Here is a 49,635-nt window from a genome sequence, read left to right on the forward strand (position 1 = left end):
GCCGCTTCCGGCGGTGACATTTACTGTAGCACAAAGATTTTGGTTTGTCAACACTTTTCATCAGATTTTTTCCTTCTAGCAGCCATTACTATAAGTTTGCAAGGTCCGACAAGGACCGGCAAACTTATTTTTTTATGCCTGGGAGGTGAAAAAGGTATGGCACGCTGCTATATTACGCGCTCCTACGAGGAGCGGCTGGCGATTCAAAGCCTGTGGGAAGATGGCGTCCAGGCGAAAAAGATTGCGGAGAAGCTGGGTGCCCCGCTGTCCTCCCTCTACTCTGAACTGCGGCGCGGCCAGGACGGAAGCAGGCTGCCGAACCAGCGCCTGCGGTACAGCGCGGACCTGGCGCAAATGCGGATTCAGCAATCCTACGAGCAGAGGGGACGCGGCAACGGCCAGGCACAGAAAGGGGCTGGAAACGGTGGCTAAGAAGTATTATCCCGGCGGGTTCCGGCTGACGCTGAAAACGGCGCGGGCGCTGGCGGCCCAAGAGCTGGGGACGGCAAAGGGACTGGCGCAGACCGTCGGGGTGTCGGAGGGATTCTTCTCTATGTGCCTCGGAAAAATGCGGGTGCGCATCCAACCGGATATGCGAAACCTCAGTGGGCGGGTCATGCTGGCCCTGGATATGCAGGGCGCTGGCGGCGAAATCGTGAAGTTCTACGACCGGGAGACGCTGGAGGAGGACTTCGACGAGGAGTACATCTACTCAAACAGGCTGGCGCGGGAGACCGTGCGGGACTGGGTTTTGAGCGGGAGCCTGGAGGGGTGCCACCAGCGCGTGGACGAAATCTGGAACAAGGGTTAAGGAGGACGCCATGCTGAAATTTATTGCGAACGTCACCTACAGCAACGGGGCGACGGAAAGCGCAATCATCAAAGCGGAAACGCGGAGAAAAGCGTGGGAGAAGCTGCTGCTGGCCTTTGACGGCGGCGACGGGCTTGCGGATGTCTCTATCAGAGGCCCGGTCCTGCCGAAGTATGAAATCAAGTAACAGGAGGGCAAAGAAGTGGACGGCGAGAGTGGAGGGGTACAGTACGTTGCGAGGATAAGCCACGGAAAGGATAGCCTCAAAATGCTGGATGTCATCATTTCTCGCGGCCTGCCGCTGGATAGGATTACAACCACCGACGTTTGGGCCACGGACACCATCCGGGGAGAGCATCCAAAGATGGTCGAGTTCAAGGAGATGGCCGACGAATACATCTGGAGGAAGTACAGGATAGAAGTTGAGCACCTTTGCGCCATGAAAGACGGCGAAAAGGTGACTTATGAGAAGCTGTTTTACCACGTCCCCAAGCGCAAGACCGCGCGGGGGGGGGGGTCCTGGAAACAAGGCAAGATACTCGGATTCCCGACGCTGTGGGGACCGTGGTGCCAGTCAGACCTCAAACGGAGCGCAAAAGAACCGCATCCAAGGCTTCCCTGCACAAATCGGGAGCTGGTGCAAGAAACTCAAAATCGACTATCTACGGATTCCCCGTCTCCATCAACCGGCGGGGGGCCTGGTGCCAGAAGCTCAAAACGCACTTTTTGAACAGCCCCGCCGCGAGGGGCGGTAGAAATATCGTGGAGTACATTGGAATAGCGGCGGACGAGCCAAAGAGGTTTGGGCAAATATCGGACAGAAAGCGCGCGCCGCTGGTGGAGTTCGGAATCGAGGAAGGGCTATGCGGCCTGTACTGCAAGTACAACGGAATCCTGGCCCCGTCCTACGGGGCGACGGCGAGCTGCCGGGACGGGTGCTGGATGTGCCACAACCAGGGAGTGAACCAGCTGCGCCTCCTGCGGCGGGATTACCCGGACCTGTGGGCGCTCCTAATGAAATGGGACGCTGACAGCCCGGTAAACTTCCATCCGGACGGCCACACCGTCCACGACTTTGACAGGCGCTTCCAAATGGAGGACGAACACCTTCTGTCACCGGACGACAAGGTTTTCAGGTGGTCCATGCTGGAGGAGGACGAATTAAACTACAGACTTTTCTAAAGGAGGGGAAACGGAATGTGTGACAAGGATTGCCGCCGCTTCGGGAAGTGTAAGGAGTGCCAGAAGTCCAAGATGGAGCGGGGCTATCTTATCTGTACCATCGGGGACCGGAGCGGGACCCATGGCCGGTGCTTCACCTGCAAGCGGCTGGAGAAGTGCAAAAAGGCAAAGGAGGCGGCGGAGGCGTGAAGCCGATTCTGTTCAATGCCGAGATGGCCCAGGCCGTCCGCGAGGGGCGAAAGACGGTGACGCGGCGGGCCATAAAGCCGCAGCCGACATATCCGAGGTGGAATCAAATCGGCTGGCTGGGCTGGGACGATGGGCACGGGTACAGGATGCGCCAGCCGTACCAGGATGGCGAGGTCCTATATGTGCCGGAGCCGTGGCGCTGTATGGGGATGTTCGGAGAGACCGGGTATGTGGTCGGATTCAAGGACGGGGAAACCGTCCGGTTCATGTTCCGGGACAAGGACCGCGCCGAGAGGTGGGCCAAGTACGGGAATAAGCCGTTTGAACAGTGGCAATCCCCCTACTTCATGCCGCGGGAGGCAGCCCGGCTTTTCCTCCGAGCGGAGGATGTGCGGGTGGAACGCCTGCATGACATAACCGAGGAGCAGGCCATAGACGAGGGTGCGAGATATACGGACTTCGGGGAATATACGCCGCCGTGGAAAATGAGCGTAGACGGCGGAAAAACATTCCACGGAGCAAAGCCCATACACCATCCGGGCTATCACTTCAAGGACGTGGAAAGGCCGGACCAATGTTTTGAATCCGCCAGGAGCGCCTTTGCAAACTACTGGGGCAGCACAATCAAGGCGGCGGACCGCGCCCTGTACGGCTGGGCAGCCAATCCCTGGGTGTGGGTCATCCGGTTTAAGCGTATCGGAGAGGGGGCGAGCGCGGAATGAAGTGCTATGTGGAGATGACGGAGGAGGAGTACGGCGACTTCCTCCGGTGGCGAGCGGACCGGGCGAAGTATGACCGGGTGCTGTCCTCCGTGCAGAAGAAGTTCGAGCTGATGGCGAACAAGGCCACGTGGGCCATTGAGCCGGACCCGAAGAAAGAGGGCCGGTGCAAAATCGTGGACCACGACCACGCGACGGAGCTGCTGGAAATGGCGAAGGGCGTTCTCGGCGGATAGGGGGTGCGATAGGTGGCGGACCGCAAGAAATGGACCAGCGCGGAGCGGGAGGCGGTGTACCAAAAGACCGGCGGGCGCTGCGCCTACTGCGGGCAGGAAATCACCAGACAGGAAATGCAGCTGGACCACGTAAAGCCGGTGAAGCTCTATGAAGAATTGGATGGCGGCGCGGGGCTGAATGACCTGGAAAACATCCTCCCGGCCTGCCGCTCCTGTAACCACTATAAGCACACGTTCACGCTGGAGAAGTTCCGGGCCGCGCTGGAGCGGATGCCTGCGGTCCTGGAGCGGGACAGCGTGACATATCGGAACGCTGTGCGGTTTGGGCTGGTGCAGCCGACGCCGCACAAGGTCAGATTCTATTTTGAAACGATGAAAGCAGGAGATGGAACGTGATGGAGAAAGTCTACATAGCCGGGAAAATCACGGGAGACCCGGAATACCGCATGAAGTTCGGGCGGGCCGCCCGCGCGCTGGAGATGACCGGGAATGTGGTCCTGAATCCGGCCACGCTGCCGAATGGGCTGAACCAGGCGGACTATATGCACATCTGCTTTGCCATGCTCGACTGTGCGGACAGGGCCGTGTTCCTCCCGGACTGGAACGAAAGCGAGGGGGCCATGCTGGAGCAAGCGTACTGTGCCAAGACCGGGAAGCCGGTGGCCTTTTTGGCGGGGGTGTGAAATGAAAATCGAGGAAGCTGTGAGAATCCTTGACCCGGACACGACCGCGGCGGCCCTGTACGGCCTGCCCCACGACGAGGCCGTGGAGCTGGTGGAGGCCGCCTGCCGCCTGGCCGTTGATAACCTGCGAGAGAACCTGGAGGCAGCGGCGGACGCCTGCAGTCGGGCCGTTTCCTCAATCCGCGACCAGCTGCTGACGGAGGTGGAGCTGGAGCGGTGCCGGGCGTATGGGGTCAAGTGGGTAAGCCGGGACGATGTAGGGAAATGCTTTGTGAAGCTGTGGAAAGGTAAACCTATGTCGAGCGCGGGGTGTTATGTCGGGCGCGAGCAGGTTGCGCTTGTGCATGATGTGTCTCTTTTCCCAAGTGTTCAACCGGGCGGATGCGTATGCGCAGAGCAGGCGGAGGAACAGCCGCTCACGCTGGAGGAGCTGCGCAAGATGACGATGCGGTGCGAGGGAATCTACGTCGCCAACATCGACGGGAGGCCGCTTTTCCGGGAAAGGAAATGCTGCGCCGCCGTCCTGGACATGGTGCCCACATACGGAGGCCCGGCGCACATCCAGGCAATCTATGGCGAAAAGCTCTCACTGTGGGAGGATGACTACGGGAAAACGTGGGTGGCATATCGCCGCCCGCCGGTGGAGGCGGGGAATGTTTAGCCCGATGGGGCCGAAGCGGTGCCCCTGCTGCGGTGGAATAGCGGAGATGCGCTACACGTTCATCAGGTCATATTACTACATAAAATGCTGCACCTGCGGGTTGAGGACAAAGCCATACAGAGAAATGTATATGGCGGAATACGCATGGGACCGCAGAGTGCGGGAAAAAGAAGGTGAAAACCATTGAAGGAAGAACAGCGGTGCCAGCTGGGCCGGAATATGCCGGGGCCGCCGGGGTCGGAGTGCGCGCCGGATGTGTGCAGGCGCTGTGGATGGAATCCCAAGGTCGAGAAGTGGAGAAAGGCGCTTATCCACGCCGGGGTCCTGGAGCGGGACGAGAACGGGGTGGAGCGGCTGGTGCTCAAAAATTGAGGAGGTGTTCAGGAGTGAAGCCAATCTATAAGCCAAAAGGCGCGGCGGCGGAGTATGCGGAATACGCCATAAACATCTACACCGGATGCCCGCACCGCTGCTACTACTGCTTCGCGCCGCAGGTCCTCCGCCGCGAGCGGGAGGATTTCCACTCCCACGTGGAGCCGCGCAGGGACATTGTGGCGGAGGTGGCCCACCAGCTCAATATGGAGCAAATCACAGGGAAAACCGTTCACCTGTGCTTTACGTGTGACCCATACCCGACCGGCTACGACACCACGCCCACGCGGGAGATTATCAAGCTCCTAAAGGACAGTGGGAACCACGTGCAGATTCTCACCAAGGGAGACGGGAGCCGGGACTTTGACCTGCTGGACGGTGGGGATTGGTACGGCATCACGGTTTCCGGCGGGGAGGCGGAAAGCTACCTGCGCGAGCCGAAAGCAATCAGGCTGTCAAAAAGAATGTCGGCGCTCATTGAAGCGAAAGAGCGCGGGATAAAAACCTGGGTCTCCTTCGAGCCGGTCCTGGTGGAATCCGATGTATTGGAGATTCTGCGGACATTCCACGGCAACTTTGACCGCGTGAAAATCGGGAAGCTGAATTACTGGCCGTCAGACATCAACTGGGCGGAGTTCGGGCGAAAGGTGGAGACGCTGTGCCAGGAGCTGAGCCTGGACTACTACATCAAGGACAAGCTGCGGGCGGAGATGGAAAAAGCATGAGCGGCCCGCGGGCGGACTTCTCCAGAACCTGCGAGGGCTGCGGCCACGTGGTCAGGGAGCCGGAGAAAAGCGGCGAGCTGTGGGCAAGGTGCTTTGCGCCGGGACCGTGCCGGGGGTACGTCGTCGGTCATGCGCACTATCTCCCCTATGTTCCGGCCTGGTGCCCGCTGATGCGGGGCGAGGCCGGGGCGCGGGCCGATACATTAAATAAATAGGAATGGGGGTGGATGCCGTGAGCCGATGTAGAATGTGCGGCGCTGAAATCGACTGGATTCAGACGCCGGAGGGAAAGTATGTCGCGGTGGACCCGGAACCGGTCGTTGTCGCGGAGAACACGGGGACGGACGTTTTCTACACCGACGAGGGGCGGAAATTCGTGGGGACGGAAAGCGGCCTGCCGTGGAGGCCGGACCTGGAGGTGGGATTCGTCCCACACGTGCGGACCTGCGTTTGTTTCAGGACGGGGCGGTGAAGCTGGATGGAAACTGTGCTGCTGGGTGACGCCCTGGAGCAGCTGCGGGGCCTGGAGGCAGAAAGCGCATATACCTGTGTAACCTCCCCTCCCTATTACAACCTGCGGGACTACGGCACGCCGGGGCAAATCGGGATGGAGGCCACGCCGGAGGAGTACATCGAGAAGCTGGTGGAGATTTTCCGCGAGGTGCGGCGGGTCCTCCGCCCGGATGGGACCCTGTGGGTCAACATGGGCGACAGCTACGCCACCAGGTCGGGGAACAATCCGCCGGGGAACACGCGGAACCGGTGCGGCCACACCGAGAAGCGGACGCCGAAGGGCTACAAGTACAAGGACCTGATGGGGATTCCCTGGATGCTGGCCTTTGCCCTGCGGGCGGACGGCTGGTATCTGCGGCAGGACATCATCTGGAGCAAACCGAACTGTATGCCGGAGGCCGTCGTGGACCGATGCACCAAGAGCCACGAATATATTTTCCTCCTGTCCAAGTCCCCGCGATACTACTTTGACGCGGCGGCCCTGCGGGAGCCGTGCGCCAGCCGGAAAGGGAACGCCAAAACCTTCCGCGGCGGCGGGGCCTACACCGGCGGGCGGTCCTTCCAGAACAGCGCGCGGGTGAAAAGGACGAGCCACGGGAACACGGCGAACCGGACCGGGACCAGGAACAAGCGGGATGTGTGGGCCGTCGCCACCGGCGGATTCAAGGGCGCGCACTTTGCCGTGTTCCCGGAAAGGCTGGTCGAGCCGTGCATCCTGGCAGGCTGCCCGGAGGGTGGGACCGTCCTGGACCCGTTCGCCGGGAGCGGGACAACCGGGGTCGTTGCGAAGCGGCTGCGCCGGAACTTCATAGGCGTAGAAATCAACGAGGATTACCGGGAGATGGCCGAAAAAAGAATATCCGCCACGGAGGCGGAATTTGAACAAATGACAATGTGAAAGAAGGGAAAACAATGCAAACTGTGGAAATCGTGATTACTGTTCGCAGGCCGAGGAGCTGGAAACGGCGGACGGCCAGGGTGTGGAGAGCCGTGCGGAAGCGCGCGGCCAAGGTCAACTGGGGGGCCGTGGCCTGGTATGGGTTCCTGACCGTGGCCGGGGTGGTGCTGTACAAGGTCGGCGCTGCCTACGCCCTGAAAGAGCGCGGCTACTACGCCGTGGGCGGCGAGGCGCTGGCCCTGCTCCTTCCCGTGCTGTGGTACGCGGTGGGAACGACCATCCGGGACTTCATGCGGGACGTGAGAAGCTGGTGGTAAGCGGTGCCGAAGAAAAAGAAACCGCCCGCCAATGCAACGGCCTGGTGTGACCTGCACGACCGGCTGATGAACGATGTCTACATACGGCGGCGGGGGTGCGCCATGCGGCGCTGTAAGCACCTGCGCTGGCTGAATGACGAACGATGGAATCCCGGAAACGGGTCCAAATATCAAAAACGGAGGGTAAAAAATGGTTAGCATCAAGGGATTGGACAAGGCGAAGGTCCTGAAAGCGTTGTACGACAACAGCCACGTCGAGGGGATGGGGTTCATGCACGCCGCCCCGGAGGGGACCGTCACCGAGGACCGCTGCAGGGAGCTGCTGGAGAAGAACACAGCCTTTGACTACCTGTACGGGCGCGTGATGAAGGTGGACCTGGCCGGGGACGAGTTCGACGAGCACCTGTATGACCGGGACTGTGGAGAGGGTGCCGCCCAGCGGGCGGTGGATTCCATCACGCAGGCGCAGGAGAGCGAGAAGCCCAAGGAGGAAGCTGGGCAGAAGGACGGCGGGGCCGGGAAAGAAAAAAGCATGGAGGAAAAAGTAAAGAGCGTCAAGGCGACTGTCGATAAAATCCTGGAAATCCTGGCGGAGCTGCCGCCGGACGAGAGCTACACGACGGTCAAATACCTCGGAACCTTTGTGTTCCCCATGCTCGACATGGTGGCGAAGCCGCCTATTGATTTTAGGGTCGGCGGACACTGGGCCACAAGGTTCTGGTGAAAAAAGAACGCCCTGCGTCAGCTGTGGGAGGCTGGCGCAGGGCGGACGCCCCGGAGGGCGCATCAAGTTGGACAAGCCTATTTTACCACACTCCGGGGGCACATACAAGAGCGAAAAAATCAACGCGCCGCGGCGCGTTTCGGGCTTGTATGGGGTAGTAATTTAACGACCACACCGGGGGGGGTGAAAAAGCATGAGGACGGTCTACCGGGAGAAGCGGTATTTCTGCGGGGAATATCTGGATGCCTATATCTACCCAGTCTTTGGTCCGGCGGCAAAGGGCGGGAAGCGAATCAGGCGGAAGCCGTCCACCGAGGCACAGAAGAAGCTCAACCAGAGACACCGGGAGGAAAAGCTGGTCCGCCTGCTCCACGCGAATTTTACACCGGCGGACATGGAGATACACCTGACCTACCGTGTACAGCCGGAGAGTGACGAGGCGGCCAAGAAGGAGCTGACAAACTACCTTCGGCGGGTCCGCCGGTACATGAAGAAGAACGGTCTGGGGGAGCTGAAATACATAGCCGTCACCGAGCGGGGGAAGCGCGGCGGGAGATACCACCACCACGTCACCATCGGCGGGGGGATAGACCGGGACACGCTGGAAAGTCTGTGGACCAATGGCTATGCCAACTCCCGGCGGCTGCAGTTCACCGAGGAGGGCCTGGCCGGGCTGGGGCACTACATCGTGAAATCCCCCGTAGGGAAAAAAGCGTGGACGGCCTCAAAGAATCTGGTGGACCCAGAACCGAGGACCAGGGACGGGCGCATATCCGGGAGACGGGCGCGGGAGCTGGCGGACAACATCCAGGACAGCACGCAGTTTGAAGCCCTCTATCCCGGCTATCTGCTGGCAAAGGCGGAGGCTTTCCACAACGACGTGAACGGCGGATGCTACCTTGTGGCCCGGCTCTACAAACAGGACAGCAGCTTTGCGAAAAAACCGGCCATCCGGCGGCGGAATTAAGGGGGTGAGAGTTTGGGGAGACAGTACAGAGTTTGCCGCTTCTGCGGCGACCGCCTGGACGCGGGAGAAATCTGCGAGTGCAGGCGGGAGACCGAAAAAAAGGAGGAAAACGGAAAACATGAGCAGGTACATGGTGGAGCTGCCCGGCGGCGGGTGTGCCACGGATTCGGAAGCCCTGTCCGCGCTGGCGCGGGAGGCGAGACGGCGTAAAGTCAGCTATGGGATGCTGGTGGCGAACACCACGGAGGCCGAGCGGTATGCCATCATCCGGGACTACTGCCTGGAGAAGCGCCGGAAAGGCAGGCGGGCCGGGAATGGGGATTGATTTGCGGGACCTCTCCCCTGCCTACCAGGTCAAGGCCATGCAGCAGCTGGCGGAGCAAAACCGTCAGCGGGCGGCGGCCAAGGGGGAGCGGGAGCGCAAATATCACAACCAGAAGGACCAGCGGCCCACCACGTCCGGCGGGGCCGTCCGGTTCGATTCCCGGAAAGAGGCGCGCCGGTATGACGAGCTGATTGCCCTGCTTCACGCCGGGCAAATCCGGGAGCTGCGGTTACAGCCGCAGTTCACCCTGCAGGAAGCGTACACCACGCCGGAGGGGGTCCGGGTCCGGGCCATCCGGTATCAGGCGGACTTCTCCTATCTGCTCCCGGAGCTGCGCCCATACAGGACGGAGACCGGCGTGGAGGTCTGCGACTGGATTCTGGTGGTGGAGGACGTGAAAAGCCGGGCCACCAAGACGCGCGTGTACGAGATGAAGAAAAAACTCATGCGCGAGCGGTTTCAAATCGAGATTCAGGAGGTTTAGCATGGAATTTCTGAAATTTATCTTCTCCAGCTTTTGGACCTGGCTGGGATTCCTGATTCTGCTCTCCGCCGCCGCCGGTGCTGTCAAATATGCGCTGGAGGGCGTGGGCGAGCTGGTGAGGGCGTTCAAGCGGAACCGGAAGGTGGAGGCGTGCCGCGTCGGGGAACACTGGAGCGTCAGCGTGGAGAACGCATCGAAAGAGGACGCCATGAACGCGCTCCTGGCCGCCCACGTGGGAGCGGATGACCCGGTGGAAATGCTGGAGAACGACGAGAAGGGGGCGGCCTGGGAATGAAGCTGAAAAAAGTCGCCGCGCTGTGCAGCAGGCAGGGAGTGTTCCGCCTGTGCGACGAGGTGCGCGAGGGCGGCGAGGTCCGCCAGTGGCTGGGGGACGGCGTGGCCCTCTATCCCCTGGACGGGCTGCCGCTGCTGGACGATGACAACCTGTGTACCATGTTCGACATCACCGAGAAGAAGCGGAAAAAGTGCTCCTTCCGCCGGGTGGAAGTGCCGGAATACCTGTGTCTGGACGACTGGGAGCAGGGGGAGCGGTGCCTGCATGACGACTGGCCCACGGTGGAGTATAACGGCTTTGTGGTGAAGCCGTTCAGCACGCGGGAGGGAATCGTGTTCATTCAGAACGCATACCTGGCCCCGTTGGAGGATATGGCCGACTATCTCCAGCTGTTCGAGCGGAGGACCGCGAGCGGGCGGACGTACATCGTGGCGAAGAACGGCCTGGAGATAACGGCGGTCATCATGCCAATGGACACTATCAAGATGGGCTTTGTGGATAAGCTGGAGGAGCTGGCCCGGATGTGCCGTCTCACGGTGAACGCCATGGAGGAGCGGGAGCGGCGGGAGCAGGAGGCCAGACTGGCCGCCATCGTGGACCCTGGGCAAAAGGACCTGTTCGAGAATGACCAGGCCGCGGGCGGCGAGACGTGAGCACCTGGCGTCCCGCGCGGGCGCTGATGCAAATAAAAAATCAGGAGGAAAAAGAGACATGAAGAAAATCGTTGCGCTTATCCTGGCCGGGCTGCTGCTGTTGAGCTTGTGCGGCTGCGACGACGAAAACCCGGCATCTGGCACGGAGAAGAATATCCAAGACACCCAGGGCGTCACGGACGAGCTGACGATGGGACAGCCCACGCCGACGGACATTGACTACTCCCTGGAGCGTTACAACCTGATTCGGCGGGCGTACTGGGTCAACGGCCAGCGGCAAAAGGCCGACACCCTGCCATGCGAGGTGGAAAAGCCGCTGGGGTACATCGTCCTGTTCACCGAGGGCGGCGGGGTCGTCGGGCGGTTCATCGTGGACGGGAAGGTGTCCAGCCTGAACAGCTTTCTCTCGCCGGATTACATCGAAGAAAGATGGGGCCTGTGCGAATTTGTTTACAACACGGAACTTGCGGACGTAGACGGCAGCTACGGGGAGAACGACAACGGGATTTTCTTCTTCACGCCGGACGGGAAATACGTGGAGTGGACCGGGACCTATCTGTACTCCGACATCCCCTTTGAGCTGGACGCGCCCACGGTGCTGACGCAGGAGGCGGGCTGACATGGACAAGAAAACCCGCGTGGCGCTGGCGGCGCTGCTGGTGGTGGTGGCCCTGGCCGCCGGTTACTTCCTCACGCCGTCCGGGCGGGCGACCTGGAACCTGTGGTTCGGGGTGGTCCAGAAAGCGGACGACGCGACCAGCTACGAGACGCGCAAGAAGGTGGAGGACACCTGCAGGGCTATGGTTTCGTCCTACGAGGGCGACCGGCTGACCTGGGAGCAGTACAGGGACAGCGAGGACCGGGAAAAACAGGGCTGGGCCGAGCAGGCCAAAATGCGGGCCAATAAGACCGCGGCCACGTACAACAACTACATCCTGGAGAACTCCTACGTGTGGAGCGGGAATGTGCCCGATGACATCCGGGAGGAGCTGGAGTATCTGCCATGAAGAAAAAACGGGCCATGCCGAGCTACTACGGCAAGAACATCCTCCAGCACGCGCAGAGGAAATTTTTCAAGCGTAAGGCGCTGGAGGCCAACCAGGAAAAACTCCGCGAGCGGCCTGTGACCGCGGCGGAGCAGGCGGAGAAGAAATAAGCAATCAGGAGGCGGAGTTATGCGGCGCAAGGACGTGAAAACGATGATAGCGTATTATTTTGGGATTCCAGCCATGCGGGCGCTGCTGGACAGCGAGCGGGCGGAGCTGGAGGACCAATACAACAGCCTGCGCGGGTTGTCGTATGACGGCGTGCCGCACAGCTCCATGCCGGGGAAGCCCACCGAGGAGCTGGCCGCCCGGCTGGACGAGCGCAACGTCAGGAACCGGCTGGAGGAAATCGCGGTGAAGGACCGGGTGCTGCTGATGGACCGGGAGAACATCCAGGGGTGCATCGACGCGCTGGGCGGTAGGTGCAAAAGGCTGATTTTTGAGCGCCACCGGGATAGGTGCAGCTGGGCGAAGCTGGCGGTGCGCTACGGGAAGCCGGACAGCACGGTGCGGCGGTGGTACGACAGCGCCGTGGAACGCCTGGGGGAAGCTCTGGAGGAGGTGCCCATGTACGACGAGATTCTGGCCCGCGCTTCGCGCGCGCGCGTATAGATGTTGCCGGGGTCCTCCCTGCCGCCCTGAACACGACGCCGGGGGCGGCGGGTCCGGGGCCGTCCGCCGGTCGGCGGGAGGGCTGCCGGAGGTCGGTGGGAAAGGGCCGATTTTGTGTTTTTGGTCCGGGGTCATTTTGCGCGTGATGCGGTCACTTCCGCGGACGCGGGAACCGCGCTGGAAAAACAATTTGCGAATAGACAGGGAAAAGCCCCGCAGGAGGCCGCGTGTCGGCGTCTGCGGGGCTTTCTTTTTGTGGGGCGGGTCACGGCTCGCCGTCGGGGTCGAAGGGGTCCTGGAGGGCCTTGCGGCGCTCCTCCTCGGTCCTGCAATCGGTCAGGTCCAGCACGGGGAAGGGCGGGTCGATAACCGGCGGCGGGGGTTTCAGGCCGCAATACTCGCCCTTGACATAGTTTTCGTCCGTCACCCAGGACCAGGGGCCGTATTCCCCGCCGTGGCCCGCGCCGGCGTAGGCCACCAGGGCGGCAAAAGCCTGTTCGCGGGTCAGGCCGGAAAACCGGCGGCGGATGCCGTCCGGGAAGGAGGAAACGCAGCTGTAGGGCAGGAAAACCTTTGTGTCGCTCACGGTTCGCCTCCCTCCTGCCGCGCCTCGCGGGCCATGCGCTCCTCCACGGCCTGGAGGATGTAACCTTGCAGGCTTTGGCCGGATGCGGCGGCGGCGGCGCGGATGCGCTCGCCCTGGGGTTTCAGTGGGCGGATGTTGATAAAATCGCATTTTGCCGTGTAGCGGGCGTTGGAAGCCTTTTTGTTTTCGCTGATGGGCACGATGGCACCTCCCTTGGTTTTGTGTGTGCATTATAGCACGGTTTAGTGCGGGATTCAACCGTGTTGTTTGGCGGGCGGTCAAATATCCGTTTTGTGCGCGCCCTCCGCGGTGTGCGCCCATACGGTGACGGAGTAACCGGCTTTTCGCAGACCGGCGGCCATTTTGCGGGCGGCGGCCTCGTCGTCCATCCATACGGTGAGCGGCCAGCCGCGCTTGCTGTAGAGAATTTGATAACGCATTTTGTGTACCTCCCTGCGTGTGTTTTTTGTGCGTTCGCGTGCGTTTTGGGTTTTGTGGCCCATGAGCGCCCGCCCCGGCGGGGGGCGGCTGGACTTGCACCAGCGGCGGCCTGGGGCCGTCGGCCTTGCGGGTCACTTGACGACGCTTTCAAAATGACCGTGCGTGTTATCAACGGAAACGATCCGCGGGAGATTTACGCCTCGCGCTGGAAGGTTTTTCGCCGCTTCCTCGTAGGTCTGATATAAACCGACAGTGGACCAATAACCGCCGTCTGCGGTGTTCCACACCTCGGCCCGGAAATAGACGTTTTCCATTCTGCTGCTTTCTGCCCTTCACCCTGGGCGGCGGGATTTTGGGTTTTGTGCCCATGAGCGCCCGCCCCGGCTGGGGCGGCTGGACTTGCACCAGCGGCGGCCTGGGGCCGTCGGCCTTGCGGGTCAATCGAAGCACATTTCGTAGCTGATTTTGTACTGCGCTTTGATTTGTTCGTAGGCGCGTTTTGTGACCGTGTAGCTGCCGTCCCTCTCGTCGTAGGTGATGCCGCGCCCGTGGAGCTTGGGAAGCCCGTCATGCAGGGGGCGGAGGAAGTAGTGCTTGCCGTAGTAGGCCAGCTCGGCGGAGAAGTCGCAGCCGGTCGGGGCGTGCTGGGTCTCGTAGTAGTAGGCGTACACGCCGGGCTTGTCGGCCACGGCGGCGGGGGCCTTGGCGGCCTCCATGGCCTCGTAGTCGGGGGCGTAGCCGTTAAGCTCGCCGGTTTCGGGGATGAAGCTGGAAGCGCACATATCCGGGATGAAGATTTGTGTGTTCGGGCCGGTCTGCTGGGCATAGCCGCCGGGGACCTTGGAAAAGGTGCCGGGAATTTTTCTCTCAATCGCTGCCATTGTGATGACCTCCGTTTTGTGGTTTGGGTTTTGTGCCCATGAGCGCCCGCCCCGGTCGGGGCGGCTGGACTTGCACCAGCGGCGGCGGATGCCGTCGGCCTTGCGGGCGTTTTGTGTTACTCCTGGGGGAAAAGCAGCTGGCCGTTGGCGGCGGCGGGCAGGTCCTCGGCGGCCTCCCTGGCGGCGATTCGCTCCACGTCCTCCATGACGCGCTGGACAAAGGGCGAGTTGTCGCCGCGGCGCTCCAGCTCCGCCCGGACGGCGGCGGGGTCGATGTCGGAAAAGTCGTCATCTTCCGCGCTGGCCGGTTCTGTGGTGGCCGGTTCTGTGGTGGCGGGGATGTTCAGGACCCGGCGGGCGGCGGCCTCGGCGTTTCGTGTGAGCTGGCGCTGCCAGGCTTGATTTCTGGGGGACCAGCGGAAGCCCTCGGATTTCAGAGCGGCGCGGGTGTCGGCGTCGGGGATTTCGTCAAAGATGATTTGCAGGCGGTTCTGTTCCATGTTGTGGACGATGTGCCCGCCGTCGAACTGCTGGACGTTCTCGGCGTCGTTTTTGTGCTCCTCGATGTCGGCCAGCTTGGAAAGGTTCTCCTGGGTCCGCTTGATTTTGTTCCGCAGGCTGGACAGCTCGAAGCTGGGGAAGGGAGCGCGGGCGAAAGAGGGAGCATCGGCCAGCTCTTTGTCCAGACGCTGCGCGCCCTCGTCGGTCAGGCCGGGGAAGCCGCGCATGGTTTTGTGCTTGCGGTAGTGGGCGTTCATGGCCTTGCCGCGGTCCAGGGTGTTTTGGAGCTTCTGCAGGCGCTCCTCCAGGATTTCGCGGGCGTGGGGGTCGGTGGGGTCCACGGGGCCGGTGCCAACGCTCTTGATTTTGTCCAGGATGGTTTGTATCTCCTGATACTCCCTCCAGAGGCTGTCCTCCCTGGCGTTCTGTCTCTCCTTCTTGCGGGTGGGGAAGTTAGAAAAACCGGCGACCAGGACGGAGGGACAGCTGGCCCCGTTCCGGTTGTGGGCGTTGGTCCAGTCGGCCAGGCGGCGGGCGTAGCGGTCCAGCAGGGCGTCCAGCTTGTCGTGGTAAAAGGGGCTGACGCGCTTTTTCTGTTTCTCCACCAGCTCGGCGGCGCTGTCAACAGCGGCCCGGTATTCGGCGGTTGCGCTGCCGGTTTTGTAGTCGGACATGGACATGGCCTCGTGGGACCGGCGCGCGGCGTCCTCGCTGATTTCGTAGTATTTCGGCATGGTTTTGGCCTCCCTTGTTTTGTGTTTGGGTTTTGCGCCCATGAGCGCCCGCCCCGGTCGGGGTGGCTGGACTTGCACCAGCGGCGGCGGATGCCGTCGGCCTTGCGGGCTGGGAGATTAGAACAGGGTCACGTTGTCGCCGTCGTTGGCGGACTTGACCAGGGCCGCGTATTTCTGCAGCCGGTCATCCTGGGCGGCCTGGGCTTCGACGCGCTTCACCTTGTCGGCGTTCTTCATGGCGTCGGCCTGGGCGGCCTTGCGGCTGTGGGCGGTGGAGACGGCCAGACCATACACGGGATGGATGGCAAACCAGAGGGACCCGGCGCTGTAATAGTTATAAATGCCGTCGGTGTAGCCGGTCATCTTGCAGGCTTCCGGCTGCTGGGTCTTTTCGTTGCGGCGGACGGTGGCGAACTCGCACTTTTTCCAGGGCTGCGGGGTACGCTTGCCGGGGTGGATGGTCCAGGTCTCATAAACGCGGGCGGGCTTTTTGTGGGCCTCCTCCCGCCCCGGTTGGGGGGCCGGGGCCGGGAGCAAATCGAACTTGTACACGGGGACCAGGGCCGTGCAGGGGGCCGGGGCGGCGGGCTTCTCCGGCTCCACCTGGGGAGCGGGGGCGGCGGGCTTGTCCGCCGGGGCCGCCGTGCTGGGCTTCACCCAGTAGGCGGACTTTTTGCGGCTCCAGATGCCGCCCGCGGCCTTGATGGCGTCGGCGTGGGCTTCCGTGTCGCCGGTCAGCCAGACCACCGGCGCGCCGGTCTTTTCTCCCTTGACCGTCAGGACCACGCCGGGCAGGTTCTGCAGCTGGGCCTTGATGGTCTCCAGGTCGGCGGCGGGGGCGTTCTTCTCGACCTGGGAAAAGCTGTAGATGTGGGACAGCTTCTTGTAGAAATGCGGGCTGTTTTCGGGGATGTCCTCCCCGGCCTCCTCGGCGGCCTCCACGGCGGCCCGGCTGGGCTTGCTGGTGTGCTTCCACAGCAGGCAGGAGAAAAGCGGCTCGGCGTCGGGCTTCACGTGGTAGCCGCGGCGGGACCATTCCGGGATGGTGTGGAAGGGGAGGTCCCCGTGGTAGGCGGTCAGGAGCTGCTGCAACTGGTCGTCGGTCATCCCGCGGGCCTGGAGCGCGTTGGCGATAATCTTGGAGTTATTCATGGATTCCCTTTCTGCCCTTCACCCTGGGCGGCGGGTCATTTTGATTTTTTGGGCTGTGCCCATGAGCGCCCGCCCCGGCGGGGCGGCTGGACTTGCACCAGCGGCGGCGGATGCCGTCGGCCTTGCGGGCTTTAGCGGACGGGGATGGCGGCTTTATAACCGGGCTTTTCCCAGATGTCGTATTGCTGGCCGCTTTCGTCCTGCACTCTGCGGGTGATGCTGTAGCCGTGGGACCTGCACCACTCCGGGCCGAAGTAGGTGCGGTCAACGGTGATGCCGTTATAATTTCTATCGCGGAGCTTGTCGCCAATCAAACGCATGGTTTCCATTGTTTTCTCCTCCTGGCCTGCTGGCCTGCTGTGATGTTTGGCACGGTTGAGTGCCGCTTGTGATGGTTGCATAATAGCACGGTTGAGTGCGGCTGTCAAGCGATTTTTTGCGGAAATTTTCGATTTGTGCAGGTTGCACGGTTGAGTGCGTCTGGCATTGTGCATTTTGCATGGTTGAGTGCGTGGGCCGCTTGACTTATGCGGGCGGTCGTGGTATTCTTGACACATGACCAGCACGGCGGCGAACTCGCCGCGCTGGCCGTGGAGCTGTGCCGGGGGTGTGCCTTGCTACGGGGACCCCCGGCGCTTTTTACTTGCTGGCGTTGTGCCGCTCTTCAAGCGCCTTGCGGAACTCTTCGATGGTCTGGGCCTTTTCGGCCATCGCCATGATTTCGAGCCGTTCCGCGCTCTTGGCTTCCTTCACCAGCAGCTCGGCAGTGGTGGGCGTGTTCATGTTCACCTCCCCCTTCTGGACGCCTTGCGGCGGTTCGCTGGGCCGTCGGGCCGTGGCCGTCTGGCTTGGCTCGAATGATAGCGGGCGATTTTGGCGGCGTCAACCCCCCGAAAACCCTTCCCACGGTCCCCATTTAGGGGGGACCTGGGAACTTTTTTTGCACAAATTTCCGGGCCGTTTTTCGTGCAGTTTGACGGTTTGGGGGGACTATAGGGGGGCAAGATATAGCAAAGCAAAACAAACGCAGAACGGGAAAGCCCCGGCAGGGTGTGAGCCTTGCCGGGGCTTTTTTCGTGCCCGGAATTTCCAGCCAGGAAACCGGGCCGGATGGGGGACTATAGGGGGCGTATTATAACCCAGGAAGAACAACCAGACCGTGCGCGTAAAACCCTTCGGCGCGGCGGCGGGGCCGGAAAATTTCCAGCCGGGGCCGCGTCGATGGAGACCGGCGGCGGATGCCGTCGGCGGGACCGGCAGCGGACCGGCGGCAGACCGACGGACCGGGAGACCGGGAGCAGACCGGCGGACCGGGAGACCGGGAGCAGACCGGCGGCGGATGCTGTCAGCGGGACCGGGGGCGGAGCGTGGCCGCACCGGCAGACCGGCGGCAGCTGGGGCGGATGCCGCCGGGGGCGAGCTGTCCGGCGGCGGGGATTTTCTCCGGAAAAAATTTCTGTGAAAAAAATCCGTGAAAAAATCCGTGGGAAGCTCCAGCGGCGGCAGCAGGCAGGCCGCAGGGCATGACCGGCAGAACATCCGCCGCAACCGGGGCGGGGGCGACTGGCGGAGGGGATGCACGGCGGCCAGCTGGAGACGGGACCGGAGCGGGACCGGGGCGGCGGCGGGCCGCAACTTTTCGCGGCGGCCTTGCAAAAGCGCCGCGGCGAGGGGTTTTATGCGCGCGGGAGGAGGATTATAACAAGCTATATACGGTCCCCCCTATAGTCCCCCCAAAGGCCATGCAAGCGGGGCGGCGGGCACTTGCAAAACACCGCCCAGCAGGCAGCACCGCCCAGCAGGCCGCCCAGCCAAGGCCAACAGGGCCAGCCAAGGCAGGCACCGACCAAGGCAGGCACCAGCCAGGCAGCGCCGCCCAGCAGGCCGCCAAGCCCAGCCCAGCAGAGCCAGCCAGCCGAGAACCAAGCGCACACGCACGCGCGAGATTCTAAACGCGCGCGCGAGCGGGCGAACTATACCGCGCGCGGGCGCGCGGGTCCTCCCGCGGGGCTGCTTTTGTCTGCGGGTTCGGGAGCGCAAAATTTTTTTAGGTGTGACCCTGTTTTTTCACTTCCCCCAGAGGGGCCGGAAAAATGAAGGGGGGTCAAAAAATCGGGGCCGGGGACCTGCGGCAGAAAAAATTTCAAAAAAATTTTTCTCCATTAGCAACTTCTGCAGGTTTTCTGTGGTATTTTGATAGCGTGAATAGTTGGCCCGCGGCGGAAACGTCGCGGGTCTTTGCTTTGTCTGGAGGTGGGCGTGTGCCGAAGCGAAGCGAGAAGCGCGACACCGCCAGGGCCGAATATATTGCCCGTCGGAGCCGCAACGAGGATGTGAACCTGCGGGAATTGGCCGAGCAGATGGGCGTCAACTACAAGACCCTGCGGGACTGGAAAGCGAAGGACCGCTGGGACGATGCTCTCCCGCCGAGGAAGCGGGGCGGCCAGCCGGGCAACCGGAACAGCAAGGGAAAGCGGAACGCCGCCGGGAGCCATAAGGGCGCGCCGGTGAGGAATAAGAACGCCGAGAAGGACGGGGCCTACAGCACCGTCTTTTTCGATGCGCTGACGGATGAAGAAAAGCAGTTTGTGGAGCGCACTCCGCTGAAAGGCCGGGAGGCGCTGGAGCACGAGATGAAGATACTCAAATTCCGGGAGAACAAAATCCTTTGCAAAATAGCGGACTATGAGCGCGCCCCGGAGGACGCTCTTTATATCAATAGTGTTCTGGATATGCGGGTGCCCGGCGGGAGAGGACCGGACAAGAAGGACGGGGCCAAGCAGCAGATGGGTATGTACAGCAAGGACAGCGCCTTTGCCCGCGTGCTGAAATTGCAGGAGGCGCTTTACAAGGTCCAGGGCCGTATCGCCAAAATCGCGGACAGCCTGCGGGCGGCGGAGGAGAACGAGACCCGCGTGGAGCTGGAGCGGCAGCGGCTTGAAATCATGCGGATGCGGGCGACCGGAACCGTGGAATCCCCGGACGCCGAGGAAGAAGAAACGGTCATCCCGGACGAGGAGCGCGAGGACATCCGGGAGACTGGAGGCGAACAGGTGTGAAGCTCTACACGGCAAACGTGGTGGCGGACTGGCTGGCCCTGACGCCGCGCCGGGTCCGGCAGCTGCGAGACGAGGGCGTTATCAGCGAGAAAGCGCCCGGCCTCTACGATATGAAATCCACGGTGGCGCGGTACATCATGTACCTGCGGAAAGGCTGCAAGGCAGACTTCAACGACGAGCGGGCGCTGCTGACAAGGGCCAAGCGCCAGGCGGCGGACATGGAGAACGAGCTGCGCCGGGGGAACCTCCACCGGACGGAGGACATCGAGAAGGGCCTGGCTACCATGTGCCTGAACATCCGGGGCCGCCTGTCGGTCCTGCCTGCGAAGCTGTCCGGGGAGCTGGCCCAGATGGGCGGCGACCGAGCGGGCATATTCGACAAGCTGAAAGGAGCCATAGACGAGGCGCTGGAGGACCTATCCAACTTCAACGTGGCGTATGCGGCAAAGGGCGGTAACGATGAAGAAGAAGGAGAAGAACCCCTGTGAGGGGTGCGTATGGGGCCGGACCATCACGGAGGAAAAAATCTTCTGCCCGTTCCCGCGGTGCGTGAAAGGGACTATACCGCTGGTGGACAACAGGAAGGAGCGGGAGAAGCCGGATGGAGGACCAGGAGAAAAGAGCATGGGTCGTTGAAATCGCGCCGCATACGGCGGAGATGTTCGCACGGTGCGCGGCGCTCCTGCGCCCGCCGCCGGGCATGACCCTCTCCCAGTGGGCCGACACCTACCGGATGCTGTCCCCGGAGAACAGCGCAGCGCCGGGGCGCTGGCACACCGAGAACGCGCCATACCAGCGGGAAATCATGGATGCCATCGGAGACCCGCACATCCGCAAGGTCGTGATTATGAGCGCGGCGCAAATCGGCAAGACGGCCATGCTGATGAATATGCTGGGCTTCTATATGCACTACTACCCCGCCCCGGTCCTGGTGATGCAGCCTACCCTTGAAATGGGCCAGACGTTCAGCAAGGACTTCCTCGCGCCCATGATACGGGACACGCCGGTTCTGGCGCGCCTGGTGGACACCAAGAGCCGGTACAGCGGGAATACCATCCTGAAAAAGAATTTCCCCGGCGGCCATGTGACCATCATCGGGGCGAACAGCCCGGCCAGCCTGGCGAGCCGCCCCATCAAGGTGCTGCTGTGCGACGAGGTGGACAGATACCCGGAGAGCGCCGGAACAGAGGGGGACCCCCTCCTGCTGGCCCAAAAGCGGCAGACGACCTTCTGGGACAAGAAAACCGTCATCGTCTCCACGCCGACCATCAAAGGCCATAGCCGCATCGAGACGGAGTTTGCGGAGACCACGCGGGAGGAGTGGACGGTGCCATGCCCTGGGTGCGGGCACTACCAGCCCCTGACGTGGGGCGGCGTGAAGTTCGACAAGGACGACCTGACAAAGCCTATCCTCTACGAGTGCGAGCGGTGCGGGGAGACCTTCGGGGAATACGAGTGGAAGAAGCAAGGGCAGCTGGGCCGCTTCCGGGCGGAGAATCCGGGCGCGGAGGCGCGGGGCTTCCATTTGAACACCCTGGCCTCCAACTTCTGCGGCTGGCATGAGGTGGTGGAGAAGTTCCTGCTGGCGCGGGAGCTGCAAAAACAGGGAGACCCGGAGAAGATGAAAACCTGGGTCAACACGGAGCTGGGGGAAACCTGGGAGGAGCCGGGCGACCGCGTGGACGACGCGGACCTGATAAACCGCCGGGAAATCTACGGCGCGGAGGTGCCGGACGACGTGCTGGTGCTGACCGCTGGCGTGGACGTGCAGGCGGACCGCTTCGAGGTGGAGGTGGTCGGCTGGGGCGTCGGCAAGGAGAGCTGGGGAATCCGGTATCAAAAGATACTGGGCGACACGCTGGAAAATCAGGTGTGGGCAGACCTGGACGCTTTCCTCCAGACGCGCTTCCACAAAAGGGACGGGACGGCCCTGCCGATTGCCGCCTGCTGCATCGACAGCGGCTACCGGTCCAATCAGGTGTACAGCTTCACGGTGGACAAGTTCGACCGCTATGTGTTCGCCATCAAGGGCAAGGGCGGCCAGGGCGTGCCCTACATCCGCAATCCGTCCAAGGACAACCGCGTTTCCACTCCCCTGTTCACCATCGGCGTTGACGCGGGAAAGGACTTCGTTTACCAGCGCCTGCGGGTGGTGGTGAAGGGCGCGAACTACTGCCACTTCCCGCTGGATGACGGGACCGGGTACGACGAGACGTACTTCAAGGGCCTTGCCAGCGAGATGAAGATTACCAGGTTCCAGAAAGGCAAGATGACGGTGGCCTGGGTGCTGCGGGACAAGGGGTACAAGCGGAACGAGCCGCTGGACCTGCGCAACTACGCAACCGCGGCCCTGGAGATATACAATCCCCCGCTGCAGAAACCAGAGCCGGGGACGGAACAGAGGGCGCGCCGCGTAGGCAGGCGGGTCTTGAATCGAGGTGTTTGATATGGCCGTATTCAGTAAGAAGCTGTGCGAGACAAAGCTGCAGATATGGCTGGACGCGGAGGAAGCCGTAGCGACCGGGCAGAGCTATCAAATCGGGACCCGGATGCTGACCAGGGCAGACCTGAAACAGATTCGGGAGGAAATGGAATACTGGGCCGGGAAACTGGCCGAGGCGGAAGCGGAGGAAGCGAGCGGGGGCAGAAACCGCGCGTATCGCTTCGTCATCCGTGACGTGTAGGGAGGGCGCACATGGCAAAGCAAAATTTCCTGGACAAGTGTATTGCGGCGGTCTCCCCGGTGCGAGCGGTCCGGCGGGCCGCGGCGCGGACGGCCCTGGAGTTCGTCAACTCCGGGTACGGCAACTACGGCGCGAACACCACGAAAAAGAGTATGCGCGGCTGGATGTACTACGGCGGGAGCGCCAAGGAGGACATAGAGGACAACATCGACGTGCTCCGCCAGCGGTCCAGGGACGCCTACATGGGAATCCCTATCGCCGCCGCCGCCCTGAAAACCATGCGGACAAACGTGGTAGCCGGGGGGCTGATGCCGTCCCCGCAAATCGACGCGGACTTCCTGGGGCTGACCAACGAGCAGGCGGAGGCCCTGCAGGCCCAGGTCCTGCGGGAGTTCTCCCTGTGGGCGGACACGCCGGTTTGCGACGCGGACCGGATGGACAACTTCTACAAGCTCCAGCAGCTGGCTTTCCTCTCCTACCTGATGAACGGTGACGCTATCGCGCTGCTGCCGGTGAAGGAACAGCCGGGAAGCCCGTACAGCCTGCGGGTGCGCATCATCGAGGCGGACCGGGTGTGTTCCCCCAATGGATATGACCGGCTGACGCCGTGCGTCGTGGCAGGGCGCGACGTGTACAGCATCGTGCAGGGCGTGGAGACGGACGAGAGCGGAACGGTGGTGGCCTACTGGATTTCCAACCGTCACCCCCTGGCAAGTCTGTCAACGCAGGCGGGGGCGCTGGAGTGGACGCGGGTGGAAGCCTACGGGACCACGGGGCGGCCTAACGTCCTCCACGTGATGAACCGCGAGCGGGCGGGTCAGCTCCGGGGCGTTCCCATCCTGGCCCCGGTGCTGGAGGCGCTGAAACAGCTGGGCCGGTACACGGACGCAGAAATCACGGCGGCGGTCATCTCTGCCATGTTTACGGTGTTCATCAAATCGGCCACGGTGCAGAACGGCAAGCCCATCGGGGAAATGCTGCCGCCAGACGTGCTTATCGACGCGCAGGACCAGAGCAGCATCGAGCTGGGGGCCGGGGCCGTGGTGGCCCTCAATCCTGGGGAAGATGTGGAGTTTGCCGACCCAAAACACCCCAACAGCGGGTATGACACCTTCTTCAACGCCATGGTGGTTGAAATCGCGGCGGGGCTGGAAATCCCGCCGGAGGTGGTCCTAAAGCAGTTCACCAAGAATTTCAGCTCCGCCCGCGGCTCCCTCAACGAGTTTTGGCGGACCTGCGGGATGATGCGGGATTGGTTCGCGGACGACTTCTGCCAGCCCATCTATGAAACCTTTTTTGCAGAGGCCGTGGCGCGCGGGCGTATCAAAGCGCCGGGATTCTTCGCGGACCCGGCCATCCAAAAGGCATACACGGATTGCAAGTGGAACGGCCCCTCCCGCACGGCGCTGAATCCGTCCCAGGAGGTGGAGGCGGCCATCAAGCGAGTGGACGCCGGATTTTCCACGGCGGAGGAGGAAACGGCCCAGCTCACCGGCGGGGACTATAACCGGAACATCCGCAAGCGGGTCATTGAGGCGCAGAGGAAGCGGGAGGTGGACGAGGCCGCCGCCCCGCCTGCGCAGCAGCAGACGGACCCGGAACAGCCGCCGGACAGCGGCGGGAATGAACAGCAAGAAGGGGGACAGAACAATGCCTAAAAAGTTTTGGGAGTTCCGAAACCAGGCAGGGACAGGAAAGGCGGAGCTGCTGCTGTACGGCGACATCTCCGACACCAGCTGGTGGGGGGACGAGGTAACGCCGAAGCAGTTTGCCCAGGAGCTGAACGACCTGGGGAACGTGGCTGAAATCGACGTGCGCATCAACAGCGGCGGCGGGGACGTGTTCGCCGCCCAGACCATCGGGAACCTGCTGGAGCAGAACGCGGCCTTTGTGACCGCCTACATCGACGGGCTGTGTGCGTCGGCGGCCACCGTCGTTGCCTGCCACTGTAACAAGGTCGTGGCGGCCAATGACAGCGCCTACATGGTCCACCCGGTCAGGATGGGCCTGTGCGGGTATGTGGACGCGGAGACGCTGCAGCAGTACATCGACGCCATCACCACCATTCGGGAGAACATCGTCACGCTCTACGCCAAGAAAACGGGCCGGGAGAAGGACGAGGTGGCCGGATGGATGGACGCCACCAGCTGGTGGACCGCGCCCCAGGCAAAAGAAAACGGCTTTGTGGACGAGCTGACGGATGAAGGAGAGGACGTTGTTGCGGAGAACCGCAGCGGCGTCCTCTTTGTCAACAGCATCAGCATGAATCTCCCGTTCGACAAAGCGCCCAAGTTTGTGCAAGACAGTCTGGCGGCGGGGGCCGCCGGGCGTTCTGCAAATAAAAAACCGGCCAAGCCGGAAAACACCAAGGAGGAACAGGACATGGACACCATCAACACTGTGGACGACCTGCGGAACGCCTATCCTACGCTGGTCGGTCAAATCGAGCAGGCGGCGGCTGACGCCGCGACCAAGGCGGAGCGGGAGCGCATCCAGGGCATCGAGGACGCGGCCCTGCCCGGCAGCGAGCAGCTGACGGCGGAGGCCAAGTTCACCAAGCCCATGACCGTCAGCGACTTCGCCGTGGCGCTGGTGAAGAACGCCAAGGCCCAGGGGGCCACCTATCTGGCGGAGGTCAAGAAGGACGCCGAGGCCAGCGGCGTGAACAAAGTCACCAACACCCCGCCCGACGGCCAGGGCAGCGGAGACGAGTTCCTTGCCGCGCTCCAGGGTCTGGGCAAGAACAAGGACAAGAATCAGTAAGGAGGAAATGACATGAGCATGGATTTGGAAGTCAAGACCTTCCGGCATGACCCGGAATACTTCGAGGCGGGTCCCCACCCTATCGCCAAGACCGTGAAAACGACTTCGGCGGACGTAAAAGCCCACGCGCCCGTGCAGCTGGACGAGAGCGGGAAAATCAAGCCCGTGGCGACCGGCGAGGAGGAGAGCGTGTACGGCATCGTGCCGGAGGCCGCTGCCAGCGGCGAGGAGGCCGTGGTGTACCTGACCGGCGAGTTCTTTGCCGACACCCTGGCGCTGGAGGAGAGCGTGACCGCGGCCAAGCTGGAGGCCCCGCTGCGGAAAATCGGCATCTTCCTGAAAGGGGTCAAGGCGGACCCTTGACGGGGGCTGACCGCGTAAGCATCCCCGCCCAGGGTCAGTCCCTCGATTTGGGCGAAAAGCACGTGAGCGACCTTATCGGCCCGGAAACCAAAATCCAGTGGAGCGGGACGGATGGAACCGTCATCGGCCCCATCAAGAAGCTGGACGAGTGGCCCGAATGGGGCGCGCCGGACGGCGGGCACTTCTTCCCCGTGGAGCTGGACAGCCAGTACGAGGGCATGAACATCACCATGGAGGGCGTGACCGTGCCGGAGAAATCGGCGGTGGACCTGAAATGGGTCCTGAAAGTGGACGAGGCCCACGCCCAGCGCAAGAAATTCACATTCAAGGCGGAGGGGGAGGAAATCTTCACCCTCGACTTCTCGCAGGCCGAGCTTTCGGCCTGACGGGCAAATTCAACAGGAGGTAATTCAACTATGCCCAACGAAGTGAACATCTACACTCCGCGCTATCTGGCGGAGGTGGTGCGGCAGGCTCCCCCTGTCCGCACTTATTTTTTGGACACCTTCTTCACCAACATCATGACCTTCCCCACCGAGCGGGTGGACATCGACCTGGTGAAAGGCGACCGGCGCATGGCCGCGTTCGTGCATCCCCGCGCGGGCGGCCAGGTCCTGCGGGACACCGGCTATGAGACCAAGAGCTACAAGCCGCCACTTATCAATCCCTACGACCTGACCACCGCGGACAGGCTGATGACCCGCCTGCCCGGCGAGGACCTGTACAGCGGCATGACCCCCGCCCAGCGGGCGGCGGAGAAGCTGATGGCCGAGTACAACCGCCTGAACGACGCGGCCACGCGCCGCGAGGAGTGGATGGCTGCCCAGGCCATCATCAACGGGGAAATCCCTGTTGTGGGCGAGGGCGTGAATGAGACCATCGACTTCGGCTTCACCAACACCGTGAAGCTCCAGGAAAACGCCGCCTGGGGCCAGAGCGAGGCAAAGCCGCTGGACGACCTGGGCGACTGGGTGGACAAGGTGCAGGTGAACGGCTTCGCCAACGTGGACCGGGTCATCTTCGGCAAGAAAGCTATCAGGCTGTTCCTGGCTGACCCGGAGGTGCAGAAGCGCATGGACAACCGGCGCTTCAACATCGGGGAAATCGCTCCCCGCGACCTGCCCAACGGCGTGCGCTACTACGGCCACCTGAACGACCCCAGCCTGGACCTGTACGGCTACAGCGAGGTGTTCCTGGACGACTGGACCAAGCCCGAAGCGCCGGAGACCAAGCCCCTTGTGCCGGACAACGCCCTGGTGATGGCCCCTGCTGACCCCGGCTTCATGCGGGCCTACGGCGCGGCGACCTACCTCGACGACCGCGGCGCGTGGGTAACTGCGCAGACCGCCCGCCTGCTCCGCAGCTACGTGAAGCACGGCCCCGACCGCCGCTTCCTGGAGCTGCAGGCGCGCCCCCTGCCCATCCCCGACAAGGTGGACAGCTGGCTGGTGGCGTTCGTCTGCGACAACGACGGCTGACATGGGCGCGCTGTTCGACCTGGACCAGAACTACGGAGACGAGAAGCCGGAGAAGCGGAGAATCTTCAAGGACTTCGCCGCGGCTGACATCGACACGACCTTCTTCAACTGCGACGAGCACGCCGACCTGCACACGGTTGACGGGAAGGAAGTGCTGGTCATCCTGAACAGCTACGACGTGCGGGACCACTCCGCCCACTGGGAGGCCGGTGCAAAGCAGAACTTTGACACCGGCCTCTACAACCTGAACATGGTCATGTACATTCGGGTGAAGGACTACGGGCCGAAGCCGAAGCAAGGGAAGCTGCTGACGCTGGATAAGCTCACCTACTCCATCCGTAAGTGCGACGACGAGGGCGGTATCTACCGCATGACGCTGGAAAGGGTGCGGCAAAGCTGATGGCAGAAGTCAGAACGCCGGTCACGGTAGACCTGAAAGGCCGGATGGTCACAATCGAAATCGAAGGGCTGGACACCGTGGAGCGGGCGCTGGGCGACCTGCGGGGCAAGACCCCGCAGGCGCTCAAAGTGGCCGTGAACCAGACGGCGCGAGAGGCCCGCAAGATGATGATTGCCGCAGCCAAGGCGCGGTACGTGGTGAACGCCGCCGGGCAAAGGCACCTGAACGACCTGAAACAGAAGAAAAAGGCCACCAACACCAATCCGGCGGCAACGCTGTTCATCTCCAAAATGCGGAACGACCTGGCCTATTTTGAGAATATGCCGACCACCGTTTACAGCGGGATGAACGTCCGGCACGCGCCGCAGTTCGTCAAGGCCCGCGTGCTGGCGGATTCCGGCTTGAAGGACCTGACGGGCAAGGGGAATTTGAGCAAGGGCTTCCTGGCCCAGTTCAAGTCCGGCCACATCGGAATGGTCCAGCGCGTCATCGGCTCCAAGTCCAGCCACACGGTCACGGAGAGCGGCAGGCCGCGGTGGAGGAACGCCCAGGGGAACGTGGAAAAGCTCCAGACCATGGGCGCGCCCAGCGCGACGGCCATGCACACGCAGGTTTGGCCGGAGGTCCAGGAGGACGTGCGCTACTACCTGATGGCCCGCATCCAGGACCGCGTGGACTGGATTCTGGCGAGATACAGCTGACGAGGTGAACCATGAAAAACTATTCCAGCGAGATTGAACAGGCGGGAATCGGGAGAACGCCGCAGCTGTGCCAGGACGCGCTTATCGAGATGCTGGAGGAGCTGTTCGACGGAAAGAAGTACGCCGGGCAGGAGGGGCGGAAGCCCCTGCGCATCATTCGACAGGACATCGACATCCCGGAGGAGTTCGACGAGGAAGTGGACACCGACGCCTGCGCCGCGCCCTACATCCGCGTCACCATGACCGGGGGCGAGATACCGGACGACGACAGCCCGCAGCTGGTGGAGTTCTCCCTGACCATCTGCGCCTATGACACCGGGACCAAGCGAGAGGGGTTCCGGGATGTGGCGAACATCAAGGAGGACATCATCCAGCGGATTTGCACGCGCCCCTACTTCGGAGGCGCGTTTACGATTTTGAAGCCTATCGCCTGGGCCATCCAGCAGGACACCTCCCCGCCCTACTATTTCGCGGCGTGCGTGCTCACCTGCACGGCCCCGGCCCTCACGCAAGACACTGAACTGAAAGGAATGGTGTAACTATGGCGACCAAGAAAAAGGCGCAGACCACCGCCGCGGCCCCGGAGGAGCAGACGGCGGAGACCCAGACCACCCCGGCGGCCCCCGCCCCGGAGACCCCCGCGGCCCCCACCCCGGCGGCCCCCGCCCCGGAGACCACCGCGGCCACCACCCCGGCGGCCCCTGCCCCGGAGACCACCACCCAGGCCACGCCGGAGACCCCGGAGACCACAGCCCCGGCCACGCCGGAGCAGGAGCGGGACGAGTTCGCGGACATCACGAATCCCTGCGTGTACTGCGGCCCCAGCGTGCGGGGCGTGGCGAGGCAGTACACCACGTACCAGGGCGGAATCCCGAAGGAGCTGAAAGCGTTCATCCGGGAGCACCCCCTTGTGCGTCGGCTTATCGTCCACCCTGGGAAGTTCGCCGCCGTCCGCCAGCGGCTGGAGACCCCCGGCACGGCGGAGGCCATCATCTACAAGAAGCTGAAAGCGGAGCTGTGAGAACAGCCCCGCTTCATCTCAAAGAACAATAGGAGGAAAAAGGCATGGCAGATACCTATAAGCATGGCGTATATGTCCAGGAACAGGCGACGCGGCTTATCGCGCCTGTTCTCGGAACGGCGGGCCTGCAGGTCATCGTGGGCACGGCCCCGGTGAATATGCTGGCCGACCCGGCGGGGGCGGCGAACACTCCCCTGCTGGTTCAGAGCTACAAGGAGGCCGTGGCGGCTGTGGGGTACAGCGACGACTTTGCCGCGTACACCCTCTGTGAGAGCATCAGCGCCAACTTCCAGGTGGTGGGCACCGGGCCGCTGGTGCTTATCAACGTGCTGGACCCCAGCAACACGAAGTTCCAGGAGGAAGTGGCCGAGAAGGACATCGAGCTGTCCGACGACGTGGCTCTGGTGGAGGAGACCGGCCTGCTGCCGAAGGAGCTGAAAGTGAAAACCGGCGGGACGGAGGCAACCGACCTGGCGGCGGACACCGACTACACCACGACGTTCAACAACGACGGCACGCTGACTATCCTGCTCACCAGCGCGGGGAAGGAAAAGCTGGAGGCCGACAGCGACGCCGCGGGGAAAATCAAGGTCAGCGGCAAGAAGCTGGACCCGTCCAAGGTCACGGCGCAGGACATCATCGGCACCGTGGACGTGGGCACGGGCAAGGAGACCGGCCTGGAGGTCGTCCGGCAAATCTATCCCAAGCTGGGCATGACCCCCGGCATCCTGCTGGCCCCCAGGTTCAGCGCGAAGCCGGAGGTGTCCGCGGCCCTGCAGGCCAAGACCCACGAAATCAACGGCGTTTTCTCCGCTGTGACCATCATCGACGTGGACAGCTCGGCGGAGGGCGCGACCAAGTACACCGACGTTAAGGAGCAGAAGGAGGGCCAGGCCCTGACGAACCCCAACGCTTTCCCCGTCTGGCTCTATGGCAAGGTGGGCGAGACCATGTACAGCGGCTCCACCCTGGCGGCGGCCCTGACGGCCTACACCGACGCGGTGAACGGGGACGTGCCAAACGTCAGCCCCAGCAACAAGACGCTCGCCATCAGCGCCGTGTGCCTGGCGGACGGCACGGAGGTCCTACTGGACCAGACCCAGGCCAACACCGTCAACAGCTTCGGAGTGGCGACGTTCCTCAACATGAACGGCTTCCGCCTGTGGGGCAACAACACCGCCTGCTATCCGGGCAACACGGACCCCAAGGACCGCTGGTTCTCCGTGCGCCGGTTCTTCTGCTGGTCTGCCAATACGTTCATTCTGACGTATTTCCAGAAGGTGGACGACCCCATGAACCCCCGGCTTATCGAGGCCATTGTGGACAGCGAGAACGTGCGCGGCCACAGCTTCGTGGCGCGGGACATCTGCGCCCGGTATGAAATCGAGTTCAACGAGGACGAGAACCCGACCACGGACCTGCTCAACGGCAAAATCACCTTCCATCAGTACCTGACGCCCTACGTCCCGGCGGAGGACATCGAGAACATCCTGGAGTTCGACCCGGATGCTCTGAGCGCGCTTTTCGCGAAAGGAGGGACCAGAACATGATTAGCAATAACTACATCCCGGAGAAAATCAACGAATACAACGTGTATCTGGACGGCACCAAGATGATTGGTATTGCGGCGGCGGCCACGCTGCCGGAGGTCAATATGCAGACCAGCACCGTGTCCGGCGTCGGCGTCAACGGCGAAATCGACAGCCCCACCCTGGGCCAGTTCGAGAGCATGGAGCAGGAAATCCAGTTCAACACGCTGTACAGCTCCTGCGCGGATATGCTTTCCCCTTTGAGCGCCGTCAATCTGACGTTCCGCGCCGCGCAGCAGGTCTATGACAAGGGGACCGGCGGCGGGTACATCTTCAAGTCCCTGCGCATCGTGGAGATGGGCCGGGTCAAGAAGTTCAACCCCGGCAAGCTGGAAAAGGCCAACAGCATGGAGGCCGCTATCACCCTGGAGCTGACCTACATTCTGGTCGAGGTGGACGGTGCGCCCATCCTGGAAATCGACAAGCTGAACCAGGTGTACAAGGTCAACGGCGTGGATATGCTGGCCGACGTGCGCAACATGACCTGACAGAAGAATACAAAACCAGACCAGCCCGCCCCGGCCAGAAATCCGGGGCGGGCCTATTCTGCTATGAATGGAAGGAGATAAAAAATGCCGGAGGAAATCAAAATCGCGGAGACCACGCCGGAGGAAGCGGCGGATATGGATGCGCGGGAATACATCATCGAGCTGAAAAAGCCGCACATCTTCGACCGGAAGGAGTACGCGGAAATCGACCTGGGCGGCCTGGAGCGGCTGACCATCCAGGATGCAATCGACGCCCAGCAGGACCTTTTCGGCCAGCAGGACGTGGCAAGCTCCCTCCTGTGCGAAACCACGTCGTCCTTCGCTATGGAAATCGCGGCCAAGGCGAGCGGGCTGCCCATCGAGTTTTTCAAAACGCTGTCCATCGGCGCGGGCCGGAAGGTCAAGCGGGCCGTGCAGGCGTACATCCGCCGGTCCGGGAACAGCGAGGGGACCGTGCTGCGGCTGGAAAAGCCCTATCACTTCCAGAGCGAGGTCTACCAGGAGTTCGACCTGTCCCCTATCGCTGACATGAGCATGATGCAGGAGAGCGCGGCGGAGAACGTGATGGCGCGGGAGGGCTTCGTCATCACGGAAAATTCCTTCAACTACCTGTACGCCTGCGTAATCGCCAGCATGGCGGTCAATAAGCCCAAGGAGCTGTTCACCGGCCTGCCCCTGTGTGAGCTGCTGAATCTGAAAGAGGCGGTCAACAACTCGGATTTTTTCGAGTAAAGGGCGGAATCAAAGCTCTGCGCAAGGCTGCTATCCGCCTGTCCGCCGCGACGATGACCAGCGTGGAGTTCTACATGAAGATGTCCGCGCGGGATTTCGTCGAGCTGAACAATGAGGTGGTGGAGGAATGGCGCGCAACAAAACATTAGACCTGACCATCCGTATTGCCGGGAAAATGGACAAGAGCCTGGTGTCGGCAATCAACGGAACGAACAACCGCATCGGAGACCTGGCCCGCACGGTGAGCCACATCGGGACGGCGGGCCTGGCGGCCATGGGCGCGCTTGCCACCGGGACCGTGGCGGCCCTGGCCCAATGCACGGACGCGGCCAAGGACTTTGAGGCGCAGATGTCCGACGTGGTGAAGTACGTGGGCGGTCTGGCCGACGCCAACGGCAAAATCAGCGGGAAGTTGGCGGAGAACGGCAAGACCTACGCGGAAAACTACAGCGCCATGACCGACGCCATTCTGGAATTGAGCACGCAAATCCCCATGACGGCGGAGGACCTGACCAGACTGGCCGCTGCCGCCGGACAGTCCGGCAAGTCCATCAGCGACCTTATCCAGTACGACGACGAGGGGAACATCAGCGGCTTCCTGAAAGACGTTGCCATGATGGGCACGGCCATGGATATTTCCGCAGACCAGGCGGGCGACTGGGCCGCCAAGTGGGAAAAGGCGTTCGGCATCAACCACGAGCAGGTGATGGAGGTCTCCGACCAAATCAACTATCTGGGCGCGAACAGCGCCACAACGGCGGCGGAAATCGCCCAGGTGGTCAACGAGACCGCCGGACTGGGCCAGGTGGCAGGCATGGACGTGGCAAGCACGGCGGCCCTGGCGGACGCCATGCTGGCTATGGGCGTGGACACCGGCAAGGCGGCCAACTCCATCAGCCGGATGTACGTCAACTTGAGCAAAGGGTCCAGCGCCACAAAAGCGCAAAAGGAACAATGGGAGGCCCTGGGGTTCACGGCGGAGGGCGTCGCCAAGATGATGCAGGACGACGCCACGGGGACCATCCTGCAGGTGTTCGAGGCAATCCAGAACCTGGACGCCGACAAGCAGGTTGCAGCATTGAGTACGCTGTTCGGCCAGTGGGCCATCAAGGGCGCGGCGAAGATGACCGGGAATTTGAGCACCTTCACCGACGCGCTGGCTATGGTGAATGACCCCAGCCTCTACAACGGGAGCATGGAGCGGGAGTTCATCATCAAATCCAGCAACGCGGAGGCCATCGACACCATGATGTCCAATGCGTTCCAAGCACTCAAAATTGACGTGGGCACCGCTTTCCTCCCGGCCAAAAAGGAAATGAGCGTGGCCCTGATAGACTTCATCAACCAGCTGCGGGATATGCCGGAGCTGGGCGAGATTGCCCAAACGCTGGCGTCGATATTCAGCCAGGGCGTGGAGCTGGCCGGGAACGCGCTGGAGACCGCACTGCCATACATCCAGCAGGCGCTGGACTACCTGCAGGACCACGGGCCGCAGGTGGTAAGCATCCTGAAAAACCTGGCTATCGCCTTTACCGCCATGAAGTTTGCGCCGGGCATCACCGGCCTGCTGGGCGGAGCGGGAAATCTGCTGCTGGGCACAAAGTCCGGCGGCGGGAACGGAAAGAGGACCGGCGGGCTGTTCGACATGGCCCGTAGGCTGTTCACGGGCGGACAGCGCGTGGGCGGCATCCTGTCAAGCGGCCTGGCGTCCGCCGTGAGCGCAGGACCCATGACCACGCTGGCGGCCACCGGGAACACCATTCGGAACCTGGTGGGCGGCAGCGGCATCGGGCAGGGAATCGGAAACTACTTCGGCGGAATCGCGGCGTCGCTGGGCAACCTGGGAAACACCAGAATTGGCGGCGGAATCCTGGGCGGCCTGCGGGCCACCGGCGGCGCGATAGGAGAAGTCCTGTCCGGCATCTCCAGAGAAACCGGCCTGACCGGGCTGGTCACTGGCGGCGCGAACCTCGCACGGCGGGGCGCGGGCTGGGTAGCCGGAAGGGCAACCGGGCTGGCGCAGGGCGCGGCGGGACTGGTGGGCCGTGTGGCCGGGTCCGCACCGGCGCAGGCCATCGGCGGTGCGCTGGGGAACGTCGGCAGCTTCCTGGGCGCTGGCATGGGCGCGCTGGGCAATATGTGGGGGCCGGTCGCCTCCGGCTTCGGCGGCCTGGTGTCCGGGGCGCTCCCCATCGTGGGCGTCATCTCCAGCATCATTGCCGTGGTGAGCATCCTGGGGGACCACCTGGAGGATATACGCGGAATCATTCAGAGCGTATTCGGAGACACCGGCGTTGCCGTCTTTGATTCGTTCATCGGCGTGCTCCAGCAGGTGGGAGACTTCATCAACGGGCTGTTCCAGGACGGCGGCGTGGCGGCGGCGCTGGCCCCGCTGCGCGACGCCATCACGGGCCTGTTCGGTGAGAACGCCGGGGCAGCTTTCGATGGGCTGGTTCAAATCCTGCAATCCGTCATGGGCGTGGTCGGTCAGGTCGTCTCCTTCGCAAACACCTACGTCAAGCCCATCATTCAGGAAATTTTCAGCTTCATCACGCAGACGGTGGTGCCTATCCTGCTCCAGACCTTCACGGCGGCGGCCCCGACGATTTCCGCTATCCTGTCCAACCTGGGCAGCGCGGTGATGACGGTGGCCCAGATAATCGCCATGGCAATTCAGGCGGCCCTCCCTGTCATCGAGAACGTCATTTCCGTGGTCCTCTCTATCGCAAGCGTGGTCATTCCGGCGCTGTTGGCCGGGTACGAGGCATTTAGCTCCGGGCTGTCCACTATCGTTTCGGCAATTCAAACCGTGTTCCAAGGCATCATCGACTTTGTGACCGGCGTGTTCACGCTGAACTGGCAGCAGGCGTGGCAGGGCGTCCAGGACATCTTCGGCGGAATTTTCGAGGGACTGGGCGCGCTGATTAAAACGCCGCTGAACGCGGTCATCTCCATTGTGAACAAGGCCATTTCCGGCATCAACGGCCTAAACCTGGACATCCCGGACTGGGTGCCGCTGATTGGCGGAAAGAAGTTCGGCCTGAACATCCCGGAAATCCCCATGCTGGCGCGCGGCGGCTTCACCAATGGGCCGAGCGTGGCAGGCGAGGCAGGGACCGAGGCGGTCATCAGCTTCCAGCGGGGCGTGCGGGCGCAGAACATCGAAATCTGGCGGCAGGCCGGGCAGCTGCTGGGGCTGGGGAACCGGCCCGCGGAGCTGCAAAGCCTACCGGCTGGAGCGGGAGGCGGCCCCGGATTCTCCTTCACGTTCGCGCCGCAGGTCATCATCCAGGGCAACGCGGACCAGAACGTGGTGGACCGGGCGCTGGTGGAATCGGAGGCGCGCGTCGAGGCATGGATGGAAGCCAACTTCGACCGGCTTTTGAGCCGGGCCGAGCGGGAGCGTGGCCGCCGGGCCTATGCGTGAGCGGAGGAAAGAACATGGCAACATACACCACAAAGAGCGGGGATATGTGGGATTCTATCGCCTATGAACAGCTGGGCAGCACGTCCCACACGGGCCTGCTTATCAGCGCGAACATGGAGTATAAGGACATCTACATCTTCTCCTCCGGGGTGGTGCTGACCCTCCCGGAAATCCCGCAGAACTTCAACAGCCTGCTCCCGCCGTGGAAGCGGAAGGGGGCGGCGGGATGATTGACCCTAACGCCGCCCGCCGGGCGTCGGTGGACATCACCATTGACGGCGCGGACATCACCAGCAGCATGAAGCCCTACTTCCTCTCCCTGACCTACACGGACAGCGAGGAGGACGAATCGGACAGCATCCAGCTCCAGTTACAGGACCGGGAAGGACTGTGGCTGCAGGACTGGCTGAACAAGGCGGTGGAGGCGTCGGCGGCGGCCAAGCTGTCCATCAGCGCGACCATCACACCGGAAAACTGGGGAAGCGGCGGCGGGTCCCTGCCCACGGGCAGCTTTGAGCTGGACAGCGTGGAAGCAGGCGGCCCGCCGTCCACCGTGACGCTGAAAGGGTCCTCCCTGGCCTATGGGTCCGCCATCCGGCAGACCAAGAAAACAAAAGCCTGGGAGAACTACACCCTGTCCGGTATCGCCAACGAGATAGCCAGCAACGGCGGGCTGTCCTGCGTGTACGAGGCGTCCAACAATCCGAGCTATGAGCGGAAGGAGCAGACCAAAAAGAGCGACATCACCTTCCTGTCCGAGCTGTGCCACGACGAGGGCATCAGCCTGAAATGCACGGACGGGCAGCTGGTCCTCTTTGACCAATCCATCTATGAGGCCCTGCCTCCCGTGGCGTACATCCGGCGCAACAACGGGAGAATCCTCCCGGCGGCCCCGCGCGCATACGGGGCATACCACCGGGACGAGAGCTACACGGCCTATGAGAGCTACCAGCTTTCCACCGGCGCGGCGGAGACCCAGTACGGGTCCTGCCGCGTCAGCTACGCGGACCCGGCCACCGGAAAGTGCATCGAGGGGATTGCCACGGCGGAGGGGGACGACGGGGAGAGCGAGCAGCGGCTGGAAATCACGGCGCGGGTGTCCAGCGCGGGCGAGGCAAAGGCCCTGGCGGAAAAGCACCTGCGCCTACACAACAAGTTCAACCGCACGGCGTCCTTCACGCTGCCGGGGAACACGGCCCTTGTGGCCGGGGTCACGGTCATGCTGGAGGACTTCGGCGGCTGGTCCGGCAAGTACATGGTCAAGCAGGCCACGCACACCATCGACGGGAGCGGGTACACCACCAAGATTGACCTGCGGAAAGTCCTGTCCGGCGGCGAGAGCGATTCCACCGGCGGCGACACCGGCGGCGAGGAGGAGGCCACCGCAGCAGCGGAGACCACCGGCCAGAGCTACACAGTGAAATCCGGGGACAGCCTGTGGGCCATAGCGAAAAAATACTATGGCAGCGGGGCCATGTACACCAAAATCTATGAGGCAAACAAGGACATCATCGGCAAGAACCCGAACCTGATTTACCCAGGACAGCAGCTTATCATTCCGTAAGGAGGGGGACCATGTACGAGAGGCAGACACAATTCCAGAACAACGACGCGGCCTTCTCCGTGATGGTGCGCGTGGGGACCGTGACCGCCGTGGACAACGTGAAGCGGCTGGCCCAGGTGTTCTTCCAGGACATGAACCTGCCCTCCGGCTGGATTCCCGTGCTTATCAACCGGGACTTCATCCCCGACTACGACGTGCCGCAGAAAACAGAGAAGCGGGGCGGCGGAGCCGGGGATGCTGCTTTTGAGGAGCACGACCACGATTTGATTATCAAGCCGTGGATGCCAAAGGTAAACGACCAAGTGCTGTGCCTGTATGAACCCATCCGGGACGGGCGCGGCTTTGTGCTGGGAGGGATTCAGGCGTGGCAGTAGTGGGCTACCTGGGGAAAAGCTCCAGAGAGGGAATCATCTTTTCCGTATCGGACGACGTGGTGCTGACGCTGGAAAACTTCAAGTGGTCCGGGTCTGCGCGTTACTCCATCCACAACCGGCATAACTACCACGCGCTGACGGAGTACACCGGGATGGACCCGGACAAAATCACCTTCGAGATTCAGCTGCTTATCGAGCACGGCGTCAATCCACTGGAGCAGGTGGTGAAGCTGTGGACCTACGAGCGGGAGGGAATCGCCCTGGCGTTGACCATCGGAACAAAGTGCTACGGGAAATACAGATGGAACATCGTCAGCCATGAGATGACGGCCAAATATACGGACCGGAACGGCGACATAGCGGGCGCTACGGTGTCCGTGACGTTACAGGAGTATTTGAGAACATGAGCAATACGTACACGGTATCAGCAGACGAGAACGGCGCGCTGGAGCTGGGCGCGGCGGAGACGGTGAAATCGGTCCTCCAGGCAATCAGGATAATCCTGACCACGCCAAAGGGGACCGTGCCGCTGTACCGGGACTTCGGCGTTGACATGGACTTCCTGGACCTGCCCGCACCGGCGGCGGAGCAGCAGGCGCGGATGGAGATTCGGGAGGCCATCGAAAAATGGGAACCGCGGGCCACGGTGAAGGACATCACCTTTGAGCGGGACGGGGCATCGGGCAAGCTGGTCCCGAAGGTGGAGGTGGAAATCAACATTGAGTAAGACACTGTACCAATTCATCCCCATGGACCCGGACGAAATCACGGCATGGATGACCGAGCAGTACGAGAACATCACGGGCGTTACCGTCCAGCCGGGCAGCCCGGAGCGGCAGTTCATCCAGTGGGCGGCGGCGGTGGTGCTCCAGGAGCGGGCGCTTGCCAACTACGCCGCAAACCAGAACCTGCCCAGCCGGGCGGAGGGAAAGGACCTGGACGCGCTGGCCGAGCTGTTCTATGCCAAGGAAAGGCCGGGGGCAAAGGCGGCCACCTGCACCATGCGCTTCACCATCTCCGAGGCGCAGGAGTTCGCCGTGCTTATCCCTGGGGGGACCCGTGTCACTGACGCCAGCAGGACCCTTGTTTGGGAGACGGTGAAGGACATCTACGTGAACGCGGGGGACACCTACGCGGACGTGGAAATCCGCTGCCAGACCGAGGGGACGGCGGGCAACGGATTCGTGGCCGGGCAAATCAATACCATCGTTGACCTGTTCGCATATTACATCTCCTGCGCCAACCTGACGGAATCGGACGGCGGCGGGGACGCGGCCACCGACGAGGAATTTTACGAGCTGCTGCGGTTGAGCATGGACGGCTACAGCTGCGCCGGGGCGCGGGGCGGGTACATCTACTTCGCAAAGCAGGTGGACACCAAAATTGCGGACGTTATCGCCGCCTCCCCCACGCCGGGGACGGTGAAGCTCTATGTGCTGATGGACGACGGGACCATAGCCACGGAGGAGACCAAGAAGAAGGTGCTGGAGGCGTGCAGCGCGGACGACGTGCGGCCCCTGACGGACCTGGTATCTGTGGAGGACCCGGAGAAGGTGAAGTACAATGTGACGCTCACCTACTACATCCAGAAGGACGAAACACAGTCCGCCGAGGACCTGGATGCGGCGGTAAAGGCCAAGGTGGACGAGTTCACCGCCTGGCAGAGCGCGAAGCTGGGGCGGGACATCAATCCGTCCCGGCTTATCTCCATGCTGATGCAGACCGGCATCAAGCGGGTGGAGCTGACGGAACCGGCCTTTGCCTCCCTAAAGGACGGGAGCGGGACCGAAGCGCCGCAGGTGGCGGAGCTGGGGACCGTGACCGTTCAGAGCGGAGGGTATGAGGATGAGTGATGAAAAAAAGGCAGCGCGGACCGCGCTGCTGGGAATCACCAAGGACAATATGCTGTTCACCCTCCCGCCCGCGCTAAAGGAGGATGAATCCACCGAGGCGCTGGCGGAGGCCACCGCCGGGGCGCTGGTGAACAGGCTGGCGGAAACCGACCGGCTGCGTATCATCTGCAACATCGACAACCTGGAGGAGCCGCTGCTGGCAATCCTGGCGCACGACTTCAAGGTTGACTGGTGGGACCCAAGCTACAGCCTGGAGGAAAAGAGGCAGACCGTCAAGGGAAGCTGGTTCGTCCACCGGCTGATGGGGACAAAGGCCGCCGTGGAGCGGGCCATCTCCGCCATCTACCCAGGGACAAAAATCCTGGAGTGGTTCGAGTACGGCGGAGAGCCGTATCACTTCCGGGTGGACATCAACGTGTCCAACGACCAGATAGATTCCGAGAAGCAGCGCCGGGTGCTGGAGCGGCTGAACTATTACAAGTCCCTGCGCTCCCACAACGACGGCATCACGTACTTTATCGAGGCCGCCCCGGCTATCGCAAAGGCGCGGGGGACGGTGCCGGGGCTGTGGGAGGAATACCACACGCCGCTGACGCTGCCGGTCCCGGAGCTGAAACCGACGGCCACGGTCCACCTGGGCGCGTTCTCCGCCATGCTGTGCGAGGGCTACACCGTCCACGCGGAGCTGACACCGCCGGAGCTGCGAGGCACGGCGACGGTCAAGGCGGGCGAGGCGGCCAGTGTGGCCGAGGCGTACACCGTGCCCATCGACATAGCCGGGTAAGGCAAAGATGTCAAAGACCGCCGCTGGACCGGGAGACCGGACCGGCGGCGGCCCGCGCATATTGAAAAATCACAAGGAGGAACATCTATGGCAAGCACGAAACGCTGGAACAAAGCCACCGTGCCGGAATCCGGCCAGGATATGCTGACCGAGTTCGCGGCGGGCCGGAGACTGAAAATCAGTTCGGCCTACGGGACCACGGCGGACGGGGACCCCGGAACGCCGGAGCCGGGCGGCAGGGACCACCCTCTGACCATCGAGAGCGTGACCAGGGCGGGCAACACCGTGACCGTGTGCATCCAAGTGACCAGCATCGGGAATCAGGAAGCCTACAAGCTGGAGCGGGTCAACATCTACGCCCAGGTGGGCGACACTTCGGGCGGCGAGCCGGAGGGCGAGGAGAAAATCCTGCTGACCGTGGAGGACGAGCCGGACGAGAGCGGCAACCGCGGCGTGACCATCCCGGCGGAGAGCGAGCAGCTTTACAGCTTCAAGCTGTACGCGGTGCTGACCGTCACAGACGGGGACCGGCTGGAGGTGAGCATCTCCACGGCGGGAATCGCCACGGTGGGGGCCATCCAGGACGCCATCGACGCGCACAGCAAGGACAAGGACGCCCACAAGGGAGTTATCGCTGCGGACATCGAGGAGCACAACCAGGACCCGGAGGCGCACCCGGCGCTGACCGCCAGAATCGCCGCGGCGGAGAAGTCGCTGAACGGCTACCCCACGCTGACCGGGAACGGGGACCCGACGGCGGAGACCGAGGGCAAGGTGGGCCAGCACTACCTCAACCTGCAGAACGGCGAGGAGTGGGTCTGCACCAAGGAGCAGGAAGGTCAGTACGTGTGGGAGAAGCTGGAGCGGGACACCGGCCTCTGGGACACGCTGGACAGCGTGAAGAAAACCGCCGAGGAGGCAAAGAAGGTGGCCATCGGCGCGGCGGAGGCTATCGCCGCGGTGCAGAACACTATCTCCGTGGTGCCGTCCCAGGCCGCCGCGCTGACCTACAGCGGCGATAAGCAGAAGCCGACCTGGAACAACTTCTCCGAGGAAATGATGGACGTTACCTACGGGGACGGAAAGACCCCGGCGACCGAGTTTCAGGGCGAGACCAACGCCGGGACGTACAAGGCGTACTTCACCCCCAAGGGGGATTACACCTGGGCGGATAAGACCACCAAGGAGAAGGAAGTCGAGTGGACCATCCAGCGGGCCACGATTGCCAGCACCCCCAGCGTGAAAACCCCGCTGACCTACAGCGGCGAGGAGCAGGCCCCGGAGTGGAACAACTACTCCGAGGACCAGCTGACCAAGGTGGAGACGAAGCAGCGGGACGCCGGGGACTACTCCACCTCCTTCACCCCCAAGGACAACTATCAGTGGCCGGGCGGTGACACGGGGGCCAAGTCCGTCCAGTGGAATATCGCCAAGGCGGCGAACACTCTCTCCATCTCGCCCAGCACGGCGCAGGACATCCACGTGGGCGACCAGGTGGTGGTCACTGTGACCACCAACAGCGACGCCACCATCACGGCGGAATCCAACCAGCAGCTTTTCGCCACCGTGGGCACGGACGCCGAGCAGAAGAAAGTCACCATCACCGGCGCGGGCCAGGGCAACGCGGTCATCACCATTTCCAGCAAGGGCGCGAAGAACTACGCGGATGCGGAGGTCTACATCAACGTGAACGTCACGCGGAGGAACCCGACCTTCACCCTGAACCCGGACAGCAGCGTGAAGCTGAAAGTGGGGGCCAACGTGAAAATCAATGTGACCACGGACAGCGACGGAACCGTGTCCGCCACCTCCGACGCGCCCGGCACGGCCACGGCCTCGGCGGCGGAAAAGGTCGTGACGATTTCCGGCGCTTCCGCCGGTGATACGCAGGTCACTATCAGCCTGGCGCAAACCACCAAGTACAACGGCGCGACCAAGAAGGTCAGCGTGAACGTGTACGAACCGAAAATCTACGGCGTGACCTGGGACGGGAACAGCGGGACCAAGTGGACCCGGACGGACGCCGCCAGAAACTTCACCGACCCGACGCCCCATGTGAACGGCGGCGCGGCGGGCAGCAGCCCGTTCGACACCCTCCAGCCGTGGGCGGGAATGACCATCGAAGCCAGGACCGGCGGGCAGATGGTGAAAATCCCGAAGTTCTGGTACAAGCTGGAGCAGAACGGGAAGGGCCTGCAAATCAGAATCGCGGCGGAGAAGGAGGACGGCTATTCCGTCTCCCCCGCCCACATGGACCGCAAGGACGGCAAGGGCGAGCGGGACGCTATCTACGTGGGCCGCTATCACTGCGACAGCAACTACAAGAGCACCACGAAGGTTGCGCCGAAGGTGAGCATCACGCGGGACACGGCCCGGAAAGGCTGCGCCGGAGTGGGCGCGGGCTACTCCCAGCTGGACTTCGCAACGCGGTTCACCATCTGGCTGCTGTATATCGTGGAGTTTGCCGATTGGGACAGCCAGAAGGTCATCGGCAAGGGATGTTCCCTGACGAGTTCCAGCAGCTCCGCCGTGTTCAACATGGGCTACACGGACAACATGGGGTATCACACCGGGACCACGCAGAACAGCCGGGACAGCTACGGCGGGACGCAGTACAGGAACATCGAAGGGCTGTGGGACAACTGCTACGATTGGTGCGACGGCTGCTACTACGACAGCAACGGCCTGAACATCATCCTGAATCCGACCAACTTCTCCGACACCGCGGGCGGGACCCTGGCGGGAAAGCCGTCCAGCGGTTATCCGAGCGCGTTCACCGTCACGTCGGCGGGCGGATTCCCCATGTTCTATCCGACAGAGGCAAGCGGAAGCGAGAGCACCTATTCGTGCGACAACTGGGACTTCAGCGCCTCGGACCCGTGCCTCTGCGTTGGCGGCTACTACCACCAGAACGGCAGCTACGGCCTGTTCTACGTGAACTGCAACACGGCCTCCTACACCAGCAGCAGCATCGGCTCCCGCCTCCAGGAACTCCCCTGATGGGGGAGGGAGTGCAGAGGGAGGGGGCCGCAGCCCCCGCCCTTTGCATAGAAAAAACATGATATGACGGACCGCCCGGCGTGGGGAACTGCGCCGGGCGGAATTTTGAAATCCGCGCGAAAAAACAGGGGTCCCCGGCCACGGGGCCGGGAAGGAAGCCCCTGGCGCGGTCGGGGTTATCTGTGCAGTACCGATGTTTTGGGTCGGGCCGTCGTGCGACAACTGGAACTTCAACGCCTCGAACCCGTGCCTCTACGTTGGCGGCAACTACAACCAGAACGGCAACTACGGCCTGTTCTACGTGAACTACAACACGGCCTCCAACACCAGCAGCAACATCGGCTCCCGCCACCTTTCGGCGTCGCAAGCTGCGGACCGGTCGCCTCCGCCTAAAGGCGAAGGCTTCCTCCCTCCGCTGCTCCGCCTCTCCCCACGCGAACCGCTACGCTGGGTTCGCGCGGGGACCCCATCAGGGGAAAGCGGAAAAACTGCGTGGGACTTGCTAACCATCCTCAATTATTCACGGCACAGATAATCGCGCACCCCACGGTGAAGATAAGCTACAAGGGAGCGGGCGAGTACCCGCCGGGAAACCGGCGCGGGGAGAAAGTCCGTACAGCTAAAAGGAGGAGCACAAATCCCTATGCACAGGGTAGGACACCTGTTTGAACGGCTCATTTCAGATGAAAACCTACTGCTGGCAATCAACGAGGTGAACGCCTCGCACCACTGGCACAGTCACCACCGGCCCAACGCCTGCACGGCCTGGGTGGAGGAGACGAAGCAGGAGCGGGTCAAGGACCTGCGGAACATCATCCTGACGGGCTTTGAGCAGAAGCCGCCCAAGGTGACGCAGAGATGGGACCCAAGCGCCCGGAAGCAACGAACGGTGAGCGAACCGGCCCAGTGGCCGGACCAATACGTACACCACGCGCTGGTCCAGATACTGCAGCCCATCTTCATGCGAGGGATGGACCCGTACTGCTGCGGGAGCATCCGGGGCCGCGGCCCGCACCACGGGCGGCAGGCAATCGAGCGGTGGATGGTGAAGGACCCGAAGGGCACCAAGTACGAGCTGACCGGCGACATCTACCACTTCTACATGAGCTTGAAGCCGGAGGTGGTCATGGCGCGGATGCGGCAGCTTATCAAGGACCGGCGGGTGCTGGACCTTATCTGGAGAATCGTCAAGGACGGCGTGATGATAGGGGCCTACACGTCCCAGTGGTTCGCAAACACCGTCCTCCAGCCGCTGGACCAGCTTATCCGGCAGAGCGGATTTGCGGCCCATTACGTGCGGTACATGGACAACCTGACGATTCTGGGGCCGAACAAGCGGAAGCTGCGGAAGCTGAAAACGCTCATGGAGAACTGGCTGAACGCTCACCAGCTGCGGATAAAGGGCGACTGGCAGATATTCAGGACGGTCCCGAAGGGCAGGAAGCCGGAGAAGCTGGCGGCCCCACGCAACGGCGTGGAGCGAGAGCGGCGGCGGATGCCGGACGCCGTGGGCTACCGGTACGGGCGGGGCTACACCCTGCCCCGGAAGCACAACCTCCACCGCGTCAAAAAGGCCGTGGCGCGGTATCGGAAGCGGCGGGACGCCGGGAAGCGGATTCTGCCAGGAACGGCGCACAGCCTCATTTCAAAGCTGGGGCAGCTCAAACACTGTAATAACACCAACCTATACCGGGCCATTTTCCGAGGCGAGCGCATCCAGCGGGAGCTAAAGAGAATCGTCCGGGAAAACAGTAAAAAGGGGGAAATGACATGGAGTATGTATTTGGCACAGAGGGAGAGAAGGAAGTCCTCAAAACCAAGGGGAGCCACCACACGGACCTGACCGGCTACCGGGAGGTGGAGCACATCTACCCGGACCAGACCATCACGGACCATTTCCGGGTGGTGCGGAAGCTCAACACCGCCGATGACGCGGAGGGCAACTGCTACGACTGGTACGAAATCGACCGGCACTACCGGACGGAGGACCGGACGGGGCCGGTGAAGGAGCAGGTCAAGGCGGTAAACACCGCCGCGGGAATCGCCTTTGTCACCATGGCGGAGGCGGGGAGCATCGACGACACCACCGCCGGAGAGCACACGGACCTGTTTTCTCCCTGGGCCTACCCGGTGGACTACAAGCAGGGCAACATCCGCCAGTACAACGGCGAGCTTTACCGGTGCGTCCAGGACCACACCTCGCAAGAGGACTGGACGCCGGACAAGACGGCCAGCCTCTGGACCAAAATTGCGGACCCGGCGGAGGAGTGGCCCGCCTGGGTGCAGCCCATCGGCGCGCACGACGCCTACAACCAGGGGGACAAGGTGAGCCACAAGGACAAACACTGGACCAGCGACATTGACGCCAACGTGTGGGAGCCGGGCGTCTACGGCTGGACGGAGGCCGAGGAATGAGCAATCTGCAAATCATTCAGGAGCTGTGCGGCATCTGTGATATGCAGAACAGAATCATCCGAGCGCAGAGCGACGCCCTGGCGCAGCTGGGGGCCGTGGTCATGGAGGAGGAGCGGGCGGAGGCGGCGGACCGCCTGACCGCCCTCCTCGGACGGGATGAAGTCCCGGACGAATACGAAATGGAGGAGTGAAGCCCTTGTACATCGACGCGAACACCATCATCACGGCTGGCAGCCTGCTGGCCGCCGTGTCTGCCCTGGCCGGTGTCATCTTCTACATCTACCGGCGGAGCGAGAATGACAAGAAGCAGAGCGAGGTCATCAACGCCGTGCAGAAGGAACAGACCCTTATCTGCTACGGCCTGAAATGCGTCCTGCAGGGCGTCATCGAGCTGGGGGCGGACGGCCCCTGCAAGGAGGCGCTGAATATGCTGGACAAGCACCTGAACAAGAGCGCGCACAAACCGGAATTTTGAAAGGAGAACCGACATGAAAGAGAAAGTCATCAACCGCCTGGTGAGCGTGAAATCCATCGTGACCATCCTCCTGACCGTGATGTTCGCTGTCCTTAGTTTCAAGGGCGAGGTGGACCAGAACTTCATGGTCATCTACACGGCGGTCATCACCTTCTATTTCAGCAAGGCGGACAAGTCCGAGCCTGCCGAGAAGGACGACCAGAAGAAGGACATCGACCCGGCGGAGCTGGGCGAGGCCGTGACCCAGGAGGTCATGGCGCGGCTTAATGTGAGCGCGCCTGTGGCCGTGGCCCAGGGGGACCGGGGCGACGGCGAGGACAGCGACCATGACCGGGCCTGATACGGCGCTGCTGTTCACCGTCTGCATGGCGGCCTGCCTGGCGCTGGGCTACTACGTGGGGGATAAGGACCGGAGGGACCGCAAGTGATGGGGATTATCGCCGGGTTCGCCGCCTGCTTCCTGCTGGGGATGGTGGCGGCCCTGCTGGCCGACCGCCTGCTGGGCGGGAGCATAAAACGCCGGAGCGGCGGAAGAACACAGAACAAACAGGCAGGCCCGGCGGAGAAGAAGCCGGGCCTGCTGGACCGTATCGGGACTATGAACATCGTCCTGGTCCTGGTGGGGGCCGCCGTGCTGCTGTTCACGCTGAAAATGATAGAGCTGTACGAGCTGACAGGAGGCATCCCGGACACGCTGGTTCAGTGTTTCTACTCCATGATGGGGTTCGAGTGCGGCATCCTGGGGTGGATTAAAACCGCAAAGGAAAAGCACCGGGAGCGGAAGCGGCGGCGGGAGGACGCAGATAGCGCCCCGCCGCAGGACGGCGGCCCGGTCGGATAGGAGGACACAATGGCGCTGACTGGAGCGAATAACGAGCAAAAAATCTGGAACTTCCTCACCGGGCACGGAATGAGCGAACAGGGGGCCGCCGGGATGATGGGGAACATCTACGCGGAGAGCGGCCTGCTGTCCAACAACCTGCAGAACACCGGGAACACCAAGCTGAAAATGACGGACGCGGAGTACACCGCCGCCGTGGACAGCGGGAGCTATACCAACTTCGCCAAGGATGGGCAGGGCTACGGCCTGTGTCAGTGGACGTTCTGGAGCCGCAAGGCGGCACTGCTGGAGTACGCCAAGGCGGCGGGGAAATCCGTGGGGGACCTGGAGACGCAGCTGCTCTTTCTGATGAAGGAGCTGGGCGAGAGCTTCAAGAGCGTGCTGTCGGTCCTGAAATCCGCGGGAACGGTGCGGGAGGCATCCGACGCCGTGCTGCTGAACTTCGAGCGCCCGGCCAACACCGGCGAATCGGTCCGGGTGAAGCGGGCCGGGTACGGGCAGGGCTACTTCGACAAGTACGCCAAGAAAACGGCCACACCGGCCACCGGCGGCGGGACCACCGGCGGGAAAATCACCACCGGGAAGCAGCTGGCCCAGCGGGCCGAGGACGTGGCCCGGAACTATAAGACCCTGTATATCATGGGCTGCTTCGGCGCGCCCATGAACGAGGCCAACAAGAAGCGATACTGCAACAACCACACGTACAACAAGGCCGCGGCCAGGCAGAAGATGATTCAGGCGGCCAGCGCGGACACCTTCGGCTTTGACTGTGTATGCCTTGTCAAAGGGCTGCTGTGGGGCTGGAGCGGGGACAAGTCCAAGACCTACGGCGGGGCTGTCTACCAGGCCAACGGCGTGCCGGACATCGGCGCGGACACGATGATTGCCAGGTGCTCCGGGGTCTCCACCGACTTCTCCAACATCGAGGCGGGGGAAGCCGTCTGGCTGTCCGGCCACATCGGCGTGTACATCGGCGGCGGGCTGGCGGTGGAGTGCTCTCCCGCCTGGGAGAACCGGGTGCAGATTACGGCGGTCGCCAACATCGGGGCCAAGGCCGGGTACAACTCCCGGCGCTGGCTGAAACACGGGAAGCTGCCCTATGTGACCTATGACGGGGCGGCGTCCAGCACGGCCCCGGCCACCAGCGCGCCCAGCACCAGCGCGCCGAAGCAGGAGCAGGTGGAGGCTGCCCAGTATTTCGACAAGGCCCAGGCGAGGGCCTACAAGGTGGACGCCAAAAGCGGGCTGAACATCCGCACCGGAGCGGGCACCAACAAGAAAAGCATGGGCGTCCTGAAAAACGGGACCACCGTGCGCTGCTACGGCTACTACAACAAGGTGGGAAAAACCATCTGGCTGTATGTGGCCGTGAACGGCATCACGGGCTATGTCTGCAAGGACTGGCTGAAATAACAAGAGAACTCCCCCGGCGGCGGACCGTGTGCCCGCGCCGGGGGAGTTTTTCTGTTTATGGGGAACAGTGGCCGCAGGGGCTGTAACCTATGGAAATCAGGTAGTCCCTGGACTGGCTGGAGGTGGAGTAGTTTGCGGACGATATGCGGGGAACATCCCGGCAGGACGGGCGGTGGAACTTCATGGTGCTGGTGTTCAGGACGTAGGTGGCCGTGGTGTTCTGCTGTCCCTGGTTATCGTAGACCGTGCCGCCTCCGCCGCCCCCGGACCCTCCCCCGCCGCCGGACCCGCCGCCGGTGTATTTGAACGTCAGGGACCCCATTTCCTTCCCGCACCAGACGCAGTAACACGCCCGCCTCCCGTCGGTGGTGGGAGTGGCATCTTCGGCAATCTCCCAGTCCCCGGCCTTATGGTCGGAGACGGGAAGGACCTTCGTAACAACCGCCCCGCATTTCCGGCACACCTGGGAAGCCTCCCCCTCGCTGGAGCAGGTGGCCTCCACGACGGTCTCCCAGTAGCCATATTCTATCACGTCATGTTCCGGTTCCCCCTCTGTCGCACCACAGCGGGAGCAGGTCCTGGGCGCGGTGCAGGTGGCGTCCTGCCAGTCGTGGCCCAGGGGGACGGAGTACCAATGCCGGTCCCTGCCGCAGACGGAACAGCGTTCCGGCTCTGTGCAGGTGGCGGGGGTCCAGGTGTGGTCCGTCCGTCCTCCCTCCGTCTCGCCGCAGACGGCGCAGGTCTTTGGGGCCTGGCAGGTGGCGGCGGTCCACTGATGGCCCAGGGGTTCCCCCTCCGTCTCGCCGCAGGTGGCGCAGGTCCTGGGCGCGGTGCAGGTGGCCTCCTGCCAGTCGTGTTCATGGGAAGTAAAAGAAATCACTCCGCAGGCGCGGAGCAGGACGCAGAACAGGATAAAGACCAGGGTGTATTTAACGAACTTCACGACTTTTCCAGACATGGAAGCCCCTCCAATCCTAAAATGTGCGATATTAGCACAAGTGCGATATTGCCACAATAATACACGCTCAATGTGGTAATGTCAAACAAAAATCGGTAATACTACACAAAAAGACGGGAGGCGGAGGGGTGAAAGCGTTTAGCTACCACGGGCAGAGAAATGTATCTGGAGAGCGGATACGGCAAGCGCGGACCAGACAGCGGTGTACACAAGCGGACCTGGCTGCGCGGATACAGGTGAGCGGCGTCATACTGGAGCGGGATTGCATCAGCAAAATAGAGAACGGTCTGCGGATGGTGCAGGACTTCGAGCTTCGGGCCGTCGCAAAGGCGCTTGGGGTGACAACGGACTGGCTGGTGGGAGAAGAAGATGACGAATAAAAAAATTTGCCGTAGGCGACAGCCTACGGCAATTCTTTTTTGGAACGGATGAACGATTGACATTCCCGATTATTCCAATTTATATTACTGGAAAAAGGGGGTGCCACCATGAATCACAAGGGAGCAACACACTTTTCCTGGGACCAGCGGCTGACGCTGGAGCGGA

General features: G+C 62.6%; 72 protein-coding genes. 62 read left to right on the top strand and 10 right to left on the bottom strand.

Features of this window, described 5'->3' with window-relative positions:
* Positions 1 to 156: 156 nt before the first annotated feature.
* The 27 genes from Q0Z71_RS13170 (at position 157) to Q0Z71_RS13300 (ending at position 12,412) form a co-directional block, all read left to right on the top strand.
* A complete protein-coding gene (locus Q0Z71_RS13170) occupies positions 157 to 432 on the top strand; it encodes a hypothetical protein (RefSeq protein ID WP_298023564.1) in 276 nt (91 codons plus the stop codon).
* Positions 425 to 811, top strand: a complete 387-nt coding sequence (locus Q0Z71_RS13175) for a hypothetical protein (protein WP_298023567.1) — start codon at positions 425 to 427, stop codon at positions 809 to 811. The genes Q0Z71_RS13170 and Q0Z71_RS13175 overlap by 8 nt, the downstream gene beginning before the upstream one ends.
* Before the next feature lie 10 nt (positions 812 to 821).
* A complete protein-coding gene (locus Q0Z71_RS13180) occupies positions 822 to 998 on the top strand; it encodes a hypothetical protein (RefSeq protein ID WP_298023569.1) in 177 nt (58 codons plus the stop codon).
* Between the two features lie 15 nt (positions 999 to 1,013).
* Positions 1,014 to 1,541, top strand: a complete 528-nt coding sequence (locus Q0Z71_RS13185) for a hypothetical protein (RefSeq protein WP_298023572.1) — start codon at positions 1,014 to 1,016, stop codon at positions 1,539 to 1,541.
* Positions 1,542 to 1,648: 107 nt separating this feature from the next.
* Entirely contained in the window at positions 1,649 to 1,993 is a 345-nt protein-coding gene (locus tag Q0Z71_RS13190) for a hypothetical protein (protein ID WP_298023575.1), read from the top strand.
* 15 nt (positions 1,994 to 2,008) lie between these two features.
* Positions 2,009 to 2,182, top strand: a complete 174-nt coding sequence (locus tag Q0Z71_RS13195) for a hypothetical protein (protein ID WP_298023578.1) — start codon at positions 2,009 to 2,011, stop codon at positions 2,180 to 2,182.
* A complete protein-coding gene (locus tag Q0Z71_RS13200; protein WP_298023580.1) occupies positions 2,179 to 2,904 on the top strand; it encodes a hypothetical protein in 726 nt (241 codons plus the stop codon). The genes Q0Z71_RS13195 and Q0Z71_RS13200 overlap by 4 nt, the downstream gene beginning before the upstream one ends.
* Positions 2,901 to 3,137 (top strand): hypothetical protein, encoded by a 237-nt coding sequence (locus tag Q0Z71_RS13205; RefSeq protein ID WP_298023584.1) that lies wholly within the window; start codon positions 2,901 to 2,903, stop codon positions 3,135 to 3,137. Before Q0Z71_RS13200 ends, Q0Z71_RS13205 begins: the two co-directional genes overlap by 4 nt.
* 12 nt (positions 3,138 to 3,149) lie before the next feature.
* Complete coding sequence (locus tag Q0Z71_RS13210; protein ID WP_298023587.1) at positions 3,150 to 3,533, top strand: HNH endonuclease; 384 nt, start codon at positions 3,150 to 3,152, stop codon at positions 3,531 to 3,533.
* Positions 3,533 to 3,820 (top strand): DUF4406 domain-containing protein, encoded by a 288-nt coding sequence (locus Q0Z71_RS13215; RefSeq protein ID WP_298023590.1) that lies wholly within the window; start codon positions 3,533 to 3,535, stop codon positions 3,818 to 3,820. Before Q0Z71_RS13210 ends, Q0Z71_RS13215 begins: the two co-directional genes overlap by 1 nt.
* A gap of 1 nt (position 3,821) precedes the next feature.
* On the top strand, positions 3,822 to 4,481 hold the full coding sequence (locus Q0Z71_RS13220; RefSeq protein ID WP_298023593.1) for a hypothetical protein: 660 nt from the start codon (positions 3,822 to 3,824) through the stop codon (positions 4,479 to 4,481).
* A 183-nt stretch (positions 4,482 to 4,664) separates the two neighbouring features.
* Positions 4,665 to 4,853: a hypothetical protein gene (locus Q0Z71_RS13225; RefSeq protein ID WP_298023596.1), complete on the top strand. Its 189-nt coding sequence runs from the start codon at positions 4,665 to 4,667 to the stop codon at positions 4,851 to 4,853.
* A gap of 14 nt (positions 4,854 to 4,867) precedes the next feature.
* Positions 4,868 to 5,578 (top strand): radical SAM protein, encoded by a 711-nt coding sequence (locus Q0Z71_RS13230; RefSeq protein ID WP_298023599.1) that lies wholly within the window; start codon positions 4,868 to 4,870, stop codon positions 5,576 to 5,578.
* Entirely contained in the window at positions 5,575 to 5,793 is a 219-nt protein-coding gene (locus Q0Z71_RS13235; RefSeq protein WP_298023602.1) for a hypothetical protein, read from the top strand. The genes Q0Z71_RS13230 and Q0Z71_RS13235 overlap by 4 nt, the downstream gene beginning before the upstream one ends.
* 17 nt (positions 5,794 to 5,810) lie before the next feature.
* A complete protein-coding gene (locus Q0Z71_RS13240) occupies positions 5,811 to 6,050 on the top strand; it encodes a hypothetical protein (protein ID WP_298023605.1) in 240 nt (79 codons plus the stop codon).
* Positions 6,051 to 6,056: 6 nt separating this feature from the next.
* Positions 6,057 to 6,989 (top strand): site-specific DNA-methyltransferase, encoded by a 933-nt coding sequence (locus Q0Z71_RS13245; RefSeq protein WP_298023608.1) that lies wholly within the window; start codon positions 6,057 to 6,059, stop codon positions 6,987 to 6,989.
* Between the two features lie 14 nt (positions 6,990 to 7,003).
* Positions 7,004 to 7,306, top strand: coding sequence for a hypothetical protein (locus tag Q0Z71_RS13250; protein WP_298023611.1), 303 nt, complete (start codon positions 7,004 to 7,006; stop codon positions 7,304 to 7,306).
* Positions 7,307 to 7,496: 190 nt separating this feature from the next.
* Positions 7,497 to 8,030: a hypothetical protein gene (locus tag Q0Z71_RS13255; RefSeq protein WP_298023614.1), complete on the top strand. Its 534-nt coding sequence runs from the start codon at positions 7,497 to 7,499 to the stop codon at positions 8,028 to 8,030.
* A gap of 193 nt (positions 8,031 to 8,223) precedes the next feature.
* Entirely contained in the window at positions 8,224 to 8,997 is a 774-nt protein-coding gene (locus tag Q0Z71_RS13260) for a hypothetical protein (protein WP_298023617.1), read from the top strand.
* A 118-nt stretch (positions 8,998 to 9,115) separates the two neighbouring features.
* The gene (locus Q0Z71_RS13265) at positions 9,116 to 9,322 is read left to right on the top strand and encodes a hypothetical protein (protein ID WP_298023620.1); all 207 of its coding nucleotides are present in this window, start codon (positions 9,116 to 9,118) and stop codon (positions 9,320 to 9,322) included.
* Positions 9,312 to 9,806 (top strand): DUF1064 domain-containing protein, encoded by a 495-nt coding sequence (locus tag Q0Z71_RS13270; protein ID WP_298023623.1) that lies wholly within the window; start codon positions 9,312 to 9,314, stop codon positions 9,804 to 9,806. The genes Q0Z71_RS13265 and Q0Z71_RS13270 overlap by 11 nt, the downstream gene beginning before the upstream one ends.
* Position 9,807: 1 nt before the next feature.
* The gene (locus tag Q0Z71_RS13275) at positions 9,808 to 10,101 is read left to right on the top strand and encodes a hypothetical protein (protein ID WP_298023626.1); all 294 of its coding nucleotides are present in this window, start codon (positions 9,808 to 9,810) and stop codon (positions 10,099 to 10,101) included.
* Positions 10,098 to 10,754, top strand: a complete 657-nt coding sequence (locus Q0Z71_RS13280) for a hypothetical protein (RefSeq protein WP_298023630.1) — start codon at positions 10,098 to 10,100, stop codon at positions 10,752 to 10,754. Before Q0Z71_RS13275 ends, Q0Z71_RS13280 begins: the two co-directional genes overlap by 4 nt.
* A 58-nt stretch (positions 10,755 to 10,812) precedes the next feature.
* Entirely contained in the window at positions 10,813 to 11,373 is a 561-nt protein-coding gene (locus Q0Z71_RS13285; RefSeq protein ID WP_298023632.1) for a hypothetical protein, read from the top strand.
* Position 11,374: 1 nt separating this feature from the next.
* Entirely contained in the window at positions 11,375 to 11,761 is a 387-nt protein-coding gene (locus tag Q0Z71_RS13290; RefSeq protein ID WP_298023634.1) for a hypothetical protein, read from the top strand.
* Positions 11,758 to 11,910, top strand: coding sequence for a hypothetical protein (locus tag Q0Z71_RS13295; protein ID WP_298023637.1), 153 nt, complete (start codon positions 11,758 to 11,760; stop codon positions 11,908 to 11,910). Before Q0Z71_RS13290 ends, Q0Z71_RS13295 begins: the two co-directional genes overlap by 4 nt.
* A 19-nt stretch (positions 11,911 to 11,929) precedes the next feature.
* Positions 11,930 to 12,412: a hypothetical protein gene (locus Q0Z71_RS13300; protein WP_298023640.1), complete on the top strand. Its 483-nt coding sequence runs from the start codon at positions 11,930 to 11,932 to the stop codon at positions 12,410 to 12,412.
* A gap of 265 nt (positions 12,413 to 12,677) precedes the next feature.
* On the opposite strand, the gene Q0Z71_RS13305 is transcribed toward Q0Z71_RS13300, so the two are convergent.
* The 9 genes from Q0Z71_RS13305 to Q0Z71_RS13345 form a co-directional block, all read right to left on the bottom strand.
* Complete coding sequence (locus Q0Z71_RS13305) at positions 12,678 to 12,998, bottom strand: hypothetical protein (RefSeq protein ID WP_298023643.1); 321 nt, start codon at positions 12,996 to 12,998, stop codon at positions 12,678 to 12,680.
* On the bottom strand, positions 12,995 to 13,198 hold the full coding sequence (locus tag Q0Z71_RS13310; RefSeq protein WP_298023646.1) for a hypothetical protein: 204 nt from the start codon (positions 13,196 to 13,198) through the stop codon (positions 12,995 to 12,997). The genes Q0Z71_RS13305 and Q0Z71_RS13310 overlap by 4 nt, the downstream gene beginning before the upstream one ends.
* A 78-nt stretch (positions 13,199 to 13,276) precedes the next feature.
* Positions 13,277 to 13,438, bottom strand: a complete 162-nt coding sequence (locus Q0Z71_RS13315) for a hypothetical protein (protein ID WP_298023648.1) — start codon at positions 13,436 to 13,438, stop codon at positions 13,277 to 13,279.
* 132 nt (positions 13,439 to 13,570) lie between these two features.
* The gene (locus Q0Z71_RS13320) at positions 13,571 to 13,753 is read right to left on the bottom strand and encodes a hypothetical protein (protein WP_298023651.1); all 183 of its coding nucleotides are present in this window, start codon (positions 13,751 to 13,753) and stop codon (positions 13,571 to 13,573) included.
* 123 nt (positions 13,754 to 13,876) lie between these two features.
* The gene (locus Q0Z71_RS13325) at positions 13,877 to 14,320 is read right to left on the bottom strand and encodes a hypothetical protein (protein WP_298023654.1); all 444 of its coding nucleotides are present in this window, start codon (positions 14,318 to 14,320) and stop codon (positions 13,877 to 13,879) included.
* 116 nt (positions 14,321 to 14,436) lie between these two features.
* A complete protein-coding gene (locus tag Q0Z71_RS13330) occupies positions 14,437 to 15,555 on the bottom strand; it encodes a hypothetical protein (RefSeq protein WP_298023658.1) in 1,119 nt (372 codons plus the stop codon).
* A 117-nt stretch (positions 15,556 to 15,672) separates the two neighbouring features.
* On the bottom strand, positions 15,673 to 16,707 hold the full coding sequence (locus Q0Z71_RS13335) for a hypothetical protein (protein WP_298023661.1): 1,035 nt from the start codon (positions 16,705 to 16,707) through the stop codon (positions 15,673 to 15,675).
* Between the two features lie 131 nt (positions 16,708 to 16,838).
* On the bottom strand, positions 16,839 to 17,036 hold the full coding sequence (locus Q0Z71_RS13340; protein WP_298023664.1) for a hypothetical protein: 198 nt from the start codon (positions 17,034 to 17,036) through the stop codon (positions 16,839 to 16,841).
* Positions 17,037 to 17,346: 310 nt separating this feature from the next.
* Complete coding sequence (locus Q0Z71_RS13345; RefSeq protein WP_298023667.1) at positions 17,347 to 17,490, bottom strand: hypothetical protein; 144 nt, start codon at positions 17,488 to 17,490, stop codon at positions 17,347 to 17,349.
* 455 nt (positions 17,491 to 17,945) lie between these two features.
* On the opposite strand from Q0Z71_RS13345, the gene Q0Z71_RS13350 reads away from it, so the two are divergent.
* The 34 genes from Q0Z71_RS13350 to Q0Z71_RS13520 all read left to right on the top strand — a co-directional run bounded on the left by Q0Z71_RS13350 (position 17,946) and on the right by Q0Z71_RS13520 (position 48,131).
* Complete coding sequence (locus tag Q0Z71_RS13350) at positions 17,946 to 18,182, top strand: hypothetical protein (RefSeq protein ID WP_298023670.1); 237 nt, start codon at positions 17,946 to 17,948, stop codon at positions 18,180 to 18,182.
* Positions 18,183 to 18,968: 786 nt separating this feature from the next.
* The gene (gene terS / locus Q0Z71_RS13355; RefSeq protein WP_298023673.1) at positions 18,969 to 19,766 is read left to right on the top strand and encodes a phage terminase small subunit; all 798 of its coding nucleotides are present in this window, start codon (positions 18,969 to 18,971) and stop codon (positions 19,764 to 19,766) included.
* A complete protein-coding gene (locus tag Q0Z71_RS13360) occupies positions 19,763 to 20,254 on the top strand; it encodes a hypothetical protein (RefSeq protein WP_298023676.1) in 492 nt (163 codons plus the stop codon). The genes terS and Q0Z71_RS13360 overlap by 4 nt, the downstream gene beginning before the upstream one ends.
* On the top strand, positions 20,226 to 20,402 hold the full coding sequence (locus tag Q0Z71_RS13365; protein WP_298023679.1) for a hypothetical protein: 177 nt from the start codon (positions 20,226 to 20,228) through the stop codon (positions 20,400 to 20,402). Before Q0Z71_RS13360 ends, Q0Z71_RS13365 begins: the two co-directional genes overlap by 29 nt.
* Complete coding sequence (locus Q0Z71_RS13370; protein WP_298023683.1) at positions 20,368 to 22,212, top strand: phage terminase large subunit family protein; 1,845 nt, start codon at positions 20,368 to 20,370, stop codon at positions 22,210 to 22,212. Before Q0Z71_RS13365 ends, Q0Z71_RS13370 begins: the two co-directional genes overlap by 35 nt.
* A 1-nt stretch (position 22,213) precedes the next feature.
* Positions 22,214 to 22,450 carry a DUF6148 family protein gene (locus Q0Z71_RS13375; RefSeq protein WP_298023685.1) on the top strand — a complete coding sequence of 79 codons (237 nt, stop codon included), beginning with the start codon at positions 22,214 to 22,216 and terminating at the stop codon, positions 22,448 to 22,450.
* Between the two features lie 11 nt (positions 22,451 to 22,461).
* Positions 22,462 to 24,108, top strand: a complete 1,647-nt coding sequence (locus Q0Z71_RS13380) for a phage portal protein (protein ID WP_298023690.1) — start codon at positions 22,462 to 22,464, stop codon at positions 24,106 to 24,108.
* The gene (locus Q0Z71_RS13385; protein ID WP_298023694.1) at positions 24,101 to 25,213 is read left to right on the top strand and encodes a head maturation protease, ClpP-related; all 1,113 of its coding nucleotides are present in this window, start codon (positions 24,101 to 24,103) and stop codon (positions 25,211 to 25,213) included. Before Q0Z71_RS13380 ends, Q0Z71_RS13385 begins: the two co-directional genes overlap by 8 nt.
* A gap of 12 nt (positions 25,214 to 25,225) precedes the next feature.
* Positions 25,226 to 25,576 (top strand): hypothetical protein, encoded by a 351-nt coding sequence (locus Q0Z71_RS13390; protein WP_298023696.1) that lies wholly within the window; start codon positions 25,226 to 25,228, stop codon positions 25,574 to 25,576.
* A gap of 62 nt (positions 25,577 to 25,638) precedes the next feature.
* Entirely contained in the window at positions 25,639 to 25,962 is a 324-nt protein-coding gene (locus Q0Z71_RS13395) for a hypothetical protein (protein ID WP_298023699.1), read from the top strand.
* Between the two features lie 30 nt (positions 25,963 to 25,992).
* On the top strand, positions 25,993 to 27,054 hold the full coding sequence (locus tag Q0Z71_RS13400) for a major capsid protein (protein ID WP_298023702.1): 1,062 nt from the start codon (positions 25,993 to 25,995) through the stop codon (positions 27,052 to 27,054).
* Between the two features lies 1 nt (position 27,055).
* A complete protein-coding gene (locus tag Q0Z71_RS13405; protein WP_298023705.1) occupies positions 27,056 to 27,454 on the top strand; it encodes a hypothetical protein in 399 nt (132 codons plus the stop codon).
* Complete coding sequence (locus Q0Z71_RS13410; protein ID WP_298023708.1) at positions 27,454 to 28,155, top strand: hypothetical protein; 702 nt, start codon at positions 27,454 to 27,456, stop codon at positions 28,153 to 28,155. Before Q0Z71_RS13405 ends, Q0Z71_RS13410 begins: the two co-directional genes overlap by 1 nt.
* An 11-nt stretch (positions 28,156 to 28,166) precedes the next feature.
* Complete coding sequence (locus Q0Z71_RS13415; protein WP_298023710.1) at positions 28,167 to 28,694, top strand: hypothetical protein; 528 nt, start codon at positions 28,167 to 28,169, stop codon at positions 28,692 to 28,694.
* Positions 28,695 to 28,696: 2 nt separating this feature from the next.
* A complete protein-coding gene (locus tag Q0Z71_RS13420) occupies positions 28,697 to 29,176 on the top strand; it encodes a hypothetical protein (RefSeq protein WP_298023713.1) in 480 nt (159 codons plus the stop codon).
* 44 nt (positions 29,177 to 29,220) lie between these two features.
* Positions 29,221 to 30,726: a phage tail sheath family protein gene (locus Q0Z71_RS13425; RefSeq protein ID WP_298023716.1), complete on the top strand. Its 1,506-nt coding sequence runs from the start codon at positions 29,221 to 29,223 to the stop codon at positions 30,724 to 30,726.
* A complete protein-coding gene (locus tag Q0Z71_RS13430) occupies positions 30,723 to 31,253 on the top strand; it encodes a phage major tail tube protein (protein ID WP_298023718.1) in 531 nt (176 codons plus the stop codon). Before Q0Z71_RS13425 ends, Q0Z71_RS13430 begins: the two co-directional genes overlap by 4 nt.
* An 84-nt stretch (positions 31,254 to 31,337) precedes the next feature.
* On the top strand, positions 31,338 to 31,985 hold the full coding sequence (locus tag Q0Z71_RS13435; RefSeq protein WP_298023721.1) for a phage tail assembly protein: 648 nt from the start codon (positions 31,338 to 31,340) through the stop codon (positions 31,983 to 31,985).
* A 127-nt stretch (positions 31,986 to 32,112) separates the two neighbouring features.
* Positions 32,113 to 35,412: a phage tail tape measure protein gene (locus Q0Z71_RS13440; RefSeq protein ID WP_298023724.1), complete on the top strand. Its 3,300-nt coding sequence runs from the start codon at positions 32,113 to 32,115 to the stop codon at positions 35,410 to 35,412.
* Between the two features lie 14 nt (positions 35,413 to 35,426).
* Positions 35,427 to 35,642, top strand: a complete 216-nt coding sequence (locus tag Q0Z71_RS13445) for a tail protein X (RefSeq protein ID WP_298023727.1) — start codon at positions 35,427 to 35,429, stop codon at positions 35,640 to 35,642.
* Positions 35,639 to 36,976 (top strand): LysM peptidoglycan-binding domain-containing protein, encoded by a 1,338-nt coding sequence (locus Q0Z71_RS13450; protein ID WP_363316722.1) that lies wholly within the window; start codon positions 35,639 to 35,641, stop codon positions 36,974 to 36,976. The genes Q0Z71_RS13445 and Q0Z71_RS13450 overlap by 4 nt, the downstream gene beginning before the upstream one ends.
* 11 nt (positions 36,977 to 36,987) lie before the next feature.
* Positions 36,988 to 37,350, top strand: a complete 363-nt coding sequence (locus Q0Z71_RS13460; RefSeq protein WP_298023731.1) for a hypothetical protein — start codon at positions 36,988 to 36,990, stop codon at positions 37,348 to 37,350.
* Positions 37,341 to 37,757, top strand: a complete 417-nt coding sequence (locus Q0Z71_RS13465) for a phage tail protein (RefSeq protein WP_298023735.1) — start codon at positions 37,341 to 37,343, stop codon at positions 37,755 to 37,757. The genes Q0Z71_RS13460 and Q0Z71_RS13465 overlap by 10 nt, the downstream gene beginning before the upstream one ends.
* Positions 37,754 to 38,077: a GPW/gp25 family protein gene (locus Q0Z71_RS13470; protein WP_298023738.1), complete on the top strand. Its 324-nt coding sequence runs from the start codon at positions 37,754 to 37,756 to the stop codon at positions 38,075 to 38,077. Before Q0Z71_RS13465 ends, Q0Z71_RS13470 begins: the two co-directional genes overlap by 4 nt.
* A complete protein-coding gene (locus tag Q0Z71_RS13475) occupies positions 38,070 to 39,203 on the top strand; it encodes a baseplate J/gp47 family protein (protein ID WP_298023741.1) in 1,134 nt (377 codons plus the stop codon). The genes Q0Z71_RS13470 and Q0Z71_RS13475 overlap by 8 nt, the downstream gene beginning before the upstream one ends.
* Entirely contained in the window at positions 39,196 to 39,987 is a 792-nt protein-coding gene (locus Q0Z71_RS13480; RefSeq protein ID WP_298023744.1) for a phage tail protein I, read from the top strand. The genes Q0Z71_RS13475 and Q0Z71_RS13480 overlap by 8 nt, the downstream gene beginning before the upstream one ends.
* 87 nt (positions 39,988 to 40,074) lie before the next feature.
* Positions 40,075 to 42,987, top strand: a complete 2,913-nt coding sequence (locus Q0Z71_RS13485) for a hypothetical protein (protein WP_298023747.1) — start codon at positions 40,075 to 40,077, stop codon at positions 42,985 to 42,987.
* Between the two features lie 643 nt (positions 42,988 to 43,630).
* Positions 43,631 to 44,830, top strand: coding sequence for a reverse transcriptase domain-containing protein (locus Q0Z71_RS13490; RefSeq protein ID WP_298023750.1), 1,200 nt, complete (start codon positions 43,631 to 43,633; stop codon positions 44,828 to 44,830).
* Positions 44,758 to 45,402, top strand: a complete 645-nt coding sequence (locus Q0Z71_RS13495) for a carbohydrate-binding protein (protein ID WP_298023753.1) — start codon at positions 44,758 to 44,760, stop codon at positions 45,400 to 45,402. Before Q0Z71_RS13490 ends, Q0Z71_RS13495 begins: the two co-directional genes overlap by 73 nt.
* Complete coding sequence (locus Q0Z71_RS13500; RefSeq protein ID WP_298023756.1) at positions 45,399 to 45,593, top strand: hypothetical protein; 195 nt, start codon at positions 45,399 to 45,401, stop codon at positions 45,591 to 45,593. The genes Q0Z71_RS13495 and Q0Z71_RS13500 overlap by 4 nt, the downstream gene beginning before the upstream one ends.
* A gap of 5 nt (positions 45,594 to 45,598) precedes the next feature.
* A complete protein-coding gene (locus Q0Z71_RS13505; protein WP_298023759.1) occupies positions 45,599 to 45,877 on the top strand; it encodes a branched-chain amino acid ABC transporter permease in 279 nt (92 codons plus the stop codon).
* Positions 45,878 to 45,890: 13 nt separating this feature from the next.
* Positions 45,891 to 46,217 carry a hypothetical protein gene (locus Q0Z71_RS13510; RefSeq protein WP_298023762.1) on the top strand — a complete coding sequence of 109 codons (327 nt, stop codon included), beginning with the start codon at positions 45,891 to 45,893 and terminating at the stop codon, positions 46,215 to 46,217.
* Between the two features lie 84 nt (positions 46,218 to 46,301).
* Positions 46,302 to 46,718, top strand: a complete 417-nt coding sequence (locus tag Q0Z71_RS13515; protein ID WP_298023766.1) for a hypothetical protein — start codon at positions 46,302 to 46,304, stop codon at positions 46,716 to 46,718.
* A 9-nt stretch (positions 46,719 to 46,727) separates the two neighbouring features.
* Entirely contained in the window at positions 46,728 to 48,131 is a 1,404-nt protein-coding gene (locus tag Q0Z71_RS13520) for a phage tail tip lysozyme (protein WP_298023769.1), read from the top strand.
* A gap of 55 nt (positions 48,132 to 48,186) precedes the next feature.
* Here the strand turns inward: Q0Z71_RS13520 and Q0Z71_RS13525 are convergent, their stop codons facing one another.
* Positions 48,187 to 49,089 carry a hypothetical protein gene (locus Q0Z71_RS13525; protein ID WP_298023772.1) on the bottom strand — a complete coding sequence of 301 codons (903 nt, stop codon included), beginning with the start codon at positions 49,087 to 49,089 and terminating at the stop codon, positions 48,187 to 48,189.
* Positions 49,090 to 49,217: 128 nt separating this feature from the next.
* Between Q0Z71_RS13525 and Q0Z71_RS13530 the strand changes: the two genes are divergently transcribed.
* Positions 49,218 to 49,469, top strand: a complete 252-nt coding sequence (locus Q0Z71_RS13530; protein WP_298023776.1) for a helix-turn-helix domain-containing protein — start codon at positions 49,218 to 49,220, stop codon at positions 49,467 to 49,469.
* Positions 49,470 to 49,635: the final 166 nt, after the last annotated feature.

Source organism: uncultured Dysosmobacter sp., from assembly GCF_947631635.1.
Lineage (GTDB): Bacteria > Bacillota > Clostridia > Oscillospirales > Oscillospiraceae > Oscillibacter.

What these genes read in the sequence shown, in the direction of transcription:
- Q0Z71_RS13170 (WP_298023564.1), top strand. Translation starts at nt 157, where the DNA reads ATGGCACGCTGCTATATTACGCGCTCCTACGAGGAGCGGCTGGCGATT.
- Q0Z71_RS13180 (WP_298023569.1), top strand. Translation starts at nt 822, where the DNA reads ATGCTGAAATTTATTGCGAACGTCACCTACAGCAACGGGGCGACGGAA.
- Q0Z71_RS13195 (WP_298023578.1), top strand. Translation starts at nt 2,009, where the DNA reads ATGTGTGACAAGGATTGCCGCCGCTTCGGGAAGTGTAAGGAGTGCCAG.
- Q0Z71_RS13205 (WP_298023584.1), top strand. Translation starts at nt 2,901, where the DNA reads ATGAAGTGCTATGTGGAGATGACGGAGGAGGAGTACGGCGACTTCCTC.
- Q0Z71_RS13215 (WP_298023590.1), top strand. Translation starts at nt 3,533, where the DNA reads ATGGAGAAAGTCTACATAGCCGGGAAAATCACGGGAGACCCGGAATAC.
- Q0Z71_RS13220 (WP_298023593.1), top strand. Translation starts at nt 3,822, where the DNA reads ATGAAAATCGAGGAAGCTGTGAGAATCCTTGACCCGGACACGACCGCG.
- Q0Z71_RS13235 (WP_298023602.1), top strand. Translation starts at nt 5,575, where the DNA reads ATGAGCGGCCCGCGGGCGGACTTCTCCAGAACCTGCGAGGGCTGCGGC.
- Q0Z71_RS13245 (WP_298023608.1), top strand. Translation starts at nt 6,057, where the DNA reads ATGGAAACTGTGCTGCTGGGTGACGCCCTGGAGCAGCTGCGGGGCCTG.
- Q0Z71_RS13250 (WP_298023611.1), top strand. Translation starts at nt 7,004, where the DNA reads ATGCAAACTGTGGAAATCGTGATTACTGTTCGCAGGCCGAGGAGCTGG.
- Q0Z71_RS13255 (WP_298023614.1), top strand. Translation starts at nt 7,497, where the DNA reads ATGGTTAGCATCAAGGGATTGGACAAGGCGAAGGTCCTGAAAGCGTTG.
- Q0Z71_RS13260 (WP_298023617.1), top strand. Translation starts at nt 8,224, where the DNA reads ATGAGGACGGTCTACCGGGAGAAGCGGTATTTCTGCGGGGAATATCTG.
- Q0Z71_RS13265 (WP_298023620.1), top strand. Translation starts at nt 9,116, where the DNA reads ATGAGCAGGTACATGGTGGAGCTGCCCGGCGGCGGGTGTGCCACGGAT.
- Q0Z71_RS13270 (WP_298023623.1), top strand. Translation starts at nt 9,312, where the DNA reads ATGGGGATTGATTTGCGGGACCTCTCCCCTGCCTACCAGGTCAAGGCC.
- Q0Z71_RS13275 (WP_298023626.1), top strand. Translation starts at nt 9,808, where the DNA reads ATGGAATTTCTGAAATTTATCTTCTCCAGCTTTTGGACCTGGCTGGGA.
- Q0Z71_RS13280 (WP_298023630.1), top strand. Translation starts at nt 10,098, where the DNA reads ATGAAGCTGAAAAAAGTCGCCGCGCTGTGCAGCAGGCAGGGAGTGTTC.
- Q0Z71_RS13285 (WP_298023632.1), top strand. Translation starts at nt 10,813, where the DNA reads ATGAAGAAAATCGTTGCGCTTATCCTGGCCGGGCTGCTGCTGTTGAGC.
- Q0Z71_RS13290 (WP_298023634.1), top strand. Translation starts at nt 11,375, where the DNA reads ATGGACAAGAAAACCCGCGTGGCGCTGGCGGCGCTGCTGGTGGTGGTG.
- Q0Z71_RS13295 (WP_298023637.1), top strand. Translation starts at nt 11,758, where the DNA reads ATGAAGAAAAAACGGGCCATGCCGAGCTACTACGGCAAGAACATCCTC.
- Q0Z71_RS13300 (WP_298023640.1), top strand. Translation starts at nt 11,930, where the DNA reads ATGCGGCGCAAGGACGTGAAAACGATGATAGCGTATTATTTTGGGATT.
- Q0Z71_RS13315 (WP_298023648.1), bottom strand. Translation starts at nt 13,438, where the DNA reads ATGCGTTATCAAATTCTCTACAGCAAGCGCGGCTGGCCGCTCACCGTA.
- Q0Z71_RS13320 (WP_298023651.1), bottom strand. Translation starts at nt 13,753, where the DNA reads ATGGAAAACGTCTATTTCCGGGCCGAGGTGTGGAACACCGCAGACGGC.
- Q0Z71_RS13325 (WP_298023654.1), bottom strand. Translation starts at nt 14,320, where the DNA reads ATGGCAGCGATTGAGAGAAAAATTCCCGGCACCTTTTCCAAGGTCCCC.
- Q0Z71_RS13330 (WP_298023658.1), bottom strand. Translation starts at nt 15,555, where the DNA reads ATGCCGAAATACTACGAAATCAGCGAGGACGCCGCGCGCCGGTCCCAC.
- Q0Z71_RS13335 (WP_298023661.1), bottom strand. Translation starts at nt 16,707, where the DNA reads ATGAATAACTCCAAGATTATCGCCAACGCGCTCCAGGCCCGCGGGATG.
- Q0Z71_RS13340 (WP_298023664.1), bottom strand. Translation starts at nt 17,036, where the DNA reads ATGGAAACCATGCGTTTGATTGGCGACAAGCTCCGCGATAGAAATTAT.
- Q0Z71_RS13345 (WP_298023667.1), bottom strand. Translation starts at nt 17,490, where the DNA reads ATGAACACGCCCACCACTGCCGAGCTGCTGGTGAAGGAAGCCAAGAGC.
- Q0Z71_RS13350 (WP_298023670.1), top strand. Translation starts at nt 17,946, where the DNA reads ATGCCGTCGGCGGGACCGGCAGCGGACCGGCGGCAGACCGACGGACCG.
- Q0Z71_RS13365 (WP_298023679.1), top strand. Translation starts at nt 20,226, where the DNA reads ATGAAGAAGAAGGAGAAGAACCCCTGTGAGGGGTGCGTATGGGGCCGG.
- Q0Z71_RS13370 (WP_298023683.1), top strand. Translation starts at nt 20,368, where the DNA reads ATGGAGGACCAGGAGAAAAGAGCATGGGTCGTTGAAATCGCGCCGCAT.
- Q0Z71_RS13375 (WP_298023685.1), top strand. Translation starts at nt 22,214, where the DNA reads ATGGCCGTATTCAGTAAGAAGCTGTGCGAGACAAAGCTGCAGATATGG.
- Q0Z71_RS13380 (WP_298023690.1), top strand. Translation starts at nt 22,462, where the DNA reads ATGGCAAAGCAAAATTTCCTGGACAAGTGTATTGCGGCGGTCTCCCCG.
- Q0Z71_RS13385 (WP_298023694.1), top strand. Translation starts at nt 24,101, where the DNA reads ATGCCTAAAAAGTTTTGGGAGTTCCGAAACCAGGCAGGGACAGGAAAG.
- Q0Z71_RS13390 (WP_298023696.1), top strand. Translation starts at nt 25,226, where the DNA reads ATGAGCATGGATTTGGAAGTCAAGACCTTCCGGCATGACCCGGAATAC.
- Q0Z71_RS13400 (WP_298023702.1), top strand. Translation starts at nt 25,993, where the DNA reads ATGCCCAACGAAGTGAACATCTACACTCCGCGCTATCTGGCGGAGGTG.
- Q0Z71_RS13405 (WP_298023705.1), top strand. Translation starts at nt 27,056, where the DNA reads ATGGGCGCGCTGTTCGACCTGGACCAGAACTACGGAGACGAGAAGCCG.
- Q0Z71_RS13410 (WP_298023708.1), top strand. Translation starts at nt 27,454, where the DNA reads ATGGCAGAAGTCAGAACGCCGGTCACGGTAGACCTGAAAGGCCGGATG.
- Q0Z71_RS13415 (WP_298023710.1), top strand. Translation starts at nt 28,167, where the DNA reads ATGAAAAACTATTCCAGCGAGATTGAACAGGCGGGAATCGGGAGAACG.
- Q0Z71_RS13420 (WP_298023713.1), top strand. Translation starts at nt 28,697, where the DNA reads ATGGCGACCAAGAAAAAGGCGCAGACCACCGCCGCGGCCCCGGAGGAG.
- Q0Z71_RS13425 (WP_298023716.1), top strand. Translation starts at nt 29,221, where the DNA reads ATGGCAGATACCTATAAGCATGGCGTATATGTCCAGGAACAGGCGACG.
- Q0Z71_RS13430 (WP_298023718.1), top strand. Translation starts at nt 30,723, where the DNA reads ATGATTAGCAATAACTACATCCCGGAGAAAATCAACGAATACAACGTG.
- Q0Z71_RS13435 (WP_298023721.1), top strand. Translation starts at nt 31,338, where the DNA reads ATGCCGGAGGAAATCAAAATCGCGGAGACCACGCCGGAGGAAGCGGCG.
- Q0Z71_RS13440 (WP_298023724.1), top strand. Translation starts at nt 32,113, where the DNA reads ATGGCGCGCAACAAAACATTAGACCTGACCATCCGTATTGCCGGGAAA.
- Q0Z71_RS13445 (WP_298023727.1), top strand. Translation starts at nt 35,427, where the DNA reads ATGGCAACATACACCACAAAGAGCGGGGATATGTGGGATTCTATCGCC.
- Q0Z71_RS13450 (WP_363316722.1), top strand. Translation starts at nt 35,639, where the DNA reads ATGATTGACCCTAACGCCGCCCGCCGGGCGTCGGTGGACATCACCATT.
- Q0Z71_RS13460 (WP_298023731.1), top strand. Translation starts at nt 36,988, where the DNA reads ATGTACGAGAGGCAGACACAATTCCAGAACAACGACGCGGCCTTCTCC.
- Q0Z71_RS13470 (WP_298023738.1), top strand. Translation starts at nt 37,754, where the DNA reads ATGAGCAATACGTACACGGTATCAGCAGACGAGAACGGCGCGCTGGAG.
- Q0Z71_RS13480 (WP_298023744.1), top strand. Translation starts at nt 39,196, where the DNA reads ATGAGTGATGAAAAAAAGGCAGCGCGGACCGCGCTGCTGGGAATCACC.
- Q0Z71_RS13485 (WP_298023747.1), top strand. Translation starts at nt 40,075, where the DNA reads ATGGCAAGCACGAAACGCTGGAACAAAGCCACCGTGCCGGAATCCGGC.
- Q0Z71_RS13490 (WP_298023750.1), top strand. Translation starts at nt 43,631, where the DNA reads ATGCACAGGGTAGGACACCTGTTTGAACGGCTCATTTCAGATGAAAAC.
- Q0Z71_RS13495 (WP_298023753.1), top strand. Translation starts at nt 44,758, where the DNA reads ATGGAGTATGTATTTGGCACAGAGGGAGAGAAGGAAGTCCTCAAAACC.
- Q0Z71_RS13500 (WP_298023756.1), top strand. Translation starts at nt 45,399, where the DNA reads ATGAGCAATCTGCAAATCATTCAGGAGCTGTGCGGCATCTGTGATATG.
- Q0Z71_RS13510 (WP_298023762.1), top strand. Translation starts at nt 45,891, where the DNA reads ATGAAAGAGAAAGTCATCAACCGCCTGGTGAGCGTGAAATCCATCGTG.
- Q0Z71_RS13520 (WP_298023769.1), top strand. Translation starts at nt 46,728, where the DNA reads ATGGCGCTGACTGGAGCGAATAACGAGCAAAAAATCTGGAACTTCCTC.
- Q0Z71_RS13525 (WP_298023772.1), bottom strand. Translation starts at nt 49,089, where the DNA reads ATGTCTGGAAAAGTCGTGAAGTTCGTTAAATACACCCTGGTCTTTATC.